Annotated in this window: 62 protein-coding genes (2 of these 62 only partly in view); 30 read left to right on the top strand and 32 right to left on the bottom strand. The window is 60.7% G+C overall.

The genetic code is table 11. The annotated features are described in order from the left end of the window. Window positions 1-515: the 5' portion of a DMT family transporter gene (locus tag BOA8489_RS11470; RefSeq protein ID WP_093974160.1), read on the bottom strand. Its footprint begins 379 nt before the window's first position; 515 of the gene's 894 nt are visible here — the first part of the coding sequence; its start codon is at window positions 513-515; its stop codon lies beyond the left edge, outside the window. A gap of 39 nt (window positions 516-554) precedes the next feature. Continuing rightward, the gene (locus BOA8489_RS11465) at window positions 555-1481 is read right to left on the bottom strand and encodes a fatty acid desaturase (RefSeq protein WP_093974159.1); all 927 of its coding nucleotides are present in this window, start codon (window positions 1479-1481) and stop codon (window positions 555-557) included. A 95-nt stretch (window positions 1482-1576) separates the two neighbouring features. On the opposite strand from BOA8489_RS11465, the gene BOA8489_RS11460 reads away from it, so the two are divergent. Then, entirely contained in the window at window positions 1577-2425 is an 849-nt protein-coding gene (locus tag BOA8489_RS11460; RefSeq protein WP_093974158.1) for a helix-turn-helix domain-containing protein, read from the top strand. On the opposite strand, the gene BOA8489_RS11455 is transcribed toward BOA8489_RS11460, so the two are convergent. From BOA8489_RS11455 to BOA8489_RS11440, 4 genes are all read right to left on the bottom strand, one after another. Beyond that, window positions 2398-2901 (bottom strand): thioesterase family protein, encoded by a 504-nt coding sequence (locus BOA8489_RS11455; protein WP_093974157.1) that lies wholly within the window; start codon window positions 2899-2901, stop codon window positions 2398-2400. The genes BOA8489_RS11460 and BOA8489_RS11455 overlap by 28 nt on opposite strands. Further along, on the bottom strand, window positions 2898-3416 hold the full coding sequence (locus BOA8489_RS11450; protein ID WP_093974156.1) for a lipocalin family protein: 519 nt from the start codon (window positions 3414-3416) through the stop codon (window positions 2898-2900). Before BOA8489_RS11450 ends, BOA8489_RS11455 begins: the two co-directional genes overlap by 4 nt. After that, complete coding sequence (locus tag BOA8489_RS11445; protein ID WP_093974155.1) at window positions 3416-3766, bottom strand: hypothetical protein; 351 nt, start codon at window positions 3764-3766, stop codon at window positions 3416-3418. Before BOA8489_RS11445 ends, BOA8489_RS11450 begins: the two co-directional genes overlap by 1 nt. Before the next feature lie 73 nt (window positions 3767-3839). Beyond that, complete coding sequence (locus BOA8489_RS11440) at window positions 3840-4886, bottom strand: aldo/keto reductase (protein ID WP_093974154.1); 1047 nt, start codon at window positions 4884-4886, stop codon at window positions 3840-3842. A gap of 105 nt (window positions 4887-4991) precedes the next feature. Here BOA8489_RS11440 and BOA8489_RS11435 point away from each other — a divergent pair, with 105 nt between their 5' ends. Continuing rightward, the gene (locus BOA8489_RS11435) at window positions 4992-5630 is read left to right on the top strand and encodes an ImuA family protein (protein WP_093974153.1); all 639 of its coding nucleotides are present in this window, start codon (window positions 4992-4994) and stop codon (window positions 5628-5630) included. Here BOA8489_RS11435 and BOA8489_RS11430 read toward each other — a convergent pair. Further along, window positions 5608-5973 carry a hypothetical protein gene (locus BOA8489_RS11430; RefSeq protein WP_093974152.1) on the bottom strand — a complete coding sequence of 122 codons (366 nt, stop codon included), beginning with the start codon at window positions 5971-5973 and terminating at the stop codon, window positions 5608-5610. The two genes, BOA8489_RS11435 and BOA8489_RS11430, sit on opposite strands and share 23 nt — an antisense overlap. Window positions 5974-6183: 210 nt before the next feature. On the opposite strand from BOA8489_RS11430, the gene BOA8489_RS11425 reads away from it, so the two are divergent. Together BOA8489_RS11425 and BOA8489_RS11420 are read left to right on the top strand one after the other, a co-directional pair. Then, window positions 6184-6378: a hypothetical protein gene (locus BOA8489_RS11425; RefSeq protein WP_093974151.1), complete on the top strand. Its 195-nt coding sequence runs from the start codon at window positions 6184-6186 to the stop codon at window positions 6376-6378. 637 nt (window positions 6379-7015) lie between these two features. Beyond that, complete coding sequence (locus BOA8489_RS11420) at window positions 7016-7543, top strand: BrnA antitoxin family protein (protein WP_245813795.1); 528 nt, start codon at window positions 7016-7018, stop codon at window positions 7541-7543. Here the strand turns inward: BOA8489_RS11420 and BOA8489_RS11415 are convergent. Beyond that, window positions 7540-7746, bottom strand: a complete 207-nt coding sequence (locus BOA8489_RS11415; protein WP_093974149.1) for a cold-shock protein — start codon at window positions 7744-7746, stop codon at window positions 7540-7542. The two genes, BOA8489_RS11420 and BOA8489_RS11415, sit on opposite strands and share 4 nt — an antisense overlap. Before the next feature lie 243 nt (window positions 7747-7989). On the opposite strand from BOA8489_RS11415, the gene BOA8489_RS11410 reads away from it, so the two are divergent. Further along, the gene (locus BOA8489_RS11410; protein ID WP_093974148.1) at window positions 7990-8457 is read left to right on the top strand and encodes a DUF2938 domain-containing protein; all 468 of its coding nucleotides are present in this window, start codon (window positions 7990-7992) and stop codon (window positions 8455-8457) included. Between the two features lie 57 nt (window positions 8458-8514). On the opposite strand, the gene BOA8489_RS11405 is transcribed toward BOA8489_RS11410, so the two are convergent. Both BOA8489_RS11405 and ettA read right to left on the bottom strand, forming a co-directional pair. Next, window positions 8515-8721, bottom strand: a complete 207-nt coding sequence (locus tag BOA8489_RS11405; protein ID WP_093974147.1) for a cold-shock protein — start codon at window positions 8719-8721, stop codon at window positions 8515-8517. Window positions 8722-9205: 484 nt separating this feature from the next. Beyond that, on the bottom strand, window positions 9206-10861 hold the full coding sequence (ettA, locus tag BOA8489_RS11400; RefSeq protein WP_093974146.1) for an energy-dependent translational throttle protein EttA: 1656 nt from the start codon (window positions 10859-10861) through the stop codon (window positions 9206-9208). Between the two features lie 245 nt (window positions 10862-11106). On the opposite strand from ettA, the gene mgrA reads away from it, so the two are divergent. Further along, window positions 11107-12159 (top strand): L-glyceraldehyde 3-phosphate reductase, encoded by a 1053-nt coding sequence (mgrA, locus tag BOA8489_RS11395; RefSeq protein WP_093974240.1) that lies wholly within the window; start codon window positions 11107-11109, stop codon window positions 12157-12159. 99 nt (window positions 12160-12258) lie between these two features. Here the strand turns inward: mgrA and BOA8489_RS11390 are convergent, their stop codons facing one another. After that, window positions 12259-13029, bottom strand: a complete 771-nt coding sequence (locus BOA8489_RS11390) for a FadR/GntR family transcriptional regulator (RefSeq protein WP_093974145.1) — start codon at window positions 13027-13029, stop codon at window positions 12259-12261. 130 nt (window positions 13030-13159) lie between these two features. On the opposite strand from BOA8489_RS11390, the gene BOA8489_RS11385 reads away from it, so the two are divergent. After that, complete coding sequence (locus BOA8489_RS11385) at window positions 13160-14320, top strand: MFS transporter (RefSeq protein WP_141138279.1); 1161 nt, start codon at window positions 13160-13162, stop codon at window positions 14318-14320. Window positions 14321-14377: 57 nt separating this feature from the next. Here BOA8489_RS11385 and BOA8489_RS11380 read toward each other — a convergent pair whose 3' ends face one another. Both BOA8489_RS11380 and BOA8489_RS11375 read right to left on the bottom strand, forming a co-directional pair. Beyond that, on the bottom strand, window positions 14378-15058 hold the full coding sequence (locus BOA8489_RS11380) for a YiaD family glycine zipper/OmpA-like lipoprotein (RefSeq protein ID WP_245813793.1): 681 nt from the start codon (window positions 15056-15058) through the stop codon (window positions 14378-14380). A 112-nt stretch (window positions 15059-15170) separates the two neighbouring features. Then, complete coding sequence (locus BOA8489_RS11375; RefSeq protein WP_093974143.1) at window positions 15171-16013, bottom strand: methylated-DNA--[protein]-cysteine S-methyltransferase; 843 nt, start codon at window positions 16011-16013, stop codon at window positions 15171-15173. A gap of 161 nt (window positions 16014-16174) precedes the next feature. Between BOA8489_RS11375 and arsB the strand changes: the two genes are divergently transcribed. From arsB to BOA8489_RS11350, 5 genes are all read left to right on the top strand, one after another. Next, a complete protein-coding gene (gene arsB, locus BOA8489_RS11370; protein ID WP_093974238.1) occupies window positions 16175-17197 on the top strand; it encodes an ACR3 family arsenite efflux transporter in 1023 nt (340 codons plus the stop codon). 83 nt (window positions 17198-17280) lie between these two features. Continuing rightward, complete coding sequence (nth, locus tag BOA8489_RS11365) at window positions 17281-17925, top strand: endonuclease III (protein ID WP_093974142.1); 645 nt, start codon at window positions 17281-17283, stop codon at window positions 17923-17925. Continuing rightward, window positions 17922-18917 (top strand): adenosine kinase, encoded by a 996-nt coding sequence (locus BOA8489_RS11360; RefSeq protein ID WP_093974141.1) that lies wholly within the window; start codon window positions 17922-17924, stop codon window positions 18915-18917. The genes nth and BOA8489_RS11360 overlap by 4 nt, the downstream gene beginning before the upstream one ends. Then, a complete protein-coding gene (locus BOA8489_RS11355) occupies window positions 18918-19508 on the top strand; it encodes an HAD family hydrolase (protein ID WP_093974140.1) in 591 nt (196 codons plus the stop codon). Between the two features lie 90 nt (window positions 19509-19598). Next, on the top strand, window positions 19599-20087 hold the full coding sequence (locus BOA8489_RS11350; RefSeq protein ID WP_093974139.1) for a VOC family protein: 489 nt from the start codon (window positions 19599-19601) through the stop codon (window positions 20085-20087). An 18-nt stretch (window positions 20088-20105) separates the two neighbouring features. Here the strand turns inward: BOA8489_RS11350 and BOA8489_RS11345 are convergent, their stop codons facing one another. Beyond that, entirely contained in the window at window positions 20106-21305 is a 1200-nt protein-coding gene (locus BOA8489_RS11345; RefSeq protein WP_093974237.1) for a hypothetical protein, read from the bottom strand. Between the two features lie 148 nt (window positions 21306-21453). Here BOA8489_RS11345 and BOA8489_RS11340 point away from each other — a divergent pair, with 148 nt between their 5' ends. Further along, window positions 21454-22767, top strand: a complete 1314-nt coding sequence (locus BOA8489_RS11340; RefSeq protein ID WP_093974138.1) for a saccharopine dehydrogenase family protein — start codon at window positions 21454-21456, stop codon at window positions 22765-22767. On the opposite strand, the gene BOA8489_RS11335 is transcribed toward BOA8489_RS11340, so the two are convergent. Next, the gene (locus BOA8489_RS11335; protein ID WP_093974137.1) at window positions 22768-23289 is read right to left on the bottom strand and encodes a polysaccharide deacetylase family protein; all 522 of its coding nucleotides are present in this window, start codon (window positions 23287-23289) and stop codon (window positions 22768-22770) included. Window positions 23290-23404: 115 nt separating this feature from the next. Here BOA8489_RS11335 and BOA8489_RS11330 point away from each other — a divergent pair, with 115 nt between their 5' ends. The 6 genes from BOA8489_RS11330 (at window position 23405) to BOA8489_RS11305 (ending at window position 30390) form a co-directional block, all read left to right on the top strand. Further along, window positions 23405-24385, top strand: a complete 981-nt coding sequence (locus BOA8489_RS11330; RefSeq protein ID WP_093974136.1) for an ABC transporter permease — start codon at window positions 23405-23407, stop codon at window positions 24383-24385. 22 nt (window positions 24386-24407) lie between these two features. Continuing rightward, window positions 24408-25355 (top strand): ABC transporter permease, encoded by a 948-nt coding sequence (locus tag BOA8489_RS11325; RefSeq protein WP_370807169.1) that lies wholly within the window; start codon window positions 24408-24410, stop codon window positions 25353-25355. Between the two features lie 87 nt (window positions 25356-25442). Further along, window positions 25443-26426, top strand: coding sequence for an ABC transporter ATP-binding protein (locus BOA8489_RS11320; RefSeq protein WP_093974134.1), 984 nt, complete (start codon window positions 25443-25445; stop codon window positions 26424-26426). Continuing rightward, entirely contained in the window at window positions 26423-27424 is a 1002-nt protein-coding gene (locus BOA8489_RS11315; protein ID WP_093974133.1) for an ABC transporter ATP-binding protein, read from the top strand. The genes BOA8489_RS11320 and BOA8489_RS11315 overlap by 4 nt, the downstream gene beginning before the upstream one ends. A 177-nt stretch (window positions 27425-27601) precedes the next feature. Further along, a complete protein-coding gene (locus BOA8489_RS11310) occupies window positions 27602-30010 on the top strand; it encodes a heavy metal translocating P-type ATPase (protein ID WP_093974132.1) in 2409 nt (802 codons plus the stop codon). Continuing rightward, window positions 30007-30390, top strand: coding sequence for a Cu(I)-responsive transcriptional regulator (locus BOA8489_RS11305; protein ID WP_093974131.1), 384 nt, complete (start codon window positions 30007-30009; stop codon window positions 30388-30390). The genes BOA8489_RS11310 and BOA8489_RS11305 overlap by 4 nt, the downstream gene beginning before the upstream one ends. A 23-nt stretch (window positions 30391-30413) precedes the next feature. Here BOA8489_RS11305 and BOA8489_RS11300 read toward each other — a convergent pair whose 3' ends face one another. The 5 genes from BOA8489_RS11300 to BOA8489_RS11280 all read right to left on the bottom strand — a co-directional run bounded on the left by BOA8489_RS11300 (window position 30414) and on the right by BOA8489_RS11280 (window position 34201). Then, on the bottom strand, window positions 30414-30938 hold the full coding sequence (locus BOA8489_RS11300; RefSeq protein WP_093974130.1) for a hypothetical protein: 525 nt from the start codon (window positions 30936-30938) through the stop codon (window positions 30414-30416). Next, window positions 30935-32290 (bottom strand): 3-phosphoshikimate 1-carboxyvinyltransferase, encoded by a 1356-nt coding sequence (gene aroA, locus BOA8489_RS11295; RefSeq protein ID WP_093974129.1) that lies wholly within the window; start codon window positions 32288-32290, stop codon window positions 30935-30937. Before aroA ends, BOA8489_RS11300 begins: the two co-directional genes overlap by 4 nt. A gap of 159 nt (window positions 32291-32449) precedes the next feature. After that, a complete protein-coding gene (gene trmB, locus BOA8489_RS11290) occupies window positions 32450-33157 on the bottom strand; it encodes a tRNA (guanine(46)-N(7))-methyltransferase TrmB (protein ID WP_093974128.1) in 708 nt (235 codons plus the stop codon). A gap of 36 nt (window positions 33158-33193) precedes the next feature. After that, a complete protein-coding gene (locus BOA8489_RS11285) occupies window positions 33194-33577 on the bottom strand; it encodes a VOC family protein (protein WP_093974127.1) in 384 nt (127 codons plus the stop codon). A 114-nt stretch (window positions 33578-33691) separates the two neighbouring features. Next, window positions 33692-34201: an SH3 domain-containing protein gene (locus tag BOA8489_RS11280; protein ID WP_093974236.1), complete on the bottom strand. Its 510-nt coding sequence runs from the start codon at window positions 34199-34201 to the stop codon at window positions 33692-33694. A 108-nt stretch (window positions 34202-34309) separates the two neighbouring features. Here BOA8489_RS11280 and BOA8489_RS11275 point away from each other — a divergent pair, with 108 nt between their 5' ends. The 3 genes from BOA8489_RS11275 to BOA8489_RS11265 are packed head-to-tail and all read left to right on the top strand — an operon-like array spanning window position 34310 to window position 36523. Beyond that, entirely contained in the window at window positions 34310-35296 is a 987-nt protein-coding gene (locus BOA8489_RS11275) for a 2-hydroxyacid dehydrogenase (RefSeq protein WP_093974126.1), read from the top strand. Then, complete coding sequence (locus BOA8489_RS11270) at window positions 35293-35886, top strand: hypothetical protein (RefSeq protein ID WP_093974125.1); 594 nt, start codon at window positions 35293-35295, stop codon at window positions 35884-35886. The genes BOA8489_RS11275 and BOA8489_RS11270 overlap by 4 nt, the downstream gene beginning before the upstream one ends. After that, window positions 35873-36523, top strand: a complete 651-nt coding sequence (locus BOA8489_RS11265) for a hypothetical protein (protein ID WP_093974124.1) — start codon at window positions 35873-35875, stop codon at window positions 36521-36523. Before BOA8489_RS11270 ends, BOA8489_RS11265 begins: the two co-directional genes overlap by 14 nt. Before the next feature lie 57 nt (window positions 36524-36580). Here the strand turns inward: BOA8489_RS11265 and BOA8489_RS11260 are convergent, their stop codons facing one another. Continuing rightward, entirely contained in the window at window positions 36581-37447 is an 867-nt protein-coding gene (locus BOA8489_RS11260; RefSeq protein WP_093974123.1) for a glycosyltransferase family protein, read from the bottom strand. Window positions 37448-37572: 125 nt separating this feature from the next. Between BOA8489_RS11260 and miaB the strand changes: the two genes are divergently transcribed. Further along, complete coding sequence (gene miaB / locus BOA8489_RS11255) at window positions 37573-38880, top strand: tRNA (N6-isopentenyl adenosine(37)-C2)-methylthiotransferase MiaB (RefSeq protein WP_093974122.1); 1308 nt, start codon at window positions 37573-37575, stop codon at window positions 38878-38880. Between the two features lie 30 nt (window positions 38881-38910). Here miaB and BOA8489_RS11250 read toward each other — a convergent pair whose 3' ends face one another. Further along, window positions 38911-39351: an SRPBCC family protein gene (locus tag BOA8489_RS11250; protein ID WP_093974121.1), complete on the bottom strand. Its 441-nt coding sequence runs from the start codon at window positions 39349-39351 to the stop codon at window positions 38911-38913. Further along, complete coding sequence (locus tag BOA8489_RS11245) at window positions 39344-39688, bottom strand: ArsR/SmtB family transcription factor (protein ID WP_176440275.1); 345 nt, start codon at window positions 39686-39688, stop codon at window positions 39344-39346. Before BOA8489_RS11245 ends, BOA8489_RS11250 begins: the two co-directional genes overlap by 8 nt. A 194-nt stretch (window positions 39689-39882) precedes the next feature. Here BOA8489_RS11245 and BOA8489_RS11240 point away from each other — a divergent pair, with 194 nt between their 5' ends. Continuing rightward, window positions 39883-40899: a PhoH family protein gene (locus tag BOA8489_RS11240; protein ID WP_093974234.1), complete on the top strand. Its 1017-nt coding sequence runs from the start codon at window positions 39883-39885 to the stop codon at window positions 40897-40899. Window positions 40900-41070: 171 nt separating this feature from the next. On the opposite strand, the gene mbfA is transcribed toward BOA8489_RS11240, so the two are convergent. Then, window positions 41071-42048 carry an iron exporter MbfA gene (gene mbfA, locus BOA8489_RS11235; protein WP_093974120.1) on the bottom strand — a complete coding sequence of 326 codons (978 nt, stop codon included), beginning with the start codon at window positions 42046-42048 and terminating at the stop codon, window positions 41071-41073. Window positions 42049-42215: 167 nt separating this feature from the next. On the opposite strand from mbfA, the gene BOA8489_RS11230 reads away from it, so the two are divergent. Further along, complete coding sequence (locus BOA8489_RS11230; protein ID WP_093974119.1) at window positions 42216-42839, top strand: TetR/AcrR family transcriptional regulator; 624 nt, start codon at window positions 42216-42218, stop codon at window positions 42837-42839. Window positions 42840-42854: 15 nt separating this feature from the next. On the opposite strand, the gene BOA8489_RS11225 is transcribed toward BOA8489_RS11230, so the two are convergent. The 5 genes from BOA8489_RS11225 to BOA8489_RS11205 all read right to left on the bottom strand — a co-directional run bounded on the left by BOA8489_RS11225 (window position 42855) and on the right by BOA8489_RS11205 (window position 46379). Then, window positions 42855-43565, bottom strand: a complete 711-nt coding sequence (locus tag BOA8489_RS11225; RefSeq protein WP_093974118.1) for an NYN domain-containing protein — start codon at window positions 43563-43565, stop codon at window positions 42855-42857. Window positions 43566-43659: 94 nt separating this feature from the next. After that, on the bottom strand, window positions 43660-44253 hold the full coding sequence (locus tag BOA8489_RS11220; RefSeq protein WP_245813790.1) for an ATP-dependent Clp protease proteolytic subunit: 594 nt from the start codon (window positions 44251-44253) through the stop codon (window positions 43660-43662). 77 nt (window positions 44254-44330) lie between these two features. Continuing rightward, entirely contained in the window at window positions 44331-44804 is a 474-nt protein-coding gene (locus BOA8489_RS11215; RefSeq protein ID WP_093974117.1) for a GNAT family N-acetyltransferase, read from the bottom strand. Beyond that, window positions 44797-45177 carry a SecDF P1 head subdomain-containing protein gene (locus BOA8489_RS11210; protein ID WP_141138278.1) on the bottom strand — a complete coding sequence of 127 codons (381 nt, stop codon included), beginning with the start codon at window positions 45175-45177 and terminating at the stop codon, window positions 44797-44799. Before BOA8489_RS11210 ends, BOA8489_RS11215 begins: the two co-directional genes overlap by 8 nt. Window positions 45178-45266: 89 nt before the next feature. Beyond that, on the bottom strand, window positions 45267-46379 hold the full coding sequence (locus BOA8489_RS11205; RefSeq protein ID WP_093974115.1) for an S-(hydroxymethyl)glutathione dehydrogenase/class III alcohol dehydrogenase: 1113 nt from the start codon (window positions 46377-46379) through the stop codon (window positions 45267-45269). A 30-nt stretch (window positions 46380-46409) separates the two neighbouring features. Between BOA8489_RS11205 and BOA8489_RS11200 the strand changes: the two genes are divergently transcribed. Next, window positions 46410-46793 carry a hypothetical protein gene (locus BOA8489_RS11200; protein ID WP_093974114.1) on the top strand — a complete coding sequence of 128 codons (384 nt, stop codon included), beginning with the start codon at window positions 46410-46412 and terminating at the stop codon, window positions 46791-46793. A gap of 6 nt (window positions 46794-46799) precedes the next feature. Here the strand turns inward: BOA8489_RS11200 and BOA8489_RS11195 are convergent, their stop codons facing one another. Next, window positions 46800-47237, bottom strand: a complete 438-nt coding sequence (locus BOA8489_RS11195) for a c-type cytochrome (RefSeq protein ID WP_093974113.1) — start codon at window positions 47235-47237, stop codon at window positions 46800-46802. Between the two features lie 135 nt (window positions 47238-47372). Here BOA8489_RS11195 and BOA8489_RS11190 point away from each other — a divergent pair, with 135 nt between their 5' ends. Then, a complete protein-coding gene (locus BOA8489_RS11190) occupies window positions 47373-49028 on the top strand; it encodes a DUF6504 family protein (protein ID WP_093974112.1) in 1656 nt (551 codons plus the stop codon). Between the two features lie 167 nt (window positions 49029-49195). Here BOA8489_RS11190 and BOA8489_RS11185 read toward each other — a convergent pair whose 3' ends face one another. Beyond that, a complete protein-coding gene (locus BOA8489_RS11185) occupies window positions 49196-49684 on the bottom strand; it encodes a fasciclin domain-containing protein (protein ID WP_093974111.1) in 489 nt (162 codons plus the stop codon). 85 nt (window positions 49685-49769) lie between these two features. Further along, a complete protein-coding gene (locus tag BOA8489_RS11180; RefSeq protein WP_093974110.1) occupies window positions 49770-50252 on the bottom strand; it encodes a fasciclin domain-containing protein in 483 nt (160 codons plus the stop codon). 297 nt (window positions 50253-50549) lie between these two features. On the opposite strand from BOA8489_RS11180, the gene msrP reads away from it, so the two are divergent. The 3 genes in view from msrP to msrQ are tightly spaced (at most 2 nt apart) and all read left to right on the top strand, a layout consistent with a single transcriptional unit that may run on beyond the window. After that, window positions 50550-51479: a protein-methionine-sulfoxide reductase catalytic subunit MsrP gene (gene msrP, locus BOA8489_RS11175; RefSeq protein WP_093974109.1), complete on the top strand. Its 930-nt coding sequence runs from the start codon at window positions 50550-50552 to the stop codon at window positions 51477-51479. A 2-nt stretch (window positions 51480-51481) separates the two neighbouring features. Then, window positions 51482-51703 (top strand): GDCCVxC domain-containing (seleno)protein, encoded by a 222-nt coding sequence (locus BOA8489_RS20790; protein ID WP_442319940.1) that lies wholly within the window; start codon window positions 51482-51484, stop codon window positions 51701-51703. After that, a protein-coding gene (msrQ, locus tag BOA8489_RS11165; protein WP_093974108.1) for a protein-methionine-sulfoxide reductase heme-binding subunit MsrQ crosses the window boundary here: on the top strand, window positions 51700-52226 show its 5' portion. Its footprint extends 82 nt past the window's final position; 527 of the gene's 609 nt are visible here — the first part of the coding sequence; it begins with the start codon at window positions 51700-51702; the stop codon falls past the right edge of the window. The genes BOA8489_RS20790 and msrQ overlap by 4 nt, the downstream gene beginning before the upstream one ends.

The following is a 52226-nucleotide window of genomic DNA, read 5'->3' as shown; positions in this document are numbered from 1 at the left end:
CGGTAGCCGACCGCCGACAGCGCGAAAAAGATGCCAGATAACAGACCGATGGCCGCGCCCTTGTTGAAGAAACTGCCGCCTTCCGGCGCCTTTGACAAAAGCAGCACGGCGACAAACCCAAGGACAATGAACAAAGCCCCCAACGGGTCGGTCCTGTCACCAAGGATGAGAAGTCCGGCGATGGCGGTGAGCATGACTTCGGTCTTCTTGAAGGTGATCCCGACGGCGAATGCGCGACGTTTGAACAGGGCGACTGTGCATATGGTGGCGAGGATTTGTGTGGCTCCGCCGGCCAGCGCGTAGGGCCAGAAACCTGTTTTGACGCCGGGAAGCGTGGCGGGCGTCAAGGCGACGTACGCCGACATGATTGCGATGACGACCGGCGCGGACCAAAGGAAGCGCGCCCATGTGGCGGCGGCAGGGCTGAGGGTGCTTCCTGCCAGCACTTTTTGCAGTGCAAACCGGAAGGTTTGCGAAAGGGCGGCGGCGATGGCGAGGATGACCCAGAGTTCCATCTGCGGACCTTGGGTGGAAAGTGCAGGAATGAAAAGGGTTTAGCTGCGCCGCCAGAGGGGGTGTGGCACCGGGTCTTTGCGGCGCAGGAAGTACTTAGCGAAAACCTGCGCGTAGGAGCGGTAGAAATAGCCGTCGTTCTGCTTGAGGTAGCGGTCAGGGTTCTGGCGGAAGAGGCCGGGGAGTTTGTACCACGGTGCGCGCGGGTGGGTGTGGTGCAGGACGTGATAGTTATTGTTGAGAAAGAGGATGGCGAGGGGCCCTTGGTCGTCGATGATGACAGTGCGACCGAGTGCGTGTTCGTGGGCCTGATGTTCGAGGAAGGTGCGGATGCGCAGGAGCGACAGGCCGAAGTAGATTGCGACGGCGTAGGCCCAGATGGACAGTGTCGCGATGCTGGCGAGCCAGAACAGCACGGGGATCATGGCGGGAAGGTGCCATGCCCAGCCTTTGAGGACGCGCGGATCGGTTGTGCGATTGCGCCAGTCGGCGCGCAGGAAACAGGCCGTTCCGAGGATGGGGCCGATGATAAGGCGACCAGCGAGGGTGTTATTGGCGGTGCGGATCATGCGTTCGACGCGGGACATCTTTTCCCAGTCGCCAGGGTCGATGTAGTTGCTCTCGGGGTCGTCGTAGGGGTCGGTCAGGCGGCTGTCGAGGTGGTGGTCGAGATGGGTGTCGCGGAAGCGGGCATAAGGCAGGATCAGGGTCAGTGCGGGCGCGACAAGGAGGGCGTTGAGGGTCGTGTTTTCAAACGGGTGCCCGTGGATTGCCTCGTGTTGCAGGGAGGAGAATTGCGCGATGGCGATGGCGGTAACGATCACCGCGAGCGGGGTTGAAAGCGAGGCGAGCCATGTGGTTGCCAAGGCCCAAACCGCGTAGGTGATCGCCAACAACACAAGCGTTGGCCATTCGGTTGATCCGGGTGTGGCGGACTGGAAAAGTGTTCGGCGTTCGTGGGTTCCCATACCTCCGGTTTTGCATATCACGGACGCGTGAACGATTTGGTTTGTGGTCAACATAAATTCAACTATGGTGAAATAATTCACCATATGTGGCGAAAATGGACAAAAGAGACCGCGCAAAACTGTTTAAACTCCGTCTTTCTGAAGCGATGGCCGAGAAGTCCGCGACTCAAAGCGGGCTGGCGCGGGTCGTGGGGGTCGATCGTTCGACGATTTCCCAGCTTTTGACGCGAGACAGTCCGAGGATGCCGAACGCGCAGGTGGTGGCGGAATGTGCCGCCGCATTGGGTGTTTCGGGCGACTGGCTGTTGGGGCTTTCCGACAAGCCCGAACGGGCTGCCGATCTTCTTGCCGCTTCGATGCAGGTGTCTCAGGCTCCTCGGGCGCTGATTGATGAACAGATTTTCGCGTGGCATCAGGAGGCGGCCGGCTACAAGATACGTCACGTTCCGGCGACGTTGCCTGATATGCTGAAGACCAGTGCGCTGCTTCGGTGGGAGTACAAGCCGCATCTGGGCAAATCGGTGGATCAGGCGATCGGGGCCAGCCGGGATAGACTGGACTGGATGCAGCAATCCTTGTCGGACTATGAGATCGCGATGCCGCTTTACGAGATGGAGTCGCTGGTGTCGTGTTCCGGATATTACCGGGGACTGCCGAAGTTCGTGCGCGATGAGCAGATGCGGTATCTGAAGCAGCTACATGAAGAGCTTTTCCCGTCTTTGAGGGTGTTTCTGTTCGATGCGCGGCGGGTCTATTCCGCGCCGCTGACGGTGTTCGGGCCTTTGGTGGCGGTCTTGTATGTCGGGCAGTACTACATGGCGTTTCGCGACCGCGAGCGGGTCAAGGTGCTGACCGAGCAATTCGACGGGCTGGTGCGCGAGGCCTATGTGTCAGAGCGGGACTGGCCCGGCCATCTTCAGGCGCTTTCGGCCTTGGGAAGCTGAACCTTGCGGGATTTCGGCACGAATTCCTGAGCGGCGAGTTGCGCCAGCACGCGTCTGGCATCGGACTTGGCCACAGGGTCTGTCTTGGAGGAGACATCAATCAAATAGCCGCCGTCTTCGCCTTGATCGACGCGCAGAACCTGTGCCGGACGGTGCGCGCATCCTTGCACGGCGTCGATGTCGAAGTCGTGCGTGACAACGGCGATGACGGCGTCATGAGGTGCTTCGCTTTGGGCGCGCTGGATGACCTTGCGCATTAGTTCCAGGCGCTCGGGGAGGCAGATCATGACCCAGTCGGCGCCCCGGACAGTGCCGGAAATCGTGGATTCGCGGGTCCAGTCGCGCTTGAGGTCGGGGACGCCTTCCGCAAGCTGGTCAGGGTCGAAGCCCGAAACTGCCCAGCCGATTTTGTGAAAGGCGGTCGCAATATCGCCGCCGCGCGTGCCAAGGCCAAGAACCGCTACTTTTCGGGTCATGGTGCCTCCTGCGTGGTTATTTGAAGTTGGGTCAGGTCGTAGCCGTTGAAGGCCAATATATCGCGCGCCGCTTTCAGGCGGTCGGCGGGAATGGTCGGTTCGCGGTTCAGGATCCAGCCGGAGCGGCCTGCAGGCGTGCCGACAACTGCGGTGCGATAGTCTGTGTCGACCCAAAGCACCCAGTAATCGGCGGCAAAGGGCACGCCATCGAGGCGAATTTTCAGACGACCGGGACCGTCGAGGCGGGCGGTGCCGCCGATTTGTTCCCGGCCATCGTCGGTGTCGCAGGCATTCAGGATATCCAGTGTGCCGTCGGGAGCCGCGGTGTAGGTGGCCGTGGTATTGCGGCAGCCGGACTGGAAGGGGACCGGGAAGCTGGCGATCTCGAACCAAGTGCCGGCGTATTTGGCGGGTTCGAACGTGGCCATCGACGAGATCGGCACGTCTGTGTCGCGGTATTCGGGCAAGGCGACGCAGGCCGCAAGGGCCAGGGGGAGGAGAACCGCTGCGCGCATCAGTTGATACACTGGGTGGCGCGACCGCCGTTTTCGGTCAGGATTTCGTGGCAGCCGAGGAAAGGCGTCGTCGGAGCACAGGTGCGCGAACGGGCAAGGCAGACGCTTTCGCAATCGGATGAAGCACGACACAGCTGGTTGGCGTCACTTGAGGGGCGGTAGCAAGTGAAAAGGATGCCGCCTGAGCGTGCGCCCCAGCGGCCCCCGGTGCGTTCGCAGGCGGCGCGTTGCTCGGCCAGTGGGTCGGGAACTCCGCCGGTTTCGCCGGAAGCACGCGGGCCGTCCTCCTGACACGCAAGAAGTGTCAGGGTGAGGCAGATCATCAAGAAACCGCGACCAAGCGCCAGCATTCGTCCTCCCCGAAACCCCCGTGTTGATGCGGACCTTAGGGAGGCAAATGAGGCCCGGCAACACGGGTCGTGGTTAATAGGGCATCGGGTAGCTGCGGTGTGCCTTGGATACCTCAGCTAGCAGGTCGTCGGGCAGCGTGACCGAGGGCGCCTTGAGGATATGGGCCAGTTGGTCTGTGGTGGTTGCGCCGAAGATCGGGATCGTCGGGAAGGGCCGCGTGCGGCACCATTGCAGCGCCATGTGCGTGAGGTCGATGTTGAATTTTTCGGCGATTGCGGCGTAGATTTCGACGGCTTCGGCCACGCGGGGGCTGTTGCGGCCGCCGACCGATTCGTTGATCGCCATGCGTGAGCCTGCGGGGATGTTGCCGCCGCGGTACTTGCCGGTGAGGAAGCCACAGGCCAGTGGCGAGAACGCCAGAAGCGTGACGTCTTCGTGGTGGCTGAGTTCGGCCATGTCGGTGTCGTAGAGGCGGCAGAGCAGCGAATATTCGTTCTGCATTGTGGCAACGCGCGGGCCGTCGATTTTGGCAGCGGCGTTGAGCCAGTTCATCGTGCCCCATGCGCTGTCGTTGGACAGGCCAAAGGCGCGCATTTTTCCCTCTTTTACGAGGTCATTCAGGACGTCCATGGTTTCGGCCATGTTGTCGAGGATTGCGTTTTGCGCGGGCTGTTTGCGGGGGTCGAAGTCCCAGTTCTGGCGGAACATGAACGAGCCGCGGTTGGGCCAGTGGAACTGGTAGAGGTCGACGTAGTCGGTCTGCAGGCGCTTCAGTGAGCTTTCGAGGGTCTCGCGTACGGTGGCGGCCGATATATCCTGACCGTGCCGCACGAAGCGGCTGTTTTCGCCCGAGTGTTTGGTGGCGATGACCATCTTGTCGCGCTTGCCGGATTTGGCGACCCAATTGCCGATGATCGTTTCGGTGACGCCGACGGTCTCTGCACGGACCGGGTTCACGGGATACATTTCCGCCGTATCGAGAAAGTCGATGCCGGCGTCGAGCGCCATGTCGATCTGGGTGTGAGCGTCGGATTCGGGGGTTTGTGTGCCGAAGGTCATGGTGCCGAGGCAATAGTCGCTGACCTCGATGCCGGTGCGGCCGAGTTGGATTCGGTTCATATTGGAAATCTCCTTCGTGTTAGGGAAAGGGATAGCGTTTGAACAGGGATTGGCAAGGCGAAGCGGGGGATTGAGAACAAAAGGCGAACATGATAAAAGCGGGGTATGCCTGCTGCTGTTTCCCATCTTCTGACCCGTCAGAGCCATCGTGGCCCCAAAGCGCCTGCTGTGAAGGTGCTGGAAGACGTGACGTTCGAGCGGGGGCGGGCGCATGAGATTTGCGGCAACGCGCGGCGCACGATGGCGTTTGCGGTGGGGCAGGCGATGGTGGGCAACATCCTTTGGATAAGGCCGTCGTGGGCGCCGGGGCGGCTCAATCCTGAAGGTTTCATGCGGTTTGTCGATCCCGGACGGATCATTATGGCGACGCCGAAACGGCCCGAGGATTTGCTGTGGTGCACGGAAGAAGCGTTGAGGGCAGGGGTTATTCCCTTGATCGTGGCGGACTTGCCGGGGCCGCCGGGACTGACGGCTGTGCGGCGCTTGCATCTGGCGGCCGAGACGGGGGCGGAATTGTCGGCTGCGCCGCCTTTGGGGCTGTTGTTGACGCCGGACAAGGGCGGGGCGCCGGGGGTGGAGACCCGCTGGTCGATGCGCGCAGCACACGTGGATACCAAGGCCGAAGCCTGGGTTCTGGACCGCGTGCGGGCGCGGACTTCGCCGGAGAAGAGGTTCTACATCAAGGGGTTGAAGGAAGGCTTCGCGCTGACCGACGGCCCTGTCAGCGACGCTTTGGCCAGATGAGCGCGAGCGTGGTCGTGGTGAAAAGCGCGACGGCGATCCAGCCAAAATACCAAAGCTGACCGGCCTGCACGTCCTCGGCATAAGACGCGGCGAAGCGCGATTTACCCATGCTGGCCATTGCGAACGCTATGCCTGTCAGGACCAAGGCCGCAAGCGCGGCTGTCCACCGAAACTGCGTCGCAAAGCGCAGGACAAGCGCAAGAACGGCACCGAGGGGGGCGCCGATCAGGGCAATCTGGGTGGACCAAAAGGGGTGCGCTCCCAATGACTGGGAAAGTCCGAAAATGGCGGCAAGGATCACTGCCAGAGCCGCCAGGGCGAATGGAAAAAGTTTATTAATCAATGCTTTAGCCCGCAATTCGTTGCGACGTTTTTATCTGCTCGACCACCACGATAGACACGACTTCCGATTCGGGGGAAGCCCGCCAAAATGGCGCGTCGTCGATATGTGACATCCTTGCCGGGTGCACGAAAGCCAAGGCGAGACAGCGAGCAAACGCGATACCACGGTTTTCTTAACACGAAGTGGAGACGCGGAACGGACGCACCCTGAGTGCTTCCGCGCCAGTCAGTCGGCATTGCGACTCTTGATGCCACTGCCTCCGTGCATCGTTTCAAGCTCGATGGCCTGACCGCGTATTCCGTCGGTGTTTGGGCGGTCGCCACCCTTGCCGAGGGAATTGGTGATGCCGTGGATATTGCCGCCTGCATTGACGCCATTCGGATTGGCGTTCGCGCCGTCCCCTGACCCACCCTGGCGTGAAAGTTGGGGTGGATCGTATCTGCCGGAGTGGCCTTGTTTTGCGGGGCCGCGAAGGCGATCGAGTCGGGGGACCATGAAAGCGGTGCGGTAGGGAGGGTGCGGCCCGGAGCGGATGCAAATGCATTTAGTTCCCGCCGGAATGAAGCGATGTTTTCAGCGTGGTTCGGCTGAGACTTCGCCGGGTTCGTGTCCCGGCAGCGGAGGCTTGCCGATGGGCACTGGCGTTTCTGCCAGTCGCCGAAAAACGCCGTGAGCCGACAGAACTTTGATGGGGATAGACCCTGACTTGGGGAATGCCGCAGCGACCGGCGGACCGGGATCGCGGCGGCGGGATTAAAGCGGTGGAAGTGGGGTGTTCAGGCGGACCGCCGTCACATTCAGGTCGCGCTTCAAGCCGCTGGAAACGCAAGGGATAAGGGAATTTAAATGTATGGAATATATGGGTTTTCAGCATTTTCTTGCCCCTTCCGGCAGGTCGAAAGACCGGGGTGAAAGGGCAACGTCTGTGTCACGTCGGTTCAACGTCGGTATCACGTCGGTGCGACCGTTCTGTGTGTTTTTTGACGCTTAACTTCGCCGTGCGATGCTGCTTGCGTGTCGATAAAACTGAGAGTGCATGCCCATGTCCCCGCCTGTCATCTGGACGTCCAAAAGGACCGGAACCAAAACCCGCCGCATGGCCGAGGCGCGTTTCCATCAACTGCTGTTTTATGCCAGCAACGAGAGCAACAATTTTCTGGAGGAAGCCCGGCGCGAGGTGCCGGAGGCGTGGCTGACGCTGGAGCTGGACATGGAAACAGCCGCGCCGAAAAAGAAAGTGTCGCTGTATCTGGATGAAGCGGTGGTCAAGATGTACCGGGCGATGGGCGCGGGGTATCAGGGGCGGATCAACCGGATTCTGGAAACGTGGATGCAGATGAAAATTGCCGAAAAGTCCGGAATGTATCGTGATCTTTTGGAGCAGCTTGAGGCGGATGGCATCGCGTGGCTTGAAGATCGCGAACCGGACGACGTGATGGCCGGTGGCAAGACCCTGGCCGAAAACTGGGCCTACAACGAGGGTCTGCGCGACGGTCTTTCGGTCATCGCGCGCACGTCAGGGGATGAGGCGACCGGGGGCAAACCCCCGGACGCCAGCGCATCAGATTAGAGCAGGGAAATGTTTTCAGCGTTCTCGCGGCCATCACGGCCGGAGGCGAGTTCATAACTGACCTTTTGGTCGTCGGCGAGGCCGGTCAGCCCCGAGCGCTCAACCGCGCTGATGTGAACAAATACGTCTTTTCCGCCTGCATCTGGCGCGATGAAGCCGTAGCCTTTGGTGGTATTGAACCATTTCACGGTGCCAGTGGCCATGCGTGAGGTCTCCGTCTAGTAGTGGCCGTCCGCGGGATGCGACGGCTGTGGCCAGGGTCTTGGAGTTCGAAACTGTGGCCGTAGTTGGAGACAGTGGGTCGAGTTAAAGAATAGCGCTTGTGATCATCCAGATTTTGCGCCGTGACGCAAGATTTTTTGCCCAAGCCGTGCGGCTGGTTTTGGTCGGGCGATTGCCGTGTCTGTCCGTGCGTGACACAAAGGCGTGTCTGATCAGGAGGTGATATGCTGGGTATCGGTGTTTTGATGGGAGTCGCGGGCACGGTCGCGATGGATGTCTGGGCGATTTTGCTGGAGCGGTTCTTCGGCATCGCACGCCCGAACTGGGGCGCTGTGGGACGTTGGGTCGTGGAAGCGTCGCGCGGGCGGGTGTTTCACGACTCGATCGGGGATGTGGCCGAGTTGCCGGGCGAAGCGCGCATCGGCTGGGCGTTTCATTACCTTGTGGGCGCGATCTATGGTTTGGCGTTCATCGCCTTGGCGGGCGCTGACTGGCTGAATGCGCCGACCTTCCCGGCTGTTTGGGTGTTTTCACTTTTGACGATCGGGTTTGGGTGGTTCTTGCTTCAGCCGGGTCTTGGCTTGGGCTGGGCAGCATCGAAGACGGACGCACCATGGCGCGCGCGCGGACTTGGTCTGCTGGCGCATACGGTGTTCGGTCTTGGAATGTGGGGGGTTGCTTTGGCCGTTTAGGCCGGGTTCTTGGTGGGACGGCTGCGAACACCCGTCCCGAAGTTTTGCTAGCTTCGCTTATGCGAGCGAGAGGTTTACCGCCGACTCGCGGCCGTCACGGCCAGCTTCGATGTCGTAGGTAACTTTCTGGTCGTCAGCCAGGCCTGTAAGGCCGGAACGCTCGACTGCTGAAATGTGGACGAAAACGTCCTTGCCACCTGTTTCAGGTGCGATAAAGCCGAAGCCTTTTGTAGAGTTGAACCATTTCACGGTGCCATTAGCCATCGTGTTGTCTCCTAATAGTATGTGCCACCCACGAGATTGCGGTGACCCGGCTTAGTTGGTCTGGATCGAAAGACTGAAAGCCGTATTAGGGAAGACAGTGGTCGAAATAGAATAACGTCGCTGGGGGGCATATGGCGGGTGTGCGGTGAAATTGCAAGGAAATTCGTGAGGGTTGACCCCGGTGTGCTGGCGGGACCGGGGCGGCTGTGAGCTGGTTCGGAGATTTATCCGGGTTTCTGGGCGAGGCGTTGCCTGGAGCGAGGTGGAGCTGGAAAAGGCGCTTGGTGTGTCAGGTATCGGGCTGGCGAAGGACGGCCGTGATCTTGGACCGGCCGCGTAGCGTGGTCGCCGATCTTGCCATCAACCGGAGCCGTGAACATGGCCTCCAACTGGCACGTTTGTTTGCTGAGAGCTTCGCCGGTTGGAGGCGTCCCGTGTTGCGCAAGTCTGAGTTTGTTGATCCTGCGCTGGTGTCTTGGGTGGATTACCTTGTGAATTTCTTGTGCTTGATCCGTTTGGGTTCAAGCGCGTCGGGGCCGAGGCGGCGTTTTTTATCTTCCTCATAATCTTCGAAGTTGCCTTCGAACCATTCGACGTGGGCTTCGCCCTCGAAGGCCAGGATGTGCGTGCAGATGCGGTCAAGGAAGAAGCGGTCGTGGGAGATGACGACGGCGCAGCCTGCGAAATCGACCAGCGCATCTTCAAGCGCTCTTAACGTTTCCACATCAAGGTCGTTCGTAGGTTCATCGAGGAGAAGCACATTGCCACCGGTCTTCAGAAGTTTTGCCATGTGGACGCGGTTGCGTTCGCCGCCCGAGAGGCTGCCGACCTTTTTCTGCTGATCGCCGCCTTTGAAGTTGAAGGCCGAGCAGTAAGCGCGGGAGTTCATTTGCGCGTCACCCAGTTGGATGATCTCGCCGCCTGAGGAGATTTCCTCCCAGACAGTAGCGTTGGCGTCGAGCGCATCGCGGGATTGGTCGACATAGGAAAGGTCGACGGTGTCGCCGTATTCCACGGTGCCGCCATCGGGTTGTTCCTGACCGGTCAGCATGCGGAACAGCGTGGTTTTACCTGCACCGTTGGGGCCGATCACTCCGACAATGCCGCCGGGGGGCAGGCTGAACGAGAGGTTTTCGACCAGAAGTTTGTCGCCCATGGCTTTTTTCAGGTCGTTGACTTCGATAACTTTCGAGCCAAGACGCTGGCCGTTCGGGATGATGATCTGGGCGCGGGCGAGTTTTTCGCGTTCGGACTGGTTGGCGAGGTCGTTGTAGGCGTTGATCCGGGCCTTTTGCTTGGCCTGACGGGCTTTGGCGCCCTGCCGGATCCAGTCAAGTTCGCGTTCCAGCGTTTTCTGGCGGGATTTGTCTTCGCGGGCTTCCTGGGCAAGGCGTTTGGCTTTTTGTTCGAGCCAGGCTGAGTAGTTGCCTTCGTAAGGAATGCCACGGCCACGGTCCAATTCGAGGATCCAGCTTGTGATGTCGTCGAGGAAATAGCGGTCGTGGGTGACGATCAGGATGGTGCCTTTGTAGTCCATCAGGTGCTGTTGCAGCCAGGCGATGGTTTCGGCGTCGAGGTGGTTGGTGGGTTCGTCGAGGAGGAGCATATCGGGCGCTTCAAGCAGAAGCTTGCAGAGCGCGACGCGGCGGGCTTCACCGCCCGAGAGGGTCGATACATCTGCGTCATCGGGCGGGCAGCGCAAGGCCTCCATGGCGACGTCGATCTGGCTGTCGAGGTCCCAGAGGTTGTTGCTGTCGATATCGTCCTGAAGAGCGGCCATTTCGTCGGCGGTTTCATCCGAGTAGTTCATCGCCAGTTCGTTGAAGCGGTCGAGTTTGGCCTTTTTGGCCGCGACGCCGAGCATGACGTTTTCACGCACGTTCAGGCTTTCGACGAGGTGGGGTTCCTGCGGAAGATAGCCGACACGCGCGCCTTCGGCGGCCCAGGCTTCGCCGGTGAAGTCCTTGTCGATTCCGGCCATGATGCGCATGAGCGTCGATTTACCCGCGCCATTGGTGCCGACGACCCCGATTTTCACGCCGGGCAGGAAGCTGAGGCGGATGTTTTCAAAGAGTTTCTTGCCACCGGGGTAGGCTTTGGAAACGCCGTCCATGTGGTAGACATATTGATACGCGGCCATGAGGAACCCTTCGGTGTTGGTGGAGCATCAGGGGTTTAACGGCGCATGCGCGCAGGTGCAACGGGTTGCGCGTCCGTTGGCCGGAGGAGTTGGATATTTTTGAACAGAAGAAGCGCGGGGTGCGGTGACCGGGCAGCCGGGATCTGTGTGGGAAGGCTATGTTCTGGCGTGCGCTCCGGTGACTTAAAGGTAGTGAGTTTGACAAAGAGTTGACATTTGCGGCTGGTCGGGACGCTATGCCTTTCATGACCAGACCTTATCCCACACCCCGCTATACGCCCAGCAATTCACGTTATGACACGATGGAATACCGTCGACTGGGTCGGTCGGGGTTGAAGCTGCCGGCGATTTCGCTGGGGCTTTGGCATAATTTCGGGGACGACACGCCGCATGAGCTGAAGCGGGCCTTGTGTCGGGCGGCGTTTGACAACGGGATCACGCATTTTGATCTGGCAAACAATTATGGGCCCCCTCCGGGCTCGGCGGAAACGGCGTTTGGCGAGATACTTGCAACGGATTTTGCGGGGTATCGCGATGAGCTGATTATTTCGTCGAAGGCGGGATACAAGCAGTGGGACGGGCCTTACGGCGAGTTTGGCAGTCGGAAATTCATGATCGCGTCTTGTGACCAGTCCTTGAAGCGGATGGGGCTGGAGTATGTCGATATCTTTTATTCGCATCGGTATGATCCCGAGACACCGCTGGAAGAAACGATGGGGGCGCTGGATCAGATCGTGCGGTCCGGCAAGGCGCTTTATGCCGGGATTTCGTCCTATAATTCTGAGCGCAGCCGGGAGGCGGCGGCGATCCTGAAGGCTTTGGGCACGCCGTTTGTCATTCATCAGCCGTCTTATTCGATGCTGAACCGCTGGGTCGAGCGGGACGGGTTGTTGGACACGCTGGACGATGTCGGGGCGGGGTCGATAGCGTTTACGCCTTTGGCGCAGGGGCTTTTGACGAACAAGTATCTGAAGGGTGTTCCACAGGACAGTCGCGCTGCGCAGGGTAAGTCGTTGGACAAGGATTTGTTGAGCGATGAGGCGGTCAAGCGGTTGAATGGGTTGAATGATATTGCGGCGGCGCGGGGGCAGTCTCTGGCGCAGATGGCGTTGGCGTGGGTCTTGCGTGGAGGGCGTGTGACGTCGGCGTTGATCGGAGCTTCGAAGGTGTCTCAGATTGAGGATTGTGTCGGAGCATTGGGCGCGGCGGCGTTTACCGACGACGAATTGGCGGCGATTGATGCGCTTTGTTTTGAAGAGGGTGTGAACCTTTGGGCGCGCTCTTCGGAAGAGGTCTAGGCATCTTCTAACCAGGCCTTTCAGCGTTTGCACGCGGGGGACTGGTTGGATTTGGATATTTAGGAACAGAAGAAGGCAGGGCTGTCGGCCAGGTGTGGCCTACTGGCGGCGCTGTTCGTGGTCGAGACGCTTTTTGGCGATGCGCTCGTTTTCTTCGGCGCGCAGTTTGTCGGTGAGCGAGGCGCGCACGAAGTCGAGGTGGGCCTGAACGGCGTCGCGGGCGGCGTCGGGGTCGCGCTTTTGAAGGGCCGTGTTGATCGCGCGGTGCTGGTCGAGGAGGGCGGTGCGGGTGGTGCGCAACTCGAAGATGATCTGGCGGTTGTAGAACACGCCGGTTTGCAGGAGGTCATACATCGAGCGCATCATGTGCAGGAGCACGATGTTGTGGCTTGCCTCGATGATGGCGAGGTGGAAGTCGGCGTCGAGGCTGGCTTCGGCCTTGGCGTCGCGTTTTTCGTGGGCGGCTTCCATTTTCTTGAGAATCGTATCGACGACGGCGAGGTCGGTGTCGGAGGCAAGGCGCGCGGCGCGGTGAGCGGCGAGGCCTTCCATGTCGCGGCGAAAGTCGATGGCGTCGAAGACGGCCTCGGGGTGGCTTGAGAACAGGCGCGTGAGGGCCGGGGAAAACGCCGAGCCGAGGACGTCGGCGACGAAAATGCCCGAGTTTGCCCGCGCGACGAGGAGGCCGCTGTCCTGAAGTGAGGCGATGGCTTCGCGCAGCGAGGGCCGGGAGACGCCGAGGCGGTCGGCCAGTTCGCGTTCCGACGGCAGGCGTTCACCGGGGCGCAGGATGCCGCGCAGGATCAGGCCTTCGATCTGACCAATGACGGCGTGGGAGAGTTTTTCGGGTTCGATGCGTTCGAAGGGCATGGGTGTACTCACTGTTCGAGGCGAAGGTAGGGCCGTGCGCGCTGGGCTGCAAGGGAGGCGGTGACACGATAGGTATTGATCTGGGTCGGCAAACTCTGGCTTTGTGACGGCGAACGACGGGGGCGGTCCGATGATCAATCGCTGGGTGATTTTGTTCGTGCTGTTTTTCGCGCGCACGGTAATGGCGTTTCAGTATCAGTCGGTGGCGGCCTTGTCGCCGTTTGTGGCGGATAGTCTGGCGCTGACGGTTGCGGATATCGGCATTCTGATCGGTCTGTATCTGGGGCCGGGGATTTTGGTGGCGATTCCGGGCGGCACGTTTGCCGCGCGGTTCGGGGACAAGCGGGTGGTCGGAATCAGTCTGGTGCTGATGCTGATCGGAGCGGTCTTGTCGTTGCTTGCGCAGTCCTGGGAGGCGGCGGTGGTCGGGCGCGTTCTGGCCGGGGTCGGGGGCGTTGTGATCAACGTGGTGATGACCAAGCTGCTGGTGGACTGGTTTCTGGGGCGCGAGATCGGCACGGCGATGGGGGTTTTTATCGCTTCTTGGCCTGCGGGGATTGCTCTGGCGCTTTTGATCCTGCCGTTTTTGGCGTCGATGGGTGGGCTGGCGGTGGCGTCGTGGTTTGTTGTTGGTGTTGTGGCGTTGGCGCTTTTTCTATTCGTGTTGCTATACCGTGTGCCGCCGGGTGCGGCGGAGGGGCCGAGCGAGGTTCAGGTGGCGAGGTTCCCGGTTTTCGCGTTGTCGATGGCGGCTGCGATCTGGGCGTTCTACAATGCGGCTTTGGCGATGGTTTTTGCTTTTGGACCGCTTCTGCTGGATGCGCGCGGGCTTGATATCGTGACGGCAAGCGCGATCACGTCGGTCTTTATCACTGGCGTTGGCGTTGCGGTGCCGGTGGGGGGTATTTTGTCGGATTGGTCGGGGCGGCGGGATCTATTGATCGGGGCCAGCTTGGTCGGTGGCATCATCGCTTTGCTGGGCGGGTTGATGGTGCCGACGGGCGCTTTGACCGTTGTCTTTGCGGTAGGCGGGTTCGTGTTCGGACTGGGAGCCGGGTTGATCATGACGTTGCCGTCTCAGGTTCTGGCACCCGGGGCGCGGTCCTTTGGGATGGGGGCCTTTTTCACGGTGTATTATGCGCTGATGATGGTAGCGCCAGCCATTGCTGGCGGCATGGCCGAGCGGTCGGGTGAGGCAGGTGTGGCGTTTATACTGGGCGCAGTGATGCTGGTGATCTGCCTGGTGACGCTGGTGTTGTTCCGGCGCGCAGCGGCGCGGTTGGCGATGTGAAAACGGCGGCACGCGTGATGCGCACCGCCGTTTTACTGCTCGGTTTATGAGGTGTTCTTAGTTTGTCGGCGTGATCGTGATGTCGACCCGACGGTTCTGGGAACGGCCCGAGGCTGTCTGGTTCGTCGCGATCGGCTGGCTTTCACCGGCACCGATGGTGCGGATACGGCTGCCGGACACACCACCAGCGCGCAGCGTGTCAGCCACGGCAAAGGCGCGGCGTTCGCTGAGGCCCTGGTTATAGGCTGCGGTGCCGGTGTTGTCGGTGTGGCCGACGACGGTCACGATGGACTGTGGGTATTTGTTCAGGCTGTCGGCCAGAACAAACAGGTCCGAGCGCAGCGCGCCGTTCAGCGAGGCGCTGTCGGTGGCAAACAGGATGGCTTCGGGCATACGCACGATCAGTTCGCTGCCGGTGTTGATCACGTCGATCTGGCCGTTGTCGAAGTCCTGTTCCAGTTCGCGTGCCTGTGCATCCAGCGTCGAGCCGATGAGGGCTCCGGCACCGGCGCCGATGGCTGCGCCAACGGCTGCGTTACGAAGGCGGTCGCTGCCGCTTTCGCGGGTTCCGCCGAGAATCGCGCCAACGGCAGCGCCTGCAAGTGCGCCCTGACGGGTGCGGTCGCCGTCCGTTCCGGGGAACTGGCTTGGGTCGTTACAGGCGGTCAGTGCCAGAAGGCTGGCGGCTGCCACGATGGCGGGTTTTTTCATGTATCCCATGACAAATCCTTTGGTCATTTCACATCTCCAATGCCGCTATACACCATACTGGATGATGCGGAAGCGGCGATGCGCGAAGATATGCCTACGGCTGCGGTGATAGGCAATCGCGCGCGTGTGTTATCGGATATCAGGCGGTTTCGGCGGTCTCGAAGGCGAGCATGGCGCGCTTGACGGGCAAGCCCCAATGATAGCCGCCCAGCCCACCCGATTTACGCAGCGCGCGGTGACAGGGGATGAGCCATGAAACCGGATTGCGGCCCACCGCAGTGCCGACGGCGCGCACGGCTTTGGGATTGCCGATGGTTTTGGCGATGTCGGAATAGGTGGTGACGTGACCTGTGGGGATGCGCATCAAAGCTTCCCAGACTTTGATCTGGAAGGGCGCTCCGATGAGGTAAAGCTGTGCCGGTTCGCGGTTGGAGCCTTCGCGTGGGAAGGCCTGAACTGCGAAGGGGGCGATGGCCGCAGGGTCTTCGGTGAAGGTGGCATTGGGCCAGCGGCGCATGAGGTCGGTCATGGTGGCCTCGCGCCCCATTTCAGCGGAAAAGCCGATGCCGCAGATGCCTTTGTCCGTGCCCATGATCAGGGCCGGGCCGAAGGGGCTTTCGAACCAGCCCCAGAGGATGTTTAGGTCTGCGCCGGCTTTGGCGTAGTCGCCGGGGCTCATGGCTTCCCAGCGCAGAAACAGATCGTGCAGGCGGCCCGAGCCGGAGAGGCCCACGGCGTCGGCGGTCTCCAAGGTTGTGTGGCGCGTGGCCAGCAGGTCTTTGGCGTGATCCAGCATCAGCCATTGCTGGTAGCGTTTAGGAGACACCCCGGCCCAGCGCGAGAAGATGCGCTGGAAGTGCGCGGGCGACATGTGCATTTCGCCCGCGAGGTCTTCCAGCGACAGGTCGCGGCCGCCTGCGTCGATCAGGTCAATCGCGCGGCGCATAAGCTGGTAGTGATAGCCGGTGTCTTGGTCGGTCATGGGTGCGTCCTTTGCTTGTCGGTCAATGTAGGCAAAGGCGCGGGGTGGCGCGACCCGGATATTGCGGGAAAAACTTGCGAGCGGCGCGGGTTTCTGGGGTGCTGTTGCCGGTGCGGAGGTTTTTGTCGACTTCGCTGGCGCGGGCTTTTATGCCACGGGGCATGAACATTTTCGAACGATATCTTTCCCTGTGGATCGCGCTGGCCATGGCGGGCGGTGTGCTTATTGGAAGTACCGCCCCGTCGCTGGTCGAGGCGATCGCAATGGCCGAGGTGGCAAGTGTCAACCTTGTGGTCGCGGTGCTGATCTGGGCGATGGTCTACCCGATGATGGTGGGTGTCGATCCGGGCAGTCTGAGGAATGCGGTGAAGCAGCCGAAGGGTCTGGCGATCACGCTGTTGGTGAACTGGCTGATCAAGCCTTTTACCATGGCGGGTCTGGGGGTGTTGTTTTTCGAGGTCGTTTTTGCGGATTTCATCTCTCCGCAGGACGCGCAGCAATACATCGCGGGACTTATTCTGCTGGGGGCAGCGCCCTGCACGGCGATGGTGTTTGTCTGGTCGCAACTGACGCGCGGCGACGAAGGCTATACGCTTTTGCAGGTCTCGGTGAACGATGTGGTCATGGTGTTTGCCTTCGCGCCAATTGTTGCGCTGCTTTTGGGGGTTACGGATATAGTCGTGCCTTGGGGGACGCTGCTTTTGTCCGTCGTTCTGTTCGTTGCCCTGCCGCTTGCAGCGGGGGTCTGGACGCGACATCTTTTGGGGTCCGAGGCGCGGATCGAGGCTTTTCGCGAACGGATCAAGCCGTGGTCGGTTGTCGGGCTTATTGCGACTGTGGTGATCCTGTTCGGTCTTCAGGGGCAGGTCATTCTGGATCGCCCGCAGGTCATCTTGCTGATTGCGGTGCCGATACTTATCCAGTCCTACGGGATTTTCGCGCTGGCCTATGCGGCGGCGTTCATCTGGCGCGTGCCGCACAAGATCGCGGCCCCTTGTGCGCTTATCGGAACGTCGAACTTTTTCGAGTTGGCGGTGGCGGTGGCCATTAGTCTGTTCGGTCTGAATTCGGGGGCCGCGCTGGCGACGGTGGTCGGGGTTCTGGTCGAGGTGCCTGTGATGCTGTCGCTTGTCGCGTTTGCCAATCGCACGCGGGGGCGCTTTGAGCGCCGGAACTCGACTTAGGACGGGGATGGCGATCCGCCGATCCGGCGCAGCTGCGACAAACGCCTTGTCGCCCGGCCATTGATCCGCCAAAATCTCGTGTCATGGCAAAACAGCTTCCATACCCGGTGATCCACGAGATCTTTTCGCGGTTTCAGATCGCAGAGCCCGAGCCGAAGGGAGAGTTGGAGCATACCAATGCCTTTACGCTGGTGGTGGCTGTCGCTTTGTCGGCTCAGGCGACGGACGCAGGCGTAAACAAGGCAACGCGGGGATTGTTTGCGGTTGCCGATACGCCCGAGAAAATGTTGGCGCTGGGCGAGGAAGGCGTGATCGAGCACGTCAAGACGATCGGTTTGTTTCGCAACAAGGCGAAGAACGTCATCAAGCTTAGCCAGAAGCTGGTGGATGAGTTTGGCAGCGTGGTGCCGTCGTCGCGGGCGGCCTTGCAGTCATTGCCGGGGGTGGGGCGCAAGACGGCAAACGTGGTCTTGAACATGTGGTTCGGCCATCCCGCGCAGGCGGTCGACACGCATATTTTCAGGCTCGGCAACCGGTCTGGGATTGCTCCGGGCAAGGATGTGGATGCGGTCGAAAGAGCGATTGAGGATCACATTCCTGTGGAATTTCAACATCATGCACATCACTGGATGATCTTGCATGGGCGTTACACCTGTGTGGCGCGTAAACCCAAATGCAACGCGTGCCTGATACGCGATCTGTGTCAGTTTGAGGATAAGACGGAATGACGAAGCGGTTTGACGTGGTCGGGATCGGCAACGCGATGGTCGATGTATTGGCGCGGTGCAAGGATGATTTCCTTGGGGAAGTGGGTGTCGAAAAGGGCATCATGCAGTTGATCGACATGGAGCGCGCGGTGGACCTTTATGGCCGGGTCGGGCCTGCGCGCGAGGTGTCGGGCGGGTCGGCTGCGAACACGATTGCGGTTGTCGCGTCTTTGGGTGGATCGACCGCCTATGTGGGCAAGGTGAAGGACGACCAGTTGGGCGCGATTTTCGCGCATGATCTGCGCGCGCAGGGGGCGGTCTACGAAACCGCTTTGGCGACTGCAAAGCAGAAGGCCGAAACCGGGCGCTGCATTGTGTTGGTCACGCCGGACGGCGAGCGGTCGATGAACACCTATCTGGGCGTGACCGAGTTTCTGTCGCCGGACGATATTGATCCCGCTCAGATGGCGGATGCGGCGATGATCTATCTTGAGGGATACCGGTTTGACGGACCCGAAAGCCACGCTGCTTTTGCCAAGGCGATCGAGGCGACCAAGGGGGCCGGCGGCAAGGTGTCCTTGACGCTGTCGGATCCGTTCTGTGTGGAGCGCCACCGGGATGCGTTTCGCGAGATGTTGCGGGACCATGTGGATCTGCTGTTCGCGAACCGGGACGAGATATGTTCGATGTACGAGACAGACGATTTCGAGGCGGCTCTGGCGGCGGCGGCCGAAGAGATCGAGATCGTGGCCTGCACCGAAAGCGAGAAGGGCGCGCATATTCTGGCCGGGGGGCAGCGCTGGCACGCGCCAGCTAAACCGGTGAAAATTCAGGATGCGACCGGGGCGGGCGATGCTTTTGCGGGGGCGTTCCTTTGGGCGTATTCGAAGGGCTATCCTCTGGATTTATGCGGGCGAATGGGGTGCGCGGCGGCTTCCGAGGTGATCAGCCACATCGGGGCGCGGCCCGAGGCGGACTTGTTCGAGATTTTCCGTTCGGACGGGTTGGTCTGAGTGATTCATATCGTTTTCGATATCGGCAATGTGTTGATCCAATGGGACGAGCACGCGGCCTTTCGGGATGTTTTTGCGGATGTCGCCGAGATTGATCGTTTTTTTAGCGACGTCGGGTTTTATGCGTGGAATGCCGAGCAGGATCGGGGGCGGTCGCGGGCCGATGCTTTGGCCGCAGCGCCCGAACATGCTGAACTGCTTGATCGGATTTTCGAGCGGTTCGCTGACACTATTCAGCACAAGGTCGAAGGTAGCTGGGAAGTTTTGAACGACCTGAAGGCGCGGGGGCATCGGGTGTTCGGTTTGACGAACTGGGGTGCCGAGACCTGGCCGGTGGCCAACGATGTGCATGCCGAGTTGCGTGATGCTTTTGAAGATGTGGTGGTTTCGGGGCATGAAAAGCTGATCAAGCCGGATCGCCGGATTTATGAGGTTCTGACGGCGCGAAATGATCTGGTGCCGGGAGAGTGTCTGTTCATTGATGACAGTCCCAAGAACGTCGACGGCGCGCGGGAAGCAGGCTGGCAGGCTTTGCATTTCACTGGCGCGGACGCGCTGCGCGCGGAATTGGAGGCGTTGCGCCTTTTGTGATTCCGGATCGTTTCCGGGCTTCGGATTTGTTGACTGAAAGGCGGGCTTGGTATTGCGTTGGGGGATATTTCCAGCCCTAGGAGTGTGCCCATGACGATCCCACAAGCCAGACTTTGCCTGATGCTTGGACATGACGCGGAAGCGGCGGCGCAATTCTATGCGGCGACCTTTCCCGACAGCAGCGTCGGTCAAGTTCAGCGCGCGCCAAGTGACAATCCGTCGGGCAAGGCGGGCGATGTTCTTGTCGTCGAGTTCACGGTGCTTGGTATGCCTTGTATCGGGGTGAATGGCGGGCCTCACTTTCAGCATGGCGAGGCGTTTTCGTTTCAGATTTCGACGGACACTCAGGAAGAGACGGGCCGCTATTGGGACGCCATCGTCGGCAATGGTGGTGCGGAAAGCATGTGCGGCTGGTGCAGGGACAAGTGGGGCCTATCCTGGCAGATTACGCCGCGCGTATTGATCGAAGCGATGTCGGCAGGCGGGGCGGAAGCGAAGCGCGCGTTCGATGCAATGATGCAGATGAAGAAGATTGACGTCGCAAAGATCGAGGCCGCCCGGCGAGGGGCGGCCCTTTAGATCCGATCCCGCGCGGGGTCAGGGTTTTGCGGTTTCAGGTTCAGCGAACATCTTCTGGTTCAGCCGCCACAGGCCCCAGGCTGCCGGGATCGCGGCGAGGCCGCCGAGGGCATAGACCATGGGTTCGTCCGAGAAGGTTTCGAACACCTGTGTGTAGGCATGGATGCCGAGGAAGGTGATCGAAGCGTTGAACAGTCCACGGCGGTGGGTGGCGGCGGCAAGCCATGCGCCCGCGATCAGGAGAGCAGCCCAGACGACCGAGAAGACGTGCTCGGAGATGTGGAAGAACTGGGATTTCCAAAGCTTCATTGCGGCCTGATAGGCGCTCCAGTCGTTGTAATCCGCGTAATTGGGAGCATCGAAGCGGAAAAAGCTGCTGGTGACTTCGTCTCCCCAGAGCGAGCCGACGAGGAATGCGAGGTTGCCGACCACGGCTGCCATGATCGCAAGGATGCCTGCATGGCGACCAAAGCGGTCAGAGGTCTGGGTCATAGCCCATGCACCGATGGCGACAAGCGCGCCCATTTGCAGAATCGTCAGCGTCGGTTCAGGCGAATAGAACCCATAGGCCGCGTGGAAATAGGCGGTTCCCGTGTCGAGCATCTGGGCGAAAGGCACGATGGCAAGCGCTGTGACGAAGCGCACATTCACGAAGACGCCCGCAGCGGCGATCAGGGCCGCGGCATAGAAATAAAGCCCGGCGATCGGCAGGCCGGACATGTCATTGAGTTCGAGACCAAGGCCAAGGAGGTGCAGGGCGATACCAGAGAGTGTGATCGCTCCGGTTGAAAAGCGCAGAGCCTTGGGGGCCGCGCGGTAGGCCCATGCGGCGGTGGCCGCGAAAAGCGCGCCTCCGGCGATGAGGATGGGGCTGGCGCTGTCGGGGTAATTGGTCAAAAGCTCGATCGCGCCGCCTGCAAATAGCATGCCCGATCCGATCAGCGCGCCGGCGTGGCCGAGCAGGCGATAAAGCGCGTCGGCCTTGGCGAGAACCGCGACGCCTGCCGCGAGGAAAGCGGCGCCAAGCAGTGCGACCCCAAACGGGTCGGCGATCCAGAACACAAAGCCGAACGAGGCGGCGATGATGCCGGCGGTAAGGACGATATTTACGACCAGCGCCAGCATGGTGTCGCGCGAGCGCCGGGCAATTTCGGTTGCCTGGGCTTCGTTCAGAAGACCTTCGGCAAGGAGTTGGTTGGTATTGATCACATGAGTCATGATTCGGGCTCCTTGAACGATGTTCATAAAATTGATACGCGAATTGTGAACGACGTTCAAGCAATTTCTTAAAGGCAGTATTAAGGGGTGGTCGCACGATTGATTTTGCTCAAAAGGGGCCGTTTTATAACGGTGTAGGACGGTTTGCATGGGATTTGGACGCTTCTCGGGAGCAGACCATGACACCAGACAGACACCGTCATCAGGGCAGGGCGTAGTGGCAAAGCGGACGTACGATATCGTTTTGTGGGGAGCGACCGGGGCCACGGGGCGGCGTGCGGCGCATCATTTGGCGCGACGCTGCGCAGAGAGCGGGGTTGCTTTGGCGATTGGCGGGCGAAACCGCGGGAAACTGGAGCATGTACGTGACGGCTTGGCCGGTCGGGCCGGGGAAATCGCGATACTGGTTGGCGACAGTTTCGACACAGCATTCATGGATGAGATGAGCGCGCAGACGCGGGTGGTCGTGTCCACGGTTGGTCCCTTTGCTGTTTATGGCAGCGCGCTCGTGGCCGCCTGTGTGGCCAATGGCACGCATTACTGTGATCTGACGGGCGAGCCGCAATGGATGCGGGAAATGATCGATACGCATCAGGACCAAGCGCGTGAAACGGGGGCGCGGATCGTGCATGCCTGCGGGCATGACTCGATTCCGTCCGATCTTGGCGTGCAGCTTTTGCAGGCGAAGGCGCTGGATCATTGTGGTCAGCCGTGCCGTCGCATCACCACCCGGGTGACGCGCATGAAGGGCGGCTTCAGTGGCGGGACGGCGGGCAGTTTTCTGAACGCGATGCGGCTGCGCGAGACGGACCCTGATTTTGACCATCTGTCAGCGGACCCTTATGCGCTGTGCCCGACCGGCGAGAGGGAAGGTCCGGACGGGCCGGATCGCATGATGCCCTTAGAGGTCACATGGGACGCGGATTTGCAGGCCTGGGCTTATCCCTATTTCATGGGGCCAATGAACTCCAAGGTCGTGCGGCGCAGCAACGCGGTCATGGGTTACCCCTACGGCCGCGACTTTCGGTACACCGAGACCGCATTGAGCCGGGGAGGTGTCGGTGGTTGGCTGGCGGCGATGCGCAAGACGCTTTTCGGAAAGTTGTTTCTGATCGCGATGGCCATTCCCGCGACGCGTGGATTGCTGGAACGCCATGTGCTGCCGAAATCGGGCGAAGGGCCAAGCAAGGAGGTTCGCGAGTCCGGGTCTTATGAGATCATTCAGGTGGGAACATTGCGCGACGGAACGGTCTTGAAGCAGCGGATCACCGGGCAGGGCGATCCGGGTGTGCGCTCGACAACGATGATGCTGACGGAGGCGGCGCTGTGTCTGGCCGAGGACGAGATCGCCGTCGGCGGCGGTTTCTGGACGCCTGCCTCGGCGATGGGTCCGCTTTTGCTGGCGCGGATCACAGCGCACGCGGGCTTGAGTTTTGAAATCATCGCGGGGCGTGGTGCATGATCAGATGTCCTGACCTTTTTCCAGTAGCCGGTCGATTAGTTCCCGTTGAAGTGGCACGCTGTCGCCGCCACCAAAGCTGAGGGCGCCCCCCGTGAAAAGGCCGCCATAGGTCAGCGCCAGATTGACGGTCTGGCCAAGGCCCGAGATCAGTTGATCGCGGCGCAGGGGCGAAAGCGGGTGGATGTAGACGCCCCACAGCCGCCCGTTGGCGACCGCATAGCGCGCATCGAGTGCCGTATCGAAGTTGGCCTGCATGACGCGTTCGAGGTCTTCGGCGGACATGCCCTCGACCGCGCGGATCGGCACCATCGCACGCATCCGGTCGGCAACCGGATCGACAATGACCAGAATGGGCACGTCCTCAATCGTGAGTTCAACGCCGCTGCCCGAGGGTTGCGTATCGGGGTCGAGGGCCAGCAAGATGTCCAGCAGCCGGCCGGGTGTCATGTCGGGGCTGTTATCTTGCGCGCAGAGCGGGTTGGCGGTCAGAAACAGGGCAAGAACGAGGACGAGGCGGGTCATGGGCGGGCTCCTGGGCGTTAATCGTTGAAAAGAGCCTAACAAATGTGCTGTTCACGGGGCAAAGCACGCTTACGCGATCTTGACCGTGGCGGCGCAAACGTCAAAGAGTGGTCACATGCTTGCTTACATCATCCGGCGCGTTGCGCAGTCGATCCTCGTCCTGCTTGTGGTCGGACTTGTTGCCTTCTCCATGTTCCGCTTTGTTGGCGATCCCATCGACAACATGCTGGGGCAGGAACGCACGCAGGCCGACATCGACCGTTTGCGCATCGAGCTTGGGTTGGATCAGCCGTTCGTGGTGCAGTACTACAAGTTTCTCAGCACTGCGGTTCAGGGCAATTTCGGGGTGAGTTACCGGCAGGGCCGCCCTGTGTCGACGATCATCGCCGAGCGCGCGCCCGCGACGCTTGAACTGGCGGCGGTGTCAGGAATTCTGGCACTGACGATCGGGATCGGATTGGGTGTCTTCACCGCGATCCGGCGGGATGGCTGGGCGTCGAACATCATCATGTCAGTGTCGCTGATCGGGGTCAGTTTGCCGACCTTCCTGATCGGTATTCTGTTGATCTATTTGTTTTCTGTCGAGCTGGACATGTTGCCGAGTTTCGGGCGCGGGGAGGTCGTGGACCTTGGCTGGTGGACGACGGGCTTTTTGACGGAAAGCGGACTGAAAGCGCTGATCTTGCCGTCGATCACGTTGGGGCTGTACCAGATGACGCTGATCATGCGGCTTGTGCGATCCGAGATGCTGGAAGTGCTGCGGCAGGATTACATCCGGTTTGCGCGCGCACGCGGCTTGAAGGAACGGGCGGTGAATTTCCGTCATGCGCTGAAGAACACGATGGTGCCGGTAATCACGGTGACGGGTCTGCAGCTGGGGGCAATCATCGCTTTCGCGATCATCACCGAGACTGTTTTCCAGTGGCCGGGCGTCGGCCTGCTGTTCATCAACGCGATTCAGTTCGTCGATATTCCGGTGATGGCGGCCTATCTGATGCTGATTTCGGTGATGTTCGTGGGCATCAACCTGATTGTGGATTTGCTGTATTTCTGGGTGGACCCGCGGCTTCGGGCCGACCGGGCAGGCGGACACTGATGGGGGTGACGGCATGAGCGATATGGACGTGATCGAAGCGGCAAAGGCGGCCGAAAAGGGGCGCATTGCGCGGTTCCGTGAGAGCGATTTCTTTTGGAAGTTTCGCGCCTCTCCGGTTGCGATGGTCAGTTTCGCGGTGACGGTGATTCTGGTTCTGAGTGCAGTGTTCGCGCCTTTGATCGCACCGTATAACCCGTTCGACCCAGCGAGCCTCAACCTGATGAACGGCTTTTCGGCACCCGGCGTGCCGAATGCCTTCACCGGCGAGACGTTCTTTCTGGGTACCGACGATCAGGGGCGCGATGTGTTTTCGACGATCCTTTACGGGATGCGGATTTCGCTGTTCGTCGGATTTGCAGCGGTGAGTTTCGCGCTGGTCCTAGGGGTGACGCTTGGGTTGATCGCGGGCTATGTCGGGGGCTGGACCGAGACGATCATCATGCGGATTGCGGATGTGCAGCTGACGTTTCCGTCGATCCTTGTGGCCTTGCTGATTTTCGGTGTGGCCAAGGGGTTCACGCCGGTGGAATACCGCGATCAGATGGCGATCTGGGTGCTGATCATCGCGATCGGCCTGTCGGACTGGGTGCAGTTTGCGCGCGTCGTACGCGGCGCGACACTGGTCGAGCGCAACAAGGAATACGTGCAGGCCGCGCGACTGATCGGGCGCACGTCGCCGGCGATCATGCTGCGGCACATCCTGCCGAATGTCTTGTCGCCGGTTCTGGTGATCGCGACGATCTCGCTGGCCTTGGCGATCATCGCCGAGGCGACGCTGTCGTTCCTTGGCGTCGGTGCGCCGCCGACGCAGCCGTCCTTGGGCACGCTTATCCGCATCGGGCAGGGCTTTTTGTTCTCGGGCGAGTGGTGGATCCTGTTGTACCCTGCCGCGACCTTGCTGACGCTGGCTTTGGCGGTGAACCTGCTGGGCGACTGGCTGCGCGATGCGCTGAACCCGCGGCTGAAGTGATTGGCCACATGATTTGATAACCTCCCGTGTGGTTCACATCTGCCGAAGCGCGCGGGACACAAGGGTAGAAACCTGAAGGAAGAAGTCTTGTCCGAACCGGTCTTGTCCGTCCGCGATCTTGTCGTCGAAATCCCCACGCGCACGGGTGTTCTGAAACCTGTGGATCGGGTGTCTTACGACATCACGGAGGGGGAAATCCTGGGTGTCGTTGGCGAAAGCGGAGCAGGCAAGTCGATGACCGGGAACGCGGTGATCGGTCTTTTGGACCGGCCTGCGCGGATCTCGGGCGGTGAGATTTTGCTGAAGGGGCGGCGGATCGACAATCTGAACCGGGATCAGATGCGGCGAATTCGCGGCAAAGAGATCGGCATGGTCTTTCAGGATCCTTTGACGTCTCTGAACCCGCTTTTGCGGATTGGCGACCAGTTGACGGAAACGATGCTGGCGCATCTGGATATTTCGGCCGACGAGGCGCGGGATCGGTCGATTGCCGCCCTGGACGAAGTCGGGATTCCGGCGGCGGCCAGTCGCATCGACAGTTATCCGCACGAGTTTTCCGGCGGTATGCGGCAGCGGGTGGTGATCGCTCTGGCACTTTGCGCCGAGCCTGCACTGGTTATCGCTGACGAGCCGACGACGGCGTTGGATGTGTCGGTGCAGGCGCAGATCATCGCGCTTTTGAAGCGGTTGTGCCGCGATCGGGGCACAGCGGTGATGTTGGTCACGCATGATATGGGTGTCATCGCCGAGGCTGCCGACCGGGTGGCGGTGATGTATGCCGGGCGATTGGCCGAGCTTGGCGCTGTGCGCGAGGTCGTCCAGCGTCCGCGTCATCCTTACACCGAAGGGTTGATGGGCTCGACGCCTTTGGCCTCGCGTGGGCAGCGGCGCTTGCGGCAAATTCCGGGATCGATGCCACGATTGGGCAAATTGCCTGCGGGCTGTGCGTTTCATCCGCGTTGTCCGAAGGCGCAAGAGGCCTGTCGGGTCGATCCGGGTCCGGATTTGTCGGCGGATCAAGGGCGGGCGGCGTGCTGGTTCCCGGTTGAGCAGGTGGAGGTCGCGGAATGAAGGCGCTGGTTTCAGTCAAGAACCTCACGCGGATTTTCGATGTTTCCAAGCCCTGGCTGAACCGGGTGATCGAGCGCAAACCGAAAGCCATGCTGACGGCGGTGTCGGATGTGTCGTTCGATATCCCCGAGCGCGAGGTTTATGCACTGGTCGGCGAAAGCGGGTCGGGCAAGTCAACCATTGGCAAGATGATCGTGGGGCTGTTAACCCCCTCGTCGGGGTCGGTCGAAGTTAACGGGATCGATCTGTCGCGCGAGACGGATGCCGAAAAGATCGATCTGGTGCGGTCGGACATCCAGATGATCTTTCAGGATCCGTTTGCGTCGTTGAATCCGCGCTGGAAGGTGCGCGATATCATCGCCGAGCCGGTGGCCGCGCGCGGTGGCAACACGGAAGGGTTGTCGGAGAGGCTTTTGGAGCAGGTCGGCTTGTCGGCCGAAGATGCGGGCAAGTTTCCGCATGAATTTTCCGGTGGGCAGCGGCAGCGGATTTGCATTGCGCGCGCCTTGGCGAGCGAGCCGAAGCTGATCGTTTGCGATGAGCCGACGAGTGCTTTGGATGTTTCGGTGCAAGCGCAGGTTCTGAACCTGATGAGCGATCTGAAGGACGAATTCGGGCTGACCTATCTGTTCATCAGTCACGATCTGACGGTTGTGCAGCATATGGCCGACAAGATCGGCGTTCTGTATCTGGGGCGTCTGGTCGAGGAGGCGGATCCGGAGACATTGTTCACTCGCCCGGCGCATCCTTATTCTCAGATGCTTTTGGCGGCGGCTCCGAAGATGGATGGATTCGGCCGCGAGGTTGCGCCTCCGCAGGGCGAAATCCCGGACCCGATCAATCCGCCACCGGGTTGTGCGTTCAACCCGCGGTGTCCTTTGGCGATTCCTCTGTGCAAGCAGGAGCGGCCTGAGTTGCGCGATGTGAATGGGGCGCGTGTGGCCTGTCATCGCGCCGAGGAAGCTTTGGCGCGGATGCGGGACTCCGTTACAGCCTGATTTATTGGTGTTGCGCCGCGCCTTTGGCGCGTCGCGGCTGGGGGGCTCTGCCCCCCCGTCGACCTTCAGTCGCCTTCCCCCGTGGTATTAATGAAAGGATGAAGCCCTCTGGGTCTTGACCTTCCAGTTGCTGGAACCCTTATGTCAGAGTGGAACATTCAAACCCGGAGCGGATCCATGTCGACTGCATCGTTATTCAGAGTGCCCGTTGAAGGCATGTCCTGCGCGTCCTGTGTGGGGCGCGTGGAGGCGGCCGTTTTGCGCGTGCCGGGCGTCTTGGGCGCACGGGTGAATTTGGCAAGCGGCACGGTTGAGGCGGATCTTGGCGAGGGCGGGGCGTCGCAGGATGTTGTGTCCGCGTTGAAAGAGGCCGGCTATCCGGCGCGGGTCGAGACTTTGCGCGGGTCGGTCGAGGGTTTGAGTTGCGCGTCCTGTGTCGGCCGGCTGGAGCGGGCATTGGTGGCCGTGCCGGGTGTGGTCGAGGCGCGGGTGAATTTGGCGGATCGCTCGGCGGTGGTGGAGTATGGCGCGGGCACCGAGCGCGCGGCGATTTTGGCGGCGGCGCAGTCGGCGGGCTATCCGATTACCGCGGACGAGGACGCGTCGGGTCACGAAGATGCGGAAGATGCGGCTTTGACACGGTCGGTCTGGATTGCGTCCATTCTGGTGTTGCCGGTGTTTCTGATCGAGATGGGCGGGCATTTCATTCCCGGCGTTCATGCTTTGGTGGCCGAGACGATCGGGCATCAAGCAAGCCGGGTTTTGCAGTTCCTTTTGATCGGCGCCGTTCTTATGGGCCCCGGACGGGTGTTTTTCGCGCGCGGGGTGCCGTCGTTGCTGAAGGGCGCACCGGAGATGAATTCGCTGGTGGCTTTGGGCACGGGGGCGGCGTTTGTCTACTCGACGGTGGCGACCTTTATGCCCGGTGTTTTGCCGGGGAATGCCCGTGGCGTTTATTTCGAGGCGGCGGGTGTGATCGTCGTATTGATCCTTGTCGGGCGCTTGCTGGAAGCGCGCGCGAAGGGGCGCACGGGGGCGGCGGTGCGTGCTTTGGTCGGCCTCAGGCCGGACACAGCGCGGGTGCTGCGCGGGGGTGACGTCGTCGAGGTCCCGCTTGCATCGGTCGCGGTCGGCGATGTTGTGCAGTTGAAGCCGGGCGCGCGGGTGCCGGTGGACGGTGTGGTCGTGAAGGGCACAAGTTTTGTCGATGAGGCGATGTTGTCGGGCGAGCCAGTGCCCGTGGAAAAGGGCGCTGGCGACGCGGTGACGGGCGGCACGGTCAATGGTGCGGGGCTGTTGGAGGTGCGCGTAAACGAGGTTGGTGCGGATACGGTTTTGGCGCGCATCATCCGCATGGTGCAGGACGCGCAAGGGGCGAAACTGCCCGTGCAGGCGGTGATCGACCGGGTCACGGGAGTATTTGTACCTGTGGTTCTGGGGGTTGCCCTGCTGACGGTTGTGGTCTGGCTGGTCTTTGGGCCAGGCCTTGGCGAAGCGCTGGTGGCGGGTGTGTCTGTGCTGATCATTGCTTGTCCGTGCGCTATGGGACTGGCGACGCCAACCTCGATCATGGTGGGCACGGGACGCGGGGCCGAACTGGGGGTCTTGTTCCGCAAGGGGGCGGCGTTGCAGGCCTTGCGGGAGGTGGAGATCGTGGCCTTCGACAAGACCGGGACGTTGACCGAGGGGCGGCCCGAGGTGACGGATGTGGTGACCGTGGATGGCTTTGCGCGCGAAGCGATTCTGTCGGCGGCGGGTGCTGTCGAAGCCGGATCAGAGCATCCGATTGCGCAGGCGATCTTGCGGGCAGCGGGGGATGTTCCTGCCGCAGAAGATTTCAAGAGCGTTACCGGTGCGGGTGTGTCCGGGGCAGTTGATGGTGCGACGGTTCTTGTGGGTCGCGCGAAGTTGCTGGGCGATGCGGGGGTGGATGCAGCACCTATGGCGGCGGCGGCGGACCGACTGGCGCAAGAAGGCAAGACGGCGTTTTTCGTCGCGATCGGTGGCGCCCTGGCCGGGGTGATCGCGGTTGCGGACCCGGTTCGAAATGGGGCGGCCAAGGTCGTTTCCGATTTGCAGGCCATGGGGCTCAAGGTTGCGATGGTGTCGGGGGACCGGCGCGCAACGGCAGAGGTGATCGGCGCAAAACTGGGCGTTGATCTGGTCGAAGCGGACGCGACGCCGGACGACAAGGTCGAGATCATCGGACGTCTGGGGCCGCGCGTGGCCTTTGTCGGTGACGGGATCAACGACGCGCCCGCATTGGCGGCGGCCCATGTGGGGATCGCGATCGGCACTGGCACGGACGTGGCGGTCGAGACGGCGGATGTCGTCTTGATGTCGGGCGATCCGGCAGGCGTTGTGCGGGCCTTGGGTCTGAGCCGTGCCGCGATGCGCAATATCCATCAGAACCTCGGCTGGGCATTTGGCTATAACGTGCTGCTGATCCCGGTCGCAGCGGGTGTCTTGTATCCCGCGTTCGGTTTGGTTCTGTCACCGATGCTTGCAGCCGGCGCGATGGCGTTTTCAAGCATTGCGGTCGTGACGAATGCCTTGCGACTTCGCAAGTTCGGAGAAAGCTCATGAATATCGGACAGGCCGCCAAGGCGACCGGGCTTCCACCCAAGACGATCCGTTATTACGAGGATATCGATCTTGTGCGCCCGGGACGGGATGCCAATGGCTATCGCGCGTTTTGCGAGGCGGATCTGCACAAGCTGCGGTTTCTCGGGCGGACGCGGGCATTGGGGTTTTCGGTTGCCGATTGTCGCGCGTTGCTGGCGCTTTATGAGGACGACAGTCGCGCAAGCGCCGAAGTGAAGGCGATCGCCGCAAAGCATCTCGATGCCATAGCAGCCAAGATTGCCGACCTGAAGGCAATGGAGTCGACGCTGTCGCATCTGGTTGCAACCTGTGCAGGCGACGGGCGGCCCGATTGTCCGATTCTGGAGGATTTGGGCGGCTAGCGACCTTGCAAGGTAACGCCTCTTCAGCCTTTTGAACGGATCCGGCGCCGGGCCCGCCGCACCAGCCCCACAACCAGCGCAAGTGTCGCAAGCGTTGTCAGGCCTGCTTTTGCCATGCTGGCCTTGCTGGCGGCGTCCACCATCTCGACCGTGAGCGCATCGGGTCCGGCGCGCAACATCACCGCCACGCGCGCATTCTCGGTGTAATCCGCAACTGCCCCCAGAACACCCAGCAGGATGAAGCCGCCGACAAGCCAGCGCGGGCCTCTGCGCCATGACCAGATCAGACCCGCCGCAAGCGAGGCTGCAAGTAGCGCCGGATAAAGCAGATCGATGCGGTGCTGGGTCGTCAGGTAAAACACCGTCGTCTCGGCATCTATCGCGGCAAGAAACGCGCGGGCCTCGTCGACCGAATAGCCGCCGGGGCGCAGATCAAACGGGATCAGGCCGCCCGCGCCCTCGGCGATCCGCGGCAAAGACCACAGAACCATCACCAGATAAATCACCAGGGTCGCAGCAAACAGCGCGATATTGGCGGTTCGGTTCATGGTGTGTTGAGGCGCTCGAAGCGTGCTCCCAGCGTAGTCATCAGCGGCTCGAACACCGGAAAGGACGTGCGCACAGGGGCGGCGTCATCGACGGTGACGGGGTTTGCAGAAGCCATGCCGAGACAGAGAAACGACATCGCGATGCGGTGATCGAGACGCGCCTGCACGGTCGCGCCGCCGGGCACGCCGTGCGCGCCAAGCCCGGTGACTTCCCACCAGTCTTCGCCTTCTTCCACAGTGACTCCATTGGCGCGCAGGCCTTTGGCCATGGCGTCGATACGGTCGCTTTCCTTGACGCGCAGCTCCTTGACGCCGTGCATCGACGTCACGCCACTGGCAAAAGAGGCGACGACCGACAGGATCGGGTATTCGTCGATCATCGAAGCGGCACGCTCGGGTGGCACTTCGATGCCTTTCATGTCGGGTGAAAAACGCGCGCGCAGATCGGCGACAGGCTCGCCGCCCTCTTCGCGCATATTCTCATAGGTCAGGTCGGCGCCCATGTCGCGCAGGGTCTCGAACAGGCCCGCTCGGGTAGGGTTCAATCCGATATTCGGCACCAGAACATCCGAGCCTTCGACAATCAGCGCCGCACAGACCGGAAAGGCGGCAGAGGAGGGGTCGCGCGGCACGTCGATGGTCTGGGGCTGCAACTCGGGGTGCCCCTTGAGCGTGATGACGCGCCCCTCGGGCGTATCCACGACGCTCAGATCAGCCCCAAATCCGCGCAGCATTCGTTCACTGTGATCGCGCGTCGGTTCGGCCTCGATCACAACGGTTTCCCCCGGCGCATTGAGACCGGCCAGCAAGACGGCGGACTTCACCTGCGCCGACGGCATCGGCGTTTTGTAACGCACGGGCACGGGGCTTTCAGCGCCGACAACTGTCATCGGCAAACGCCCGCCGCGGCGACCATATGACTGCGCGCCGAACAACGCCATCGGGTCGGTCACACGCCCCATCGGGCGCGACCGCAACGAAGCATCCCCCGTGAATGTCGCAGTGATCGGCGTGGTGGCCATCGCGCCCATGATCAAACGCACGCCCGTGCCCGCATTGCCGCAATCGACAACGTCTTCAGGCTCGCGAAAGCCGCCGACACCGACACCATGAACGGACCAGTTCCCGGGGCCGTGCTCAATTACTTCGGCCCCGAAGGCGCGCATGGCGTCGGCGGTGCGCAAGACGTCCTCCCCGTCCAGCAGGCCGGTAATGCGAGTCTCTCCAACAGCCATCGCCCCCAGAATAAGCGAACGGTGACTGATCGACTTGTCACCGGGGACGTGCGCTTCCCCCTTCAGGGGCGCGGCTTTCATTGACCGCAATGGTTCCGGAGTTCCGTGGCCCGACATGGCTCTTTATCCTTCAAATAACCGCCACCTGTTAGCGCATGACGCCAAAGGGGTCCATCCGCCGCAACGCCTTCTTTTTGGCAAAAATATCCAAAAACCCGAGGAAGGCTTCGCAAGAAGCTGCACCGAGTAGAAAAGAATGTGCCGCAAGGCACGCAATCAGATGCGTTTGAAGGTCAGATAATGCGGCGTGCGGTCTTCGCGGATGGCTTTGGCCTCGTAACGGGTGCGAGTCCAGTCGGACCATGGGCGGCGCCAGTCCGGGGCGCGTTCGGCGGTCCAGAGAAAACCCGCTTTCGGCACTTCTTCCATCGCCTGACGCACATAATCCTCGATGTCCGTGGCAATGCGCAGTTCCGCACCGGGCTTCATCACGCGGTGAAGCGGTTGCAGATGCTCAGGCGTCACGAAGCGCCGGCGGTGGTGGCGCTTTTTGGGCCAGGGGTCGGGATAGAGCAGAAAGGCCTTGGCGATGCTTTCGGCGGGCAAAACATCGAAAAGATCGCGGGCGTCGCCGGGGTGAACGCGGACGTTGTCGACCTCGGCCTTGCGGATTTTCCCCAAGAGCATCGCAACACCGTTGATATAGGGTTCGGCGCCGATGATGCCGACGTCGCGGTGAAGCGCGGCCTGATGCACCATGTGTTCGCCACCGCCAAAGCCGATCTCCAGCCAGACCGGCCTGTCGCCAAAGAGCGCCTTCAGGTCGATCGGTTCGCGGTTCGGGTTCACATCCCAGTCAACCGCTCCGGGCGACAGATGTGCAAGGTCTTCGAGATAGCCTTTCTGGCTGTCGCGGAGGCCTTTGCCTTTGAAGCGGCCGTAAAAGTTGCGCCAGGGCGCGCCGGAGGGGTGTTGATCACTCATGGGCGGCGGGTGCCACCGCCCGAAGAAAAGGTCAAGTCAGTCGTACTGCACGACCTCGATTTCAATGCCGTCCGCATCGTTGAAGTAAAAACGGCGTCCGGGTTCGTAGTTGGCGTGGCTTTTGGTTTCGAACCCTTCCGCTTTGACGCGTTCTTCGACGGCATCGAGGTCATCCACGACAACTGCCCAGTGGTTGAAGCCACCCAGTGTGACATAGCTTTCGTCCTTGGGGCCCGGTGTTTCGGGGAAAGTGAACAGGGCGACATAGGTGTCATCATCGCCGCAGTGGACAGAATAGCCGGTTTGCATGCCAGCCCCTTCCCAGCGGATTTTCCAGCCGAACACGCGGCCCAGCCATGCGGCAGTGGCATGCGGGTCGGAGACAGTCATATTGATGTGTTCAAGTCGTGCTGCGGTCATGATTTCAGTCCTTCGGTTTTGAGTTCCAAGGGAAGGTTACGACCTCAAGTGAACTTGAAATCAAGCGCTATTTGAGAAAACTGTCCGCGCGCCTAAGGTGCAGAAGAAATTCAATTAATCTTTGATTTCGTCCGGGCGCACACCCCAGAGGCCGCGCTTTTCCACCCAGCCGCTTGAGCCACCTGCGCTGATGCGGCACCAGTCCAGACCGCAGGACATCAGCCGGGCGATGACACCCGATTCGGCCATCGCATTTACCGGACTTTCAGGGTCCGGTTTGATCAGCATCGGCGTCATGTCGCTTTCGATGATCACGTGGCGTACACCCGACAAAAGCGAATAGTGAACCCAGCCGCCGACACCGTCGCGGTCGCGCACCCGGCGCCAGTTTCCATACTCGGCCGTCAATTCAAGCGGCATGTTGCGACGTGTGAAAACCCAATCGATCCGGTGGCTGAGAGACGGGCCGCGGCGTACGTTGCCTTCTTCAGCTTTTAGCGACACGAACCGCGGCATCGGCAGGTTCGTCACGGGGCCGCGCTCGGTGGCGGCGGCGGAAAACGCCGTCACGAACGCAAGGCAGAGGCCCGCTGCAAGGCGAAGGATGTTCTGTCCGCTCGTCATTGTGCTCATCCTGTTTTCGGCGCGCTTTTGATAAGCGTCTCTTGTGCCTCAGGTCGTTCCTTGCCACTTTGCCAAAAAGCTGCGGCTGATGGAAGGTCAGAGATCAAAATGCCGGACAAACGTCTGAAAGTTGTCGTGACGCGTCGCCTGCCCGAAGTGGTCGAGGCGCGCTTGTCGGAATTGTTCGATGTGACATTGTCTGAAGGCGATGTGCAGATGACGCGCGAACAGTTGATCGACGCCGTGCGCAGGGCGGATGTTTTGGTACCGACGATCACCGACATCGTAGATGCCGGCGTTCTGGCGCAGGCTGGCGAAAACCTGAAGCTGATTGCGAATTTCGGCGCCGGGGTCGACAATATCGATGTGGCGACAGCGCGGCAGCGGGGCATTCATGTCACGAACACGCCCGGCGTTCTGACCGACGACACCGCCGATATGACCATGGCGCTCATTTTGGCGGTGACGCGGCGCATCCCGGAAGGCCTGGCCGTGATGCAAAAGGGCGATTGGAATGGCTGGTCGCCGACCGCGCTTCTTGGGGGGCGCGTCGGAGGGCGTCGTCTTGGCATTCTCGGCATGGGGCGGATCGGTCAGGCGGTGGCGCGACGCGCGGCGGCCTTCGGGATGGAAGTGCATTACAACAACCGGCGTCGGTTGCGCCCCGAGATCGAGGAAGACCTAGGGGTGCGCTATTGGGAGAGCCTCGATCAGATGGTCGCGCGGGTGGATATCCTGTCGATCAACTGTCCGCACACGCCTTCGACGTTCCATCTGATGAATGCGCGGCGTCTGGCTTTGATGAAGCCGACCGCGGTGATCGTGAACACCTCGCGCGGCGAAGTGATCGACGAGAACGCCTTGACGCGGATGCTGCGCTCGGGCGCGATTGCGGGCGCGGGGCTGGATGTGTTCGAGCATGGTCACGAGATCAATCCCCGTCTGCGCGAGTTACCCAATGTGGTTCTGTTGCCGCACATGGGGTCGGCCACCGTCGAGGGCCGCGTCGAGATGGGTGAGAAAGTCATCATCAATATCAAGACCTTCGACGATGGGCACCGGCCTCCTGATCTGGTCGTTCCGGCGATGCTGTGACGCAGGGGCGCTGGCCGCCGAAGGGGTTGACCGGGGCGGTGCGCGCCGCTTGCGCGGGCTCGGGGAGGCACGCCTGGTCGGGGACCTTGACCCGCGTCGAGGACGGCATTGCGTTTCACGTTTATGAATTTGCGGGCAAGGCGTGGTTTCTGGCGAAGCCGGTGATCTGGGATGAAACGCTTTGGCGTGTGGCGGGCTGGAAAAACCCCGCAAAACGGTCGGTGAGTTCTCATTTCCGCGGTCTTTGCGTGCGTGTCCCGGCGTTGTCGGTGCAGTCGTTGAAGGGGCAGGAGGTTGAAGCGCTGGGCGCCGGGATTCTGGCGTTTGCGGACCGGTCGTTTGAGGCCTTTGAACTGGGTTTCGACTTCAGTGTTCCGGCGTTGGTTTTGCGGGACGTGACCGGACGGGGTGCGGATGATTTTGTGGTCACCGAGATGATATGGCATCTGGCAGAAGGGCGGCATGCCGAGGCCTGTGCGATCGCGGCGGATGTCGTTGCCGGGCATCGAAGATCGGCGTTCAATATGAGAACTGCCGAAGGTGATGTGTTTGAGTTGGTTGAGAGGGCCGTGGCGCGTGGTGACTTCTAGGGTTCTGATTGCCGTCTTCTGTGTGATTGCGGCCTGTGGGCGGCCTTTGACGCAGTCTGAAACGGATTTCGCGCAATCGCTTTTCGGACCGACGTTGGATACCGGGAAGGTGCGTGTCTTGTCGTTGCCCTATTGGGCGAAGGATGCAGATGAAGCGCGCGTGATGCGCGGCACCGAGCGGGCCTGTGTGCGCACGCCACAACCGCGAGGGGCCCAGCCGCCTCAGGCATTTGCACTTGGCAATTCGATGCATTTTTCGGAGCGTTTGCAGGCGCGTGAAATGACGCTTTTCTGGCCAAAGGCCCTGCGGTTTCCCCAAGGGTTGGTCTTTGCGCATGAGTTGACCCATGTCTGGCAGTGGCAGAACCGCAGTTGGACGGAGTATTCGCCGTTTCGCGCGGCCGCCGAGAGCATTGCATTGCCGGACCCGTATTTTTCCGCGACCGGTGAGGCACCGGAGTTTTTTGCATTCGGGTTCGAGCAGCAGGCGGCGATAGTCGAGGATTACGTCTGTTTCACCGTCGCGAACCCGACCCATCCGCGTCGCGCCGTGTTGCGGGACTTGCTGGCACCGGTGTTTCCGGTGGAGGCTTTTGAGGCCTCAATCGATCGGGCGGGTCTGCTGCCGGAGGGTTGAGGGTTTTTTGAGGGGTTTTGCCCCTCACCCCAGGATATTTCGAAACAGAAGAAGCGGTCAGAACCACTGGCCCGACTCGATCAGGCCGAGGTCGAGGAGTTGCTGTGCGCGCCACTCAAAGGGCGTGGAATTGTGCCAGCGGAAGGTGTCGATGGCGTAGCGGCTGGCGGGATTGGTTTTGAGGGCTTTGGCGGCGCGGAATGACACGATGGCAGCCGTGAGGTTGTTGTGCCAGGGGCAGGCATAGGTGTTGCGTTCGGGGTCGGACCAGGTGTGATCGTCGTGCAGGGACAGGCCCGTTTCGGTGCGCACAAGCGCGATCCGGTCGATGCGGCGGCGCGGCTCGGGGATGTGGTCTTCGAAGCGCCAGCGCAGGCCACCGAAGACGTCGATCTGGCGATCCTTCGGGCTGCCGTCGGGGTGTGTTCGTGCGTGGGCGTAGTAGCCGGACCGGTCGAAGTGTGCGTCTTTCAGCGAGACTGCATCCGGGGCGGCGGCGAGGTCGCTGGCGTAGGCGTCGACGACATAGGTAAACATGCCGAAGCGGCGTTCTTCGGTATGAAAGGCGAGCATTTCGCCCACGGTGCGGGTTTCTGAAAAAGGATAGAACAGGAATTCGGCATTGTAGCCGTAATAGACCCAGGTTTTCCGGGGCAGAGCGGCGACGATGGGGTTCACGATCGACGGCGTGACGTTTGGACCGCGCGTGATGTGGTCGATGCGCAGCGTCGTGTGGGGGAGCGGGTCGGGAATACCCAGATCCACCGGCGCCACGACAATCACGGTGCGAAAGCCGATCTGCCGATTATGGTTCAGCGTTTCGAGGAGCGCGGCCTCGTCCTCGGCAATCACGATGGCGACCGGCCCTTCGGCGCGGCGGATCTCGGGGCTTTGAGTGGCGTCGGACAGGGAGGCAAAGCGCATGTCGGTTAGGGGCTCGTGGGGGGCAGGTCGCGGCACGATGGCACGGGGCCTTGGAGCTTGGCAAGGCGGGGTGGGCGGTGTAGGACGCCTGTTGATCCGGAATTCTCGTGAAAGTGCCTTGTGATATGACTGCGCCGAAGAAGTTATTTATCAAGACCTATGGTTGTCAGATGAATGTCTACGACAGCGAGCGCATGGCAGAGAGCCTTGGCGGGCAAGGGTATGTGGCGACGGATACGCCGGATGACGCCGATATGATCCTGCTCAACACCTGCCACATTCGCGAGAAGGCGGCGGAAAAGATCTATTCGGAACTGGGTCGGATGCGCCCCTTCAAAGAGGCCAACCCCGACTTGAAAATCGGTGTTGCGGGCTGTGTTGCGCAAGCCGAGGGTGCCGAGATCATGGCGCGTCAGCCCATGGTCGATCTGGTTGTCGGGCCGCAGTCCTATCACCGTCTGCCCGAGTTGGAGGCCAAGGTGCGGGACGGGCAAAAGGCGCTGGATACCGACTTTCCCGAAGAGGACAAGTTCGAGCATCTGGTTGCACGTCCAAAGGCCAAACGCGGGCCGACGGCGTTCTTGACGGTGCAGGAGGGCTGCGACAAGTTCTGCGCGTTTTGCGTGGTGCCCTATACGCGCGGGGCCGAGGTTTCGCGACCTGCCGAGCGGGTCATGGGCGAGGCACTCGATCTGGTGGAGCGCGGCGTGCGAGAGATCACGCTTTTGGGTCAGAACGTGAATGCCTATCACGGACATGCGCGTGGTCTTTCGGGCCTGATCCGTGATCTGGCGAAGGTAGACGGGTTGGAACGTATTCGCTTTACCACAAGCCATCCCAACGACATGGATGATGATCTGATTGCCGCCCACGGCGATTGCGACAAGCTGATGCCCTATCTGCATCTTCCGGTGCAATCGGGGTCGGACAAGATCTTGAAGGCGATGAACCGCAAGCATACCGCCGAGAGTTATGTGCGGTTGATTGAGCGTATTCGTGGCGTGCGGCCTGACCTTTTGTTGTCGGGCGATTTCATCGTCGGCTTTCCCGGTGAGACGGAAGCGGATTTTCAGGCGACGCTCGATCTGGTTGAGGCGGTTGGCTATGGGCAGGCTTATAGCTTCAAATACTCGCCGCGCCCCGGCACACCTGCGGCGGAGCGCGCTGAGGTGGATGCGGGCGAGGCCGACGAACGGCTGCAACGTTTGCAGGCCTTGCTGACGCGACAGCAAAAGGCGGCGCAGGATGAGATGGTCGGGCGTGAGGTGACGGTGCTGTTTGAGAAACCGGGGCGTTTGCGGGGTCAGATGGTTGGCAAGTCCGAGTATCTTCATGCGGTGCATGTGACCTCGGACAAGGTCGGGCGTGGTGATCTGGCGCGCGTTCGGATTGTCGAGAGCGTGCGCAATTCGCTGGCAGGCGAGGTCATCTGACCGGGGGGTTTCCAGCCCCGGCCTGATGGTTCAGCTCCCGAGCGTTTCTGCCAGCGTTGCAAGAATGCGGGTCCAGCCGCCTTCGTGATTGGCGCGGCTTTCTTCGGATGGAAAACGGACATGCGTCAGGCGGACGTCGGTGCCGCCTTCCGCGTCCTTGAAATCGAGCGTCACGATGCTGTTTTCTACGGGGGACATGGGGCTTTCCCATGTAAAGACGATCTGATTTGCGCGGTCGATTGTCTTGTATGTGCCGGCGTGGGGCATGTCCTTGTCGCCGACGCGCATCACGATAAGGAACCGGCCTCCGGCACGGGCGTCCGAAGTGGCTTCGGGCACCGACATATTGGGAGCGGGCATCATGAATTGCGCCAGCATCGCCGGGTCGAGCCAGGCATCAAATAGTTTCTCGCGAACCGCCGGGATCAGTCGGGACACTTCGAGTGTCAGTTCAGTGGCTTGATCAGTCATGTGCGTCATCCTTTGTCATCAGTTTCTCCAGTTTCTCCAGCCGCAGTGCCCAGATCGATTGCAGGTCTTTGAACCAGGTATCGATATGCGCGAGGCGGTCGGGATTAAGCTCGATCAGATGCTCCCGCCATTCGGTCCTTCGGCTGACGAGTTTGGCGCTTTCAAGCGTCTTGATGTGTTTGGACACGGAATTCAGGCTTACCTCGAAGTGGCGCGCCAGATCGGTGACCCGCATCGCGCCCTGCTGCGCCAGAAGCGTCAGGATTGCGCGCCGGGTCGGATCAGACGCCGCTTTCAGGAGAGCGGTCAGGTCTGTGTCGTCTATTCGTTCAACCATAAGGGTGAATAATGCGATTCGCCGCCTTCAGTCAACCATTTAGGTGAATGATGCAGTCTTAAGCGGAATCGCCCGAGAAATGCTATATTTCGTGACGTTCCCGTGAAATCTCGCATGATGTGCTTGCGCGCAGACGCGTCCCTTGGCAGCATGAACCAAGGCCGAGAGGATTTTTTTTTACGGAGTTCGAATATTTGACCATTGGTGCGCTGACCCCGCCGATCGTATCCGACGACGTCCCCGAGACGCGTCTAGAGTTCCCAGATAACCGCCTGTTGATTGAGCTTTTTGGTGAGTTCAATCGCAACCTCACCCAGATTGAAGCTGCTTTGGATGTGCAACTTGTGCATCAGGGTAATCAGCTTGTGGTGTTCGGCGAGGCGGCGTCTCAGGTCAAGGCCTCGGAGGTGTTGCATGCGCTTTATGCGCGGCTTGAAAGCGGTAAGGGCGTTGTGCCGGGCGACATCGATGCGGAAATTCGCATGGGCGGCTCTGCCAAGGGGACCGGCAATCGCGCGGGCGATCAGATGGAGTTGTTCCAGGGTGGGCGCGTCGAGATCAAGACGCGCAAGAAATTGGTCGAGCCGCGCACCGAGGCGCAAAAGGCCTATGTGCGAGCGCTCTACAAGAATGAATTGTCGTTTGGAATTGGCCCTGCCGGGACCGGCAAGACCTATTTGGCCGTGGCCGTCGGGGTGAACATGTTCATCGGCGGGCACGTGGACAAGATCATCCTCAGTCGTCCAGCCGTCGAAGCGGGCGAGCGTCTTGGTTTTCTGCCGGGTGACATGAAGGACAAGGTCGATCCGTTCATGCAGCCGCTGTACGACGCCTTGGGTGATTTCCTGCCGGGCAAGCAGGTGGCCAAGCTGATCGAGGACAAGCGCATCGAGATCGCGCCACTGGCCTTCATGCGGGGGCGAACGCTTTCGAATGCCTTTGTGGTGCTGGACGAGGCGCAAAACGCGACGACGATGCAGATGAAGATGTTCCTCACGCGGCTTGGCGAAGGCAGCCGGATGGTTGTCACCGGCGACCGCAGTCAGGTGGATTTGCCGCGTGGAGTGACCTCTGGGCTCTCGGATGCCGAGCGACTGCTGAAAAATGTGGACGCGATCTCGTTCAGTTATTTCACTTCCAAGGATGTCGTGCGCCACCCGCTTGTTGCCAAGATCATCGAAGCCTACGACGGCGACACTCCCGCGGGCTGAAAGGCGCGCCGAACCGGCGCATTCGATTTGTTTACGAAGACCAGCCGTCTGCGCGGTGCCTCTGGCGGGATTAGCGCGACCCAAAGAAACGAGCGCGCCATGTCTGCTCTTTGGGTCTGAAAAATCCCGGGGAAGACCGCCTTGGCGGTCTGGCGCGGTGCCCCTTTCTCGTTAACCTGATCCGATCAGAATGCCGGCTGCCAGTACCAACGCGCCGCCGAGGACCACCTGGAGTGCCGCGCGGAAGAATGGCGTTTCCATATAGCGGTTCTGGATCCAGGCGATAGCCCAGAGCTCGACGAATACGACGATGATCGCGATCGTTGTGGCAGTCCAGAAGTCCGTGATCAGGTAGGGTAGCGCATGCCCGAGGCCTCCGATCGTGGTCATGATACCCGACGCGAAGCCGCGTTTCAGCGGCGAGCCGCGCCCCGAAATCGCGCCGTCGTCAGAGGCGGCTTCGGTGAAGCCCATCGAGATGCCGGCGCCCACTGAAGCGGCGAGGCCGATGAGGAATGTGTTCCAGGTATCGCCGGTCGCAAAGGCGGCGGCGAAGATGGGAGCGAGGGTGGAGACCGAGCCGTCCATCAGTCCGGCGAGCCCCGGCTGAACCCATGTCAGAACGAATTGGCGATGTGCGGTGCGCGCTTCCTGATCTTGCGCATCGGTGTCGAGATGCCGGCTGACAAGATCATCGGCTTTTGCGACGTGGCCGGCTTCGGCGGCCGCGAGGCTGCCGAGAAGCTTGCGGGTGTCCGCGTCGGTGGTCCGCTGGGCGGCGACTTCGTAAAACCGCTGTGCGGAGGCTTCCATCATTTCGGCTTCGGCGCGGATGCGGTCGAGGCCGAGGTTCTCGATCAGCCAGACGGGTCGTCGGTTGAAGAAGCCCGAGACATGCTCGCGACGGATCAATGGGATGACGTCTCCGAAGCGCGCCTTGTGCAGGTCGATCAGTTGTTTGCGGTGCCCGTCTTCTTCGGTTGCCATGCCTTCGAAGATTGAGGCGGAGGCCGGGAAATCTGTACGCAGGTTCTCTGCGTAACTGCGGTAGATTCGTGCGTCATCCTCTTCCGAGGAAATGGCCAGCGCCAGGATTTCCTGTTCGGTGAGATCGGCGAAGCGTTTGCGGTATGCGAAGTGAAAACTCATTGCGACCCTATTGTCTTTAGAATGATTCTAATTTGGTGCGGATCACCCAATCTGACAAGAGGGTATTCGCATTTTTGCTCTGTGCCTAAGCCGTCGCGGCCTGCTTGCGTCTTGAATAAACTAAACTGAACAGTTTATATATTAAGAGACGCAAGGCAGAGAGTTTCATGAACGCCCCCGGAAGTGTCCTCAAACAAGGTCGAAAGTGGGATCAGGTGCTGGAAGGCGCCCGCACCGTTTTCATGCGCGACGGTTTTGAAGGCGCTAGTGTGGACGATATCGTGCGCGAGGCGGGCGTATCGAAGGCGACGCTTTACAGTTATTTTCCCGACAAACGGCTGTTGTTTCTCGAGGTAGCAAAGTCCGAGTGCAAGGCGCAGTCGGATGCTGCGATCCAGCAGATCGAGGGTTCCGGGGATGTCCGCGAGGCTTTGACGACGGCCGCCGGGCGCATGGTGCGGTTTTTCTTGTCCGATGTGGGGATGCAGGTCTTTCGTATCGTCGTCGGCGAGAGCCAGCGATTTCCGGAAATCGGACGCGAGTTCTATGCCTCGGGGCCGCAGATGGTCCGGGATATGTTGATAAGGTTCTTGAACCGCGCTGTATCGGAAGGCAAGTTGCAGATCGACGACGTCGCCTTGGCGGCGGACCAGTTTCCCGAACTTTGCAAGGCTGGTCTTCACATGCAGATGGTTCTGGGCCTGCGCGATGCGGTGAGCGAAGAAGAGATCGACCGGGTGATCGACGGCGCAGTCGAGATGTTCATGAGCCAGTACGGCGTAGCGCGTTAGGCGCGGCCCGACAGGTCAGTCGATCCGGCGCAGGTGAAGCTGGTTGCCGATTTTCTTCGTTTCAAAGCGTTTCAGACCTTCGACGAGGTCGCTCAGTTTCTTTTTGCCATAGGTCCGGGGATCGAAGTCCGGATTGTCGCGGACGATGTACTGGCCAAGCGGTCCGAGGGCGTACCAGTCGTCGTCGGACGGGATTTTGTCCATAGCATTGACGATGAGAGGGATCGCTGCCGTCGGGTTTTGCTTTTCGGGCACCGGCGCGCCTTTTTCGGGCGGACTGGTGTCGTCTGCGATGTTTTCGATCAGCACGAACCGATTGCAGACGTTGCGCAGGCTTTCGGGCGCTTTGGCTTCTCCGATGCCGATTACGTCCATGCCTTGCTCGCGGACGCGGTTGGCAAGGGCGGTGAAGTCGCTGTCGGAGGACACGAGGACGAAGCCGTCAAAGCGTCCGGTGTGGAGAATATCCATGGCGTCGATCACGAGGCCGATGTCGCTGGCGTTCTTGCCGACGGTATTGGCGCTTTCCTGATGAGCGACGAGACCGAGTTCGCGCACGGCTTTCGTCCAGGCGCTGAGGCGTCCGGAAGACCAGTCGCCGTAGACACGGCGCAGGGCCGGTTCGCCAAATGTGGTGACTTCTTTCAGGATTGCGTTGGCGTGTTTGGCCGGGATGTTATCGGCGTCGATCAGGACTGCGTAAAGTGGTCGGTCGCGGTCAGCCATTGTGGGGGCCTCTTTGTTTGCAGGGGAGGGGGCTGTCTGCCCCCGCACGGGCATTTGCCCGCGCCCCCCGAAGATTTCTGGACCCAAAGATGGATCAGGACAGCTCGCTTGCAGAAGTGATCACTTTTCCCAGCAGGCCATAGGCTTTGGCTTCTTTGGTGTCGAGCCAGAAGTCACGTTCCGTATCTTTCGCGATCTTGGCGGCGGTTTGGCCGGTGGCCTCGGCGAACAGTTTATGGAAGCGTTCGCGCATTTTCTCAATCTGGCCAGCCTGGATTTGCATGTCGGAGACTTGTCCGCCGATCCCGCCCGAAGGTTGGTGCAACAGGAAGCGGGTATTGGGCAGGCAGAAGCGATTTTCCGCAGCAGCGGCGACAAAGATCAGCGCACCCGCAGAGGCGACCCAGCCGGAGCCGATGGTCCGCACGGTCGGTTTGATGAATTTGATCATGTCGTGGACCATGTCACCGCTTTCGACGTGACCGCCGGGCGACGAAATATAGACATTGATCGGATCGTCATTGTCTTCGGCCAGAGCCAGAAGTTGCTTCACGACGCGTTCGGCAAGCTTGTGATTAATCTCGCCCGTGATGATCACGTTGCGGGATTTGAAGAACAATTGCTCGGCTTTGCCGCCGGGTTGGGATTTGTCGTCTTTTGAGTTGTCGTCGGCCATATTGGTGAGCATCGCGTTTCTTTCTGTGAGGCTTTCTTTGCGGGGAATGTCGGTGCTTGGGGCCGGAATGGCAAGGCGCGCGGGCGCGATTAATCCAGAAACTTGTGCAGGATCAGGGCATCGACCTTTCCATCGCTCGGATGGCGGAAAGCCTTGGGGATGCGGCCGATCTCGGTGAAGCCTGCGCGCTGCCAGATATCGAGGGCACGGGTGTTGTTGGCCAGAACGAAATTGAACTGCATGGCTTCAAATCCAAGCGCTTTCGCTTCGCTCAAGGCGTGGCTCAGCATCGCGCGGGCGACGCCTTTACCCGTTGCGTTGGCGGCGGTGACGAATCCGGCATTGCAGACGTGGTCGCCGCCGCCCATCTGGTTGGCGCGGATATAATAAGTGCCGCCGTCGGTAATATAAGGATGTGCCGCATACCAATAGGCAAGCGCGTTGGCGCGCGTGATGTCCGGGTCGATTGCATAGGTGTCGCCTGCGCGGAACACCGGCTCAAGCATCGCCCAGATGGCGTCGCTGTCGGCGGCGGTGGCGGGGCGCAACAAAGGCTCACTCATGGAAATGCGCCGCCAGAGTGGGGCATTCGGCGGTCCCTTGAATGACGTCGGCGACGGCAATCGCGGCTTCGATGGTGGGAAGGTTAATGATGCCGCGCCCCTCCAGCCGTTCCTGCACAACAACTTTGACAAGGACATGATCACAAAGCGAAACCGCCAGTTTCCGACCAACCATCTCACCCGTCAGCATCGCAAATGCCTCCGAAGACGGGTCGTCCAGCGCGAATTGAACCGAAGGTCGTCCATGCATGAACACTGGTTCAATACGTGCGACACTCACCTCAAGCCGCGCCTCCGGGCTCTCGAAAACCAGATCGGACTGCGCCAGTGCAGGCGCCGCCGACGCCCCCAGACAAAAGCAGAATGCTGACAAACATGCCTTTCTTTTTGGCGAAAACATCCCGGGGAGGTCCGGAGGGGCAGAGCCCCTCCGGTGGATCGCCGCCGACAGGCGGGGAAACATCAATACAGCACGACCGAGCGAATGGATTCACCTGCATGCATCAGATCGAAACCCTTGTTGATATCCTCAAGGCCCATGGTGTGCGTGATCATCGGGTCGATCTCGATCTTGCCGTCCATGTACCAATCGACGATCTTGGGAACATCGGTTCGCCCGCGCGCGCCGCCAAAAGCCGTGCCGCGCCAGACGCGTCCCGTCACCAACTGGAAAGGGCGCGTCGAGATTTCCGCACCCGCGGGAGCCACGCCGATGATGACGCTTTCGCCCCAGCCTTTATGAGCCGATTCCAGGGCCGCGCGCATGACCTGCACGTTCCCCGTGGCATCAAAGGTGTAGTCCGCGCCGCCTCCGGTCAATTCGACAAGGTGACCGACCAGATCGCCTTTCACCTCGGCGGGGTTCACGAAATCGGTCATCCCGAAGCGTTCCGCCATGGGTTTCTTGTCTGCGTTCAGGTCGACACCGACGATCTGGTCGCAACCGGCCATGCGCAGGCCCTGAATGACGTTCAGCCCGATACCCCCAAGCCCGAAGACGATGCAGCGTGATCCGATCTCGACCTTGGCCGTGTTGATGACCGCTCCGATGCCGGTGGTCACGCCGCAACCGATGTAGCAGATCTTGTCGAAAGGCGCGTCCTTGCGCACCTTGGCAAGCGCGATCTCGGGCAGAACCGTATGGTTCGAAAAAGTCGAACATCCCATGTAGTGCAGGATCGGCGTGCCATCCAGCATCGAGAACCGGCTGGTGCCGTCGGGCATCACGCCTGCGCCTTGTGTTGAGCGGATCGCCTGACAAAGGTTGGTTTTCGGGTGCAGACAATAGTCGCATTCGCGGCATTCCGGCGTGTAAAGCGGGATGACGTGATCGCCGGGTTGAAGGCTGGTGACGCCCGCGCCGACTTCAAGCACGACCCCGGCGCCTTCATGGCCGAGGATCGCCGGAAACATGCCCTCGGGGTCGGCCCCAGACAGGGTGAATTCATCCGTGTGGCAAATGCCGGTGGCCTTGATCTCGACCAGAACCTCGCCCGCCTTTGGCCCGTCAAGGTTCACTTCCATGATTTCCAGCGGTTTTCCCGCCTCAATCGCAACCGCCGCGCGCGTTCTCATGCCAAAATCCTCCCTTGGACTGTCGTTGGCTTGACCCTGCTGTACGATCTGCGCGAAATCAATGGGGCCGGGTGCGATTGGAAAGGTGTTTTTGGCATGATGTATCGATTAGGAGCTTTGCTGGCCTGTCTGGCGGCCTGCGGACCTTTGCCGGCTGAGGATGAGCCGGCGATCGTGACCGAGCCTGTCGAGGTCGAAGTCGAAGCCGAGGAGGCACCGCCCGTCCTCGAGCAATGTGATGCGGCCGACTATCGCCCGCTTATCGGAACGCCGCGTGCAGAGGCGGCGATGTCTCCGGGTGAGCGGCTGCGTGTTTTCAGTGTCAACGCCATCATCACGCAGGAATATCTGCCGCAACGCACGAATGTTGTGTTCGGCGATGACGGTCTGATCACGCGGGTCTATTGCGGTTAGGTCCGGTTATTTCTTGATGCGGTAGTCTTGGTGGCAGGCCGAACAGGCCGTGGCGAATGTGCGCATTGATGCCGCGATATCGCTGGCTGAGGATAGGGTCATGACGTCCAGCGCCTGACCCATTTCCGCAGTGCGCCGGGCGAATCCTGTAGGGTCGGTCCAGACGGCGGGCCGTGCTTCCGATTTCGGATCGGTCGCTTCGGGCGCAAAAAGCACTGGGATGCGATCGTTTTCCGTCTTGAGGGATATAAGTGCGGCCTTGGCCTTGGCGTCATCGAAAGGGGTGATCCCACGCGCCATTTTGCCAAGTTCCTTCAGATCGGCCGCCATTGTTTTCATACCTTCCATGCGCGCTTTCACCTGCGGGTCCTTGACGCCCGAGTGAGCAAGGGCGGCACTTGCGGCGAGACCGAGAACAATTGTCATGATGATCGCAGATCGCATCTTTATCTCCAGCTTTGGTCCCACGTTCCTAGTCGGTTTCTTGTCGAATGCGAAGGTCGGGAAGGACTCGACTCGCAGAGGTGTTGGGATATATCAACACTAAGAACAAACAGTGAACAAGTATGCTGCCCGCGCATGAAACACAGACGCATCCTGTCGCTTTGGTTCCCCCGGTTGGGGGCCGAGCGTTGTCTTCGGCTAGAGCGTGGCTTGCCACGGCGCCCTTTTGGGGTGGTCGGCGAGGAACGCAACGCGCAGGTTCTGGTCTCCTTGTCGGCCGAGGCCGAGGCGGCGGGTTTGCGCATCGGCCAGCCGCTCAGGGACGCACGCGCCATGTGTCCCGAGTTGGACACGCGGCTGCGCAACCGCGATCTGGACGCTGCATTTCTGGGCGTTTTGCGGCGCTGGGCCGGGAAGTTCAGCCCTTGGGTCTCGGAAGAGGCACCGGATGGTCTGATCGTGGATCTGACAGGGTGCGCGCATCTTTTCGGCGGTGAAGGCGCGCTGATCGGCGAGGTCGAAGCGGACTGCGCGCATCTGGGTATCAGTGTGCGGGTGGGTGTTGCCGACACGGTGGGCGCGGCCTGGGCCTTGGCGCGCTTTGCGGGTGGCACGGCGGATGCGGCGCGCACGGGCGACGACATCAATCAGGAGGCGCGGGCAACCCGGTCGTGCGCGGCCAGGCGGCGTCATTGGGTGAAGGGTGGGGCGGCGCCTGCAGTGGCGCCTGACATGGTGCGCAAGATGCAGATCGCGCCCCCCGGCGCGACGCGTTCTGCGCTGGCGCCTTTGCCGGTCGCGGCACTCCGGCTGGAGGAAGAAACCGTGGCGACGCTGGCGCGCCTTGGTTTGCGCCACATCGGGGATCTGGCGGGCCAGCCGCGCGCGGCATTGGGGCGCCGGTTCGGACGTCACCTGGTGCAGCGTCTCGATCAGGCGTTGGGCGTCGAACCTGAACCGGTCAATCCCGCCCGACCCGCGACGCGCTTTGCGGTGCGCCTGACCCTGCCCGAGCCGATCGGGTTGAGCGAAGACATCACGGCGGCGATTGACCGGCTGCTTGATCCTCTGGGGGAAAAGCTGTTGCGCGCGGGGCGTGGCGCGCGCCAGATACGGATGGAGTGTCATCGCAGCGACCACACGATGCAGGTGATCGAGGTCGGATTGGCGCGGCCCTCGGCGTCGGGGGATCGTATCCGGCCGCTTTTGATGATGAAGCTTGATGACATCGACGCAGGCTTTGGCATCGACATGATCCGGTTGGAAGCGCGTGCGACGGAACCGGTACACAGCCATCAACACCGCGGCCATGCAGAGGCGGCAAGCGATGGGGCGACGCGGCTTGGAAGCGGAGCGGCACTGGACGATCTGATCGGCCGGATCGGGGCGCGGATCGGACTTGAGAGCCTGACGCGCTTTCATCCGGGCGACAGTCATATCCCGGAAAAGACGGCTTTGATTGTCGCTGCCGCTTGGGCTGGTCCGGCGAAAAACTGGCCCCGCCCGGCCATGCTGCGCCCTTCGGAGATGTGGCGCCCCGAGATCGTGCTGGCGGCGGAAACTCCTGATCTGCCGCACCGCTTTCGCTGGCGGGGGCGCGATCTGGAACTCTGCGTCGCGCTTGGCCCGGAACGCATCGCGCCGGAATGGTGGCTTGATGAACCGGACTGGCGCACCGGGGTGCGCGATTATTGGCGCGTGACGACCCGCACGGGCGAACGGCTCTGGCTCTATTTTGGACACGGAGGAACGATGTCGCCGGGATGGTTCTGTCAGGGAAGCTTTGCCTGAGGACAGAATGATTTCTTTGCCTCCGGCGGGGATATTTCAGCCAAAAAGAAAGCCGCAATTTGAATCAAACTTTGCTTTTTTGGTTCAAGTATCCCGGGGGAGTTTGACAGGTGGTGCAAAAAAAAGGCGGAGCTTTCGCTCCGCCCTACTGTCCGGAGGAGACAGAATTATGGCAGCAGAACGCTGTCGATGACGTGGATCACGCCGTTCGATGCAATGATGTCCGCAGCGGTTACTGTGGCGTCGTTCACGGTCACACCGTCGGTGCCGTCGACATGCACGTCGCCGCCCTGAACGGTTGTCACGTTCAGGCGCTGACCGGCAAGCTGGTCAGATGTGATCGCGCCCGGCACGACGTGGTAAGTGAGGATCGAAACCAGCGTATCCTTGTTTTCCGGCTTCAGCAGATTTTCGACAGTGCCTTCAGGCAAAGCGGCGAAGGCAGCGTTGGTCGGGGCGAAGACGGTGAAAGGTCCGTCGCTTTTCAGCGTGTCGACAAGGCCTGCTGCGCCAACAGCGGCGACAAGTGTCGAGAAGTCGTCATTGCCTGCGGCGATGTCGACGATGTCCATTTCTTTGTCCATTGGCGCACATGCGGCGATGAATGCGATGGCGGCGGCGCCGAAGGTGGCTTTCAGAGCAAATCTACGGTTCATTGGGTATCCCTCAGTTTCGGTGATATCTTTTTACAAAAAATGGGAGGCTAATTTTCACCTCCCATTCGGTGTCAGTTCGAAGTGATCAGCCCTCTGGCAGCATCACCTTGTCGATGACGTGGATGACGCCGTTCGATGTTTCGATGTCGGCTGTCACGACGTTTGAGTCCTGAACCATGACACCGTTGTCGAGGTCGATCATGATCTCGCCACCCTGTACGGTGGCTGCCATCATGTCGTCGGTCAGGTCACCGGACATGACTTTGCCTGGAACGACGTGGAAGGTCAGGATGGCCGTCAGGGTGTCGATGTTCTCTGGCAGAAGGAGGCTTTCGACCGTGCCCTCTGGAAGTGCCGCGAAGGCTTCGTCGGTTGGTGCGAAGACTGTGAACGGGCCTTCGCCCTTCAGGGTGTCCACGAGGCCGGCTGCCTGAACGGCGGCGACGAGCGTCTGGAACGATCCGGCTTCGACTGCCGTGTCTACGATATCCTTGGAATGGCCGCCTGCGAAGGCTGGTACGGCGAGCAGAGTTGCTGCAACTGTTGTCATAAGTGTCTTACGAAGCATTGTGGTCTCCCGTTAAAAAAGGTGAATGTCTTTGTGACATCGAGGCTTCTACGGGGCGTGTTTCGCAGCGGATCACCAACAAAAATCCGCAAATGCCATTGACGGATCGCGGGCCGCGCCTAAGCCATCGCTTTTTGCGAAGTCCACTCACAGATCCGTTATTTGCCGTGATCGAAAAGCGGTAATTTGTAACCGTGTTTCAATACTATAGCCTTAAAGCACAGTGTCGTGAGGGTGATTGCCGAATGGTATTTGCTCGCGCATGTTATGGGCAGACGACGAACAAGAGGTAGAAACATGGCTGGACGGTATAAGAGTGATCTGAAGTGGTCGGATGTGACGCCGAAGCGGGACTATATGAACCGTCGGCAACTGATGGCCGGGGCGGGTGCTTTGGCGCTTGGCTCGATTGCGGGTCCGGCGATGGCGAGTCTGGGAGCGCGCAAGAGCAATTACGGCCGCGGGCTTGAGCTGAACACGTATGAAGACATCACCAGCTATAACAATTTTTATGAATTCGGCACCGGCAAGGACGACGCCAAGAATAATGCCGGGCGTCTGACGACGGACCCCTGGTCGATTACCGTGGACGGTATGGTCGACAAGCCCGGCAAGTATGATCTTGACGATCTGACCAGCGGGATATCCCTGGAAGAGCGCATCTATCGTTTCCGCTGTGTCGAGGCGTGGTCGATGGTGGTGCCCTGGGTCGGCTTCGAGTTGTCCGACCTTCTGGCGCGCGTGGGTGTACAGTCGTCGGCCAAATATGTCGCCTTTGAAACTTTGGTGCGGCCCGATGAAATGATCGGGCAGCGTCGTCCGGTGCTTGACTGGCCATATCGCGAGGGTTTGACCCTCAATGAGGCGATGCATCCGCTGACGATTATGGCGACCGGTCTGTATGATGAGCCGATTCCGAACCAGAACGGAGCGCCGATCCGCCTTGTTGTGCCGTGGAAGTATGGTTTCAAGTCGATCAAGTCGATCGTGCGGATCACGCTGACCGACACGCGTCCGCCGATCAGTTGGGAAATGGCGAACCCGCGGGAATACGGTTTCTTCAGTAACGTGAACCCGAATGTGGATCACCCGCGCTGGTCTCAAGCCACAGAGCGCAAGATCGGTGGCGGCTTGTTCTCCAAGCGTGTTCCGACCTTGATGTTCAATGGCTACGAAAGCGAAGTCGCCGGGCTTTATGCCGGTATGGATCTGACGAAGAATTTCTGATCGTGGCGCATAATCAAGACATTCAGTTGACGTCGACGCTGACCTGTCCCGAATGTGGTGGTGTCAGCAAGGGCGAGATGCCGACGGACGCATGTCAATTCTTTTATGACTGCCCGCATTGCAAAACCGTGCTTCGCCCGAAGGCGGGTGATTGCTGCGTCTGGTGTTCGTACGGCGACGTGCCGTGTCCACCGATACAAGAAGGAAAGGCGTGCTGTTCATGACTGCTGCGCAACGCATCAATATCGGCCTGTCCAAGGTGCCTGCGTGGCCTCTCTATATACTAGGGCTTATTCCGCCGGCTTGGTTTCTGTATCAGGGGCTCACGGGAGGCCTTGGGGCAGAGCCGATCAAGGCGCTTGAGCACAAGCTGGGTGAGTTCGCCTTGCAGGTTCTGATCGTTGTGCTGGCGGTGACGCCGCTGCGGACCTGGACGGGCATCAACCTGACCAAGTTTCGCCGCGCGCTGGGATTGCTGACGTTCTTTTATGTATTCCTGCATCTTCTGGTGTGGCTGGTTCTGGATGTGCAGATCCTGTCGCAGATTTGGGCGGACATCGTAAAGCGACCTTACATCACCATCGGCATGGTGGGTTTCGTGCTTATGATCCCGCTTGCAGTGACCTCGAACAATTTGTCGATCCGCAAGCTGGGTCCGAAGACCTGGCGGCGGTTGCACCAACTCACGTATGTCACGGCCGTTTTAGGTGCGGTGCATTTCGTGATGGTGGCCAAGGGCTTTCAGTT

Origin of the sequence: Boseongicola aestuarii, assembly GCF_900184815.1 — a bacterium.
Classification (GTDB): Bacteria; Pseudomonadota; Alphaproteobacteria; order Rhodobacterales; family Rhodobacteraceae; genus Boseongicola; species Boseongicola aestuarii.
The sequence above is the reverse complement of the archived record's forward strand: the minus strand, read 5'-3'. Positions and strand labels throughout refer to the sequence as shown.

What these genes read in the sequence shown, in the direction of transcription:
- BOA8489_RS11215 (WP_093974117.1), bottom strand. Translation starts at nt 44,804, where the DNA reads ATGAGTGAGCCTTTGTTGCGCCCCGCCACCGCCGCCGACAGCGACGCC.
- BOA8489_RS11340 (WP_093974138.1), top strand. Translation starts at nt 21,454, where the DNA reads ATGGGATTTGGACGCTTCTCGGGAGCAGACCATGACACCAGACAGACA.
- BOA8489_RS11390 (WP_093974145.1), bottom strand. Translation starts at nt 13,029, where the DNA reads ATGCCCTTCGAACGCATCGAACCCGAAAAACTCTCCCACGCCGTCATT.
- BOA8489_RS11260 (WP_093974123.1), bottom strand. Translation starts at nt 37,447, where the DNA reads ATGCGCTTTGCCTCCCTGTCCGACGCCACTCAAAGCCCCGAGATCCGC.
- BOA8489_RS11245 (WP_176440275.1), bottom strand. Translation starts at nt 39,688, where the DNA reads ATGGTTGAACGAATAGACGACACAGACCTGACCGCTCTCCTGAAAGCG.
- BOA8489_RS11330 (WP_093974136.1), top strand. Translation starts at nt 23,405, where the DNA reads ATGCTTGCTTACATCATCCGGCGCGTTGCGCAGTCGATCCTCGTCCTG.
- BOA8489_RS11275 (WP_093974126.1), top strand. Translation starts at nt 34,310, where the DNA reads ATGCCGGACAAACGTCTGAAAGTTGTCGTGACGCGTCGCCTGCCCGAA.
- ettA (WP_093974146.1), bottom strand. Translation starts at nt 10,861, where the DNA reads ATGGCCGCGTATCAATATGTCTACCACATGGACGGCGTTTCCAAAGCC.
- BOA8489_RS11405 (WP_093974147.1), bottom strand. Translation starts at nt 8,721, where the DNA reads ATGGCTAATGGCACCGTGAAATGGTTCAACTCTACAAAAGGCTTCGGC.
- arsB (WP_093974238.1), top strand. Translation starts at nt 16,175, where the DNA reads ATGAACATTTTCGAACGATATCTTTCCCTGTGGATCGCGCTGGCCATG.
- BOA8489_RS11195 (WP_093974113.1), bottom strand. Translation starts at nt 47,237, where the DNA reads ATGCGATCTGCGATCATCATGACAATTGTTCTCGGTCTCGCCGCAAGT.
- BOA8489_RS11285 (WP_093974127.1), bottom strand. Translation starts at nt 33,577, where the DNA reads ATGACCGCAGCACGACTTGAACACATCAATATGACTGTCTCCGACCCG.
- BOA8489_RS11280 (WP_093974236.1), bottom strand. Translation starts at nt 34,201, where the DNA reads ATGACGAGCGGACAGAACATCCTTCGCCTTGCAGCGGGCCTCTGCCTT.
- BOA8489_RS11300 (WP_093974130.1), bottom strand. Translation starts at nt 30,938, where the DNA reads ATGAACCGAACCGCCAATATCGCGCTGTTTGCTGCGACCCTGGTGATT.
- BOA8489_RS11375 (WP_093974143.1), bottom strand. Translation starts at nt 16,013, where the DNA reads ATGACCGACCAAGACACCGGCTATCACTACCAGCTTATGCGCCGCGCG.
- BOA8489_RS11415 (WP_093974149.1), bottom strand. Translation starts at nt 7,746, where the DNA reads ATGGCCACTGGCACCGTGAAATGGTTCAATACCACCAAAGGCTACGGC.
- BOA8489_RS11440 (WP_093974154.1), bottom strand. Translation starts at nt 4,886, where the DNA reads ATGAACCGAATCCAACTCGGCCGCACCGGCATCGAGGTCAGCGACTAT.
- BOA8489_RS11315 (WP_093974133.1), top strand. Translation starts at nt 26,423, where the DNA reads ATGAAGGCGCTGGTTTCAGTCAAGAACCTCACGCGGATTTTCGATGTT.
- BOA8489_RS11410 (WP_093974148.1), top strand. Translation starts at nt 7,990, where the DNA reads ATGCTGGGTATCGGTGTTTTGATGGGAGTCGCGGGCACGGTCGCGATG.
- BOA8489_RS11350 (WP_093974139.1), top strand. Translation starts at nt 19,599, where the DNA reads ATGACGATCCCACAAGCCAGACTTTGCCTGATGCTTGGACATGACGCG.
- BOA8489_RS11220 (WP_245813790.1), bottom strand. Translation starts at nt 44,253, where the DNA reads ATGCTCACCAATATGGCCGACGACAACTCAAAAGACGACAAATCCCAA.
- BOA8489_RS11435 (WP_093974153.1), top strand. Translation starts at nt 4,992, where the DNA reads ATGCCTGCTGCTGTTTCCCATCTTCTGACCCGTCAGAGCCATCGTGGC.
- BOA8489_RS11380 (WP_245813793.1), bottom strand. Translation starts at nt 15,058, where the DNA reads ATGACCAAAGGATTTGTCATGGGATACATGAAAAAACCCGCCATCGTG.
- BOA8489_RS11190 (WP_093974112.1), top strand. Translation starts at nt 47,373, where the DNA reads ATGAAACACAGACGCATCCTGTCGCTTTGGTTCCCCCGGTTGGGGGCC.
- mbfA (WP_093974120.1), bottom strand. Translation starts at nt 42,048, where the DNA reads ATGAGTTTTCACTTCGCATACCGCAAACGCTTCGCCGATCTCACCGAA.
- BOA8489_RS11420 (WP_245813795.1), top strand. Translation starts at nt 7,016, where the DNA reads ATGTCCCCGCCTGTCATCTGGACGTCCAAAAGGACCGGAACCAAAACC.
- BOA8489_RS11185 (WP_093974111.1), bottom strand. Translation starts at nt 49,684, where the DNA reads ATGAACCGTAGATTTGCTCTGAAAGCCACCTTCGGCGCCGCCGCCATC.
- BOA8489_RS11225 (WP_093974118.1), bottom strand. Translation starts at nt 43,565, where the DNA reads ATGGCTGACCGCGACCGACCACTTTACGCAGTCCTGATCGACGCCGAT.
- BOA8489_RS11305 (WP_093974131.1), top strand. Translation starts at nt 30,007, where the DNA reads ATGAATATCGGACAGGCCGCCAAGGCGACCGGGCTTCCACCCAAGACG.
- BOA8489_RS11310 (WP_093974132.1), top strand. Translation starts at nt 27,602, where the DNA reads ATGTCGACTGCATCGTTATTCAGAGTGCCCGTTGAAGGCATGTCCTGC.
- BOA8489_RS11445 (WP_093974155.1), bottom strand. Translation starts at nt 3,766, where the DNA reads ATGCTGGCGCTTGGTCGCGGTTTCTTGATGATCTGCCTCACCCTGACA.
- nth (WP_093974142.1), top strand. Translation starts at nt 17,281, where the DNA reads ATGGCAAAACAGCTTCCATACCCGGTGATCCACGAGATCTTTTCGCGG.
- BOA8489_RS11385 (WP_141138279.1), top strand. Translation starts at nt 13,160, where the DNA reads ATGATCAATCGCTGGGTGATTTTGTTCGTGCTGTTTTTCGCGCGCACG.
- BOA8489_RS11335 (WP_093974137.1), bottom strand. Translation starts at nt 23,289, where the DNA reads ATGACCCGCCTCGTCCTCGTTCTTGCCCTGTTTCTGACCGCCAACCCG.
- BOA8489_RS11460 (WP_093974158.1), top strand. Translation starts at nt 1,577, where the DNA reads ATGGACAAAAGAGACCGCGCAAAACTGTTTAAACTCCGTCTTTCTGAA.
- BOA8489_RS11180 (WP_093974110.1), bottom strand. Translation starts at nt 50,252, where the DNA reads ATGCTTCGTAAGACACTTATGACAACAGTTGCAGCAACTCTGCTCGCC.
- BOA8489_RS11250 (WP_093974121.1), bottom strand. Translation starts at nt 39,351, where the DNA reads ATGACTGATCAAGCCACTGAACTGACACTCGAAGTGTCCCGACTGATC.
- trmB (WP_093974128.1), bottom strand. Translation starts at nt 33,157, where the DNA reads ATGAGTGATCAACACCCCTCCGGCGCGCCCTGGCGCAACTTTTACGGC.
- msrP (WP_093974109.1), top strand. Translation starts at nt 50,550, where the DNA reads ATGGCTGGACGGTATAAGAGTGATCTGAAGTGGTCGGATGTGACGCCG.
- BOA8489_RS11465 (WP_093974159.1), bottom strand. Translation starts at nt 1,481, where the DNA reads ATGGGAACCCACGAACGCCGAACACTTTTCCAGTCCGCCACACCCGGA.
- aroA (WP_093974129.1), bottom strand. Translation starts at nt 32,290, where the DNA reads ATGTCGGGCCACGGAACTCCGGAACCATTGCGGTCAATGAAAGCCGCG.
- mgrA (WP_093974240.1), top strand. Translation starts at nt 11,107, where the DNA reads ATGACCAGACCTTATCCCACACCCCGCTATACGCCCAGCAATTCACGT.
- BOA8489_RS11325 (WP_370807169.1), top strand. Translation starts at nt 24,408, where the DNA reads ATGGACGTGATCGAAGCGGCAAAGGCGGCCGAAAAGGGGCGCATTGCG.
- BOA8489_RS11455 (WP_093974157.1), bottom strand. Translation starts at nt 2,901, where the DNA reads ATGACCCGAAAAGTAGCGGTTCTTGGCCTTGGCACGCGCGGCGGCGAT.
- BOA8489_RS11230 (WP_093974119.1), top strand. Translation starts at nt 42,216, where the DNA reads ATGAACGCCCCCGGAAGTGTCCTCAAACAAGGTCGAAAGTGGGATCAG.
- BOA8489_RS11450 (WP_093974156.1), bottom strand. Translation starts at nt 3,416, where the DNA reads ATGCGCGCAGCGGTTCTCCTCCCCCTGGCCCTTGCGGCCTGCGTCGCC.
- miaB (WP_093974122.1), top strand. Translation starts at nt 37,573, where the DNA reads ATGACTGCGCCGAAGAAGTTATTTATCAAGACCTATGGTTGTCAGATG.
- BOA8489_RS11205 (WP_093974115.1), bottom strand. Translation starts at nt 46,379, where the DNA reads ATGAGAACGCGCGCGGCGGTTGCGATTGAGGCGGGAAAACCGCTGGAA.
- BOA8489_RS11345 (WP_093974237.1), bottom strand. Translation starts at nt 21,305, where the DNA reads ATGACTCATGTGATCAATACCAACCAACTCCTTGCCGAAGGTCTTCTG.
- BOA8489_RS11360 (WP_093974141.1), top strand. Translation starts at nt 17,922, where the DNA reads ATGACGAAGCGGTTTGACGTGGTCGGGATCGGCAACGCGATGGTCGAT.